This window comes from Amycolatopsis sp. NPDC000009 (genome assembly GCF_055563465.1).
Genome location: NZ_JBVHDI010000019.1, coordinates 128,187 through 178,730, shown reverse-complemented (window position 1 = coordinate 178,730; position 50,544 = coordinate 128,187). Strand labels below are relative to the sequence as shown.

52 protein-coding genes and 1 riboswitch (1 of these 53 cut by a window edge) are annotated in these 50,544 nt (G+C 69.1%); of the genes, 31 read left to right on the top strand and 21 right to left on the bottom strand.

Translation table 11 applies throughout. The features are described from left to right. Positions 1 to 234 precede the first annotated feature (234 nt). Positions 235 to 993: a D-Ala-D-Ala carboxypeptidase family metallohydrolase gene (locus ACZ3HL_RS35545; RefSeq protein WP_465422169.1), complete on the top strand. Its 759-nt coding sequence runs from the start codon at positions 235 to 237 to the stop codon at positions 991 to 993. Position 994: 1 nt separating this feature from the next. Here the strand turns inward: ACZ3HL_RS35545 and ACZ3HL_RS35540 are convergent, their stop codons facing one another. Genes ACZ3HL_RS35540 through ACZ3HL_RS35525 form a run of 4 tightly spaced genes read right to left on the bottom strand, consistent with a single transcriptional unit; the run spans position 995 to position 4,759 of the window. Continuing rightward, on the bottom strand, positions 995 to 1,627 hold the full coding sequence (locus tag ACZ3HL_RS35540; RefSeq protein WP_465535684.1) for an NUDIX domain-containing protein: 633 nt from the start codon (positions 1,625 to 1,627) through the stop codon (positions 995 to 997). Beyond that, positions 1,624 to 2,817: an adenylosuccinate synthetase gene (locus ACZ3HL_RS35535; protein ID WP_465422167.1), complete on the bottom strand. Its 1,194-nt coding sequence runs from the start codon at positions 2,815 to 2,817 to the stop codon at positions 1,624 to 1,626. Before ACZ3HL_RS35535 ends, ACZ3HL_RS35540 begins: the two co-directional genes overlap by 4 nt. Next, positions 2,814 to 3,788: a hypothetical protein gene (locus ACZ3HL_RS35530; RefSeq protein WP_465535682.1), complete on the bottom strand. Its 975-nt coding sequence runs from the start codon at positions 3,786 to 3,788 to the stop codon at positions 2,814 to 2,816. Before ACZ3HL_RS35530 ends, ACZ3HL_RS35535 begins: the two co-directional genes overlap by 4 nt. Positions 3,789 to 3,790: 2 nt before the next feature. After that, the gene (locus ACZ3HL_RS35525; RefSeq protein ID WP_465535680.1) at positions 3,791 to 4,759 is read right to left on the bottom strand and encodes an adenylate cyclase; all 969 of its coding nucleotides are present in this window, start codon (positions 4,757 to 4,759) and stop codon (positions 3,791 to 3,793) included. Positions 4,760 to 4,870: 111 nt separating this feature from the next. Between ACZ3HL_RS35525 and ACZ3HL_RS35520 the strand changes: the two genes are divergently transcribed. Next, the gene (locus ACZ3HL_RS35520; RefSeq protein WP_465535678.1) at positions 4,871 to 5,305 is read left to right on the top strand and encodes a hypothetical protein; all 435 of its coding nucleotides are present in this window, start codon (positions 4,871 to 4,873) and stop codon (positions 5,303 to 5,305) included. 95 nt (positions 5,306 to 5,400) lie between these two features. Here the strand turns inward: ACZ3HL_RS35520 and ACZ3HL_RS35515 are convergent, their stop codons facing one another. After that, entirely contained in the window at positions 5,401 to 5,700 is a 300-nt protein-coding gene (locus ACZ3HL_RS35515) for a hypothetical protein (protein ID WP_465535676.1), read from the bottom strand. A gap of 23 nt (positions 5,701 to 5,723) precedes the next feature. Then, positions 5,724 to 6,242, bottom strand: a complete 519-nt coding sequence (locus ACZ3HL_RS35510) for a hypothetical protein (RefSeq protein WP_465422162.1) — start codon at positions 6,240 to 6,242, stop codon at positions 5,724 to 5,726. Between the two features lie 307 nt (positions 6,243 to 6,549). On the opposite strand from ACZ3HL_RS35510, the gene ACZ3HL_RS35505 reads away from it, so the two are divergent. From ACZ3HL_RS35505 to ACZ3HL_RS35480, 6 genes are all read left to right on the top strand, one after another. After that, positions 6,550 to 6,783, top strand: coding sequence for a hypothetical protein (locus tag ACZ3HL_RS35505; protein WP_465422161.1), 234 nt, complete (start codon positions 6,550 to 6,552; stop codon positions 6,781 to 6,783). A 37-nt stretch (positions 6,784 to 6,820) separates the two neighbouring features. After that, the gene (locus ACZ3HL_RS35500; protein ID WP_465422160.1) at positions 6,821 to 7,432 is read left to right on the top strand and encodes a CDP-alcohol phosphatidyltransferase family protein; all 612 of its coding nucleotides are present in this window, start codon (positions 6,821 to 6,823) and stop codon (positions 7,430 to 7,432) included. A gap of 63 nt (positions 7,433 to 7,495) precedes the next feature. Further along, the gene (gene gcvH / locus ACZ3HL_RS35495; RefSeq protein ID WP_465422159.1) at positions 7,496 to 7,879 is read left to right on the top strand and encodes a glycine cleavage system protein GcvH; all 384 of its coding nucleotides are present in this window, start codon (positions 7,496 to 7,498) and stop codon (positions 7,877 to 7,879) included. Positions 7,880 to 8,004: 125 nt separating this feature from the next. Beyond that, on the top strand, positions 8,005 to 8,472 hold the full coding sequence (gene garA, locus ACZ3HL_RS35490) for a glycogen accumulation regulator GarA (RefSeq protein WP_016334077.1): 468 nt from the start codon (positions 8,005 to 8,007) through the stop codon (positions 8,470 to 8,472). Continuing rightward, the gene (ftsR, locus tag ACZ3HL_RS35485; RefSeq protein WP_465422158.1) at positions 8,469 to 9,230 is read left to right on the top strand and encodes a transcriptional regulator FtsR; all 762 of its coding nucleotides are present in this window, start codon (positions 8,469 to 8,471) and stop codon (positions 9,228 to 9,230) included. The genes garA and ftsR overlap by 4 nt, the downstream gene beginning before the upstream one ends. A 220-nt stretch (positions 9,231 to 9,450) precedes the next feature. Then, positions 9,451 to 9,924, top strand: a complete 474-nt coding sequence (locus tag ACZ3HL_RS35480) for a bifunctional nuclease family protein (RefSeq protein ID WP_005150031.1) — start codon at positions 9,451 to 9,453, stop codon at positions 9,922 to 9,924. Between the two features lie 195 nt (positions 9,925 to 10,119). Here the strand turns inward: ACZ3HL_RS35480 and ACZ3HL_RS35475 are convergent, their stop codons facing one another. Then, a complete protein-coding gene (locus ACZ3HL_RS35475; RefSeq protein ID WP_465535693.1) occupies positions 10,120 to 10,734 on the bottom strand; it encodes a TetR/AcrR family transcriptional regulator in 615 nt (204 codons plus the stop codon). A gap of 297 nt (positions 10,735 to 11,031) precedes the next feature. On the opposite strand from ACZ3HL_RS35475, the gene ACZ3HL_RS35470 reads away from it, so the two are divergent. Beyond that, positions 11,032 to 11,613 (top strand): MerR family transcriptional regulator, encoded by a 582-nt coding sequence (locus ACZ3HL_RS35470; RefSeq protein ID WP_005150040.1) that lies wholly within the window; start codon positions 11,032 to 11,034, stop codon positions 11,611 to 11,613. Between the two features lie 46 nt (positions 11,614 to 11,659). Further along, positions 11,660 to 11,761, top strand: a riboswitch (glycine riboswitch). 170 nt (positions 11,762 to 11,931) lie between these two features. Then, positions 11,932 to 14,811, top strand: a complete 2,880-nt coding sequence (gene gcvP / locus ACZ3HL_RS35465) for an aminomethyl-transferring glycine dehydrogenase (RefSeq protein WP_465535674.1) — start codon at positions 11,932 to 11,934, stop codon at positions 14,809 to 14,811. Positions 14,812 to 14,814: 3 nt separating this feature from the next. On the opposite strand, the gene ACZ3HL_RS35460 is transcribed toward gcvP, so the two are convergent. Further along, on the bottom strand, positions 14,815 to 15,177 hold the full coding sequence (locus ACZ3HL_RS35460) for a nuclear transport factor 2 family protein (protein ID WP_465535673.1): 363 nt from the start codon (positions 15,175 to 15,177) through the stop codon (positions 14,815 to 14,817). Between the two features lie 114 nt (positions 15,178 to 15,291). On the opposite strand from ACZ3HL_RS35460, the gene ACZ3HL_RS35455 reads away from it, so the two are divergent. Then, entirely contained in the window at positions 15,292 to 16,110 is an 819-nt protein-coding gene (locus tag ACZ3HL_RS35455; RefSeq protein WP_465535672.1) for a helix-turn-helix domain-containing protein, read from the top strand. 48 nt (positions 16,111 to 16,158) lie between these two features. After that, positions 16,159 to 16,983: an aldo/keto reductase gene (locus tag ACZ3HL_RS35450; RefSeq protein WP_465535671.1), complete on the top strand. Its 825-nt coding sequence runs from the start codon at positions 16,159 to 16,161 to the stop codon at positions 16,981 to 16,983. A 282-nt stretch (positions 16,984 to 17,265) separates the two neighbouring features. On the opposite strand, the gene ACZ3HL_RS35445 is transcribed toward ACZ3HL_RS35450, so the two are convergent. The 5 genes from ACZ3HL_RS35445 to ACZ3HL_RS35425 all read right to left on the bottom strand — a co-directional run bounded on the left by ACZ3HL_RS35445 (position 17,266) and on the right by ACZ3HL_RS35425 (position 22,095). Continuing rightward, positions 17,266 to 17,952: a hypothetical protein gene (locus ACZ3HL_RS35445; protein ID WP_465422153.1), complete on the bottom strand. Its 687-nt coding sequence runs from the start codon at positions 17,950 to 17,952 to the stop codon at positions 17,266 to 17,268. 93 nt (positions 17,953 to 18,045) lie between these two features. Continuing rightward, a complete protein-coding gene (locus tag ACZ3HL_RS35440; protein WP_465535670.1) occupies positions 18,046 to 18,957 on the bottom strand; it encodes a 3-methyladenine DNA glycosylase in 912 nt (303 codons plus the stop codon). Then, positions 18,954 to 19,997 (bottom strand): hemolysin family protein, encoded by a 1,044-nt coding sequence (locus ACZ3HL_RS35435; RefSeq protein WP_465422151.1) that lies wholly within the window; start codon positions 19,995 to 19,997, stop codon positions 18,954 to 18,956. Before ACZ3HL_RS35435 ends, ACZ3HL_RS35440 begins: the two co-directional genes overlap by 4 nt. Further along, entirely contained in the window at positions 19,994 to 21,340 is a 1,347-nt protein-coding gene (locus ACZ3HL_RS35430; protein ID WP_465535669.1) for a hemolysin family protein, read from the bottom strand. Before ACZ3HL_RS35430 ends, ACZ3HL_RS35435 begins: the two co-directional genes overlap by 4 nt. 158 nt (positions 21,341 to 21,498) lie before the next feature. Beyond that, positions 21,499 to 22,095 (bottom strand): TetR/AcrR family transcriptional regulator, encoded by a 597-nt coding sequence (locus tag ACZ3HL_RS35425; protein WP_125678272.1) that lies wholly within the window; start codon positions 22,093 to 22,095, stop codon positions 21,499 to 21,501. 202 nt (positions 22,096 to 22,297) lie between these two features. Here ACZ3HL_RS35425 and ACZ3HL_RS35420 point away from each other — a divergent pair, with 202 nt between their 5' ends. The 5 genes from ACZ3HL_RS35420 to pip all read left to right on the top strand — a co-directional run bounded on the left by ACZ3HL_RS35420 (position 22,298) and on the right by pip (position 26,521). Beyond that, positions 22,298 to 22,696 (top strand): hypothetical protein, encoded by a 399-nt coding sequence (locus ACZ3HL_RS35420; RefSeq protein WP_465535668.1) that lies wholly within the window; start codon positions 22,298 to 22,300, stop codon positions 22,694 to 22,696. Between the two features lie 2 nt (positions 22,697 to 22,698). Further along, positions 22,699 to 23,325, top strand: coding sequence for a DUF3558 domain-containing protein (locus tag ACZ3HL_RS35415; protein WP_465535667.1), 627 nt, complete (start codon positions 22,699 to 22,701; stop codon positions 23,323 to 23,325). After that, on the top strand, positions 23,322 to 24,665 hold the full coding sequence (locus tag ACZ3HL_RS35410; protein ID WP_465535666.1) for a hypothetical protein: 1,344 nt from the start codon (positions 23,322 to 23,324) through the stop codon (positions 24,663 to 24,665). The genes ACZ3HL_RS35415 and ACZ3HL_RS35410 overlap by 4 nt, the downstream gene beginning before the upstream one ends. A 26-nt stretch (positions 24,666 to 24,691) precedes the next feature. Continuing rightward, the gene (locus ACZ3HL_RS35405) at positions 24,692 to 25,423 is read left to right on the top strand and encodes an ESX secretion-associated protein EspG (protein WP_465535691.1); all 732 of its coding nucleotides are present in this window, start codon (positions 24,692 to 24,694) and stop codon (positions 25,421 to 25,423) included. 150 nt (positions 25,424 to 25,573) lie between these two features. After that, a complete protein-coding gene (gene pip, locus ACZ3HL_RS35400) occupies positions 25,574 to 26,521 on the top strand; it encodes a prolyl aminopeptidase (protein WP_465535665.1) in 948 nt (315 codons plus the stop codon). A 69-nt stretch (positions 26,522 to 26,590) separates the two neighbouring features. Here pip and ACZ3HL_RS35395 read toward each other — a convergent pair whose 3' ends face one another. Continuing rightward, positions 26,591 to 27,778, bottom strand: coding sequence for a Glu/Leu/Phe/Val dehydrogenase dimerization domain-containing protein (locus tag ACZ3HL_RS35395; RefSeq protein ID WP_465535664.1), 1,188 nt, complete (start codon positions 27,776 to 27,778; stop codon positions 26,591 to 26,593). Between the two features lie 162 nt (positions 27,779 to 27,940). Between ACZ3HL_RS35395 and ACZ3HL_RS35390 the strand changes: the two genes are divergently transcribed. The 8 genes from ACZ3HL_RS35390 to ACZ3HL_RS35355 all read left to right on the top strand — a co-directional run bounded on the left by ACZ3HL_RS35390 (position 27,941) and on the right by ACZ3HL_RS35355 (position 36,515). After that, entirely contained in the window at positions 27,941 to 28,864 is a 924-nt protein-coding gene (locus tag ACZ3HL_RS35390) for a LysR family transcriptional regulator (RefSeq protein ID WP_465422144.1), read from the top strand. 130 nt (positions 28,865 to 28,994) lie between these two features. After that, a complete protein-coding gene (locus ACZ3HL_RS35385; protein ID WP_465535663.1) occupies positions 28,995 to 30,257 on the top strand; it encodes a glutamate-cysteine ligase family protein in 1,263 nt (420 codons plus the stop codon). Next, the gene (egtB, locus tag ACZ3HL_RS35380) at positions 30,254 to 31,603 is read left to right on the top strand and encodes an ergothioneine biosynthesis protein EgtB (protein ID WP_465535662.1); all 1,350 of its coding nucleotides are present in this window, start codon (positions 30,254 to 30,256) and stop codon (positions 31,601 to 31,603) included. The genes ACZ3HL_RS35385 and egtB overlap by 4 nt, the downstream gene beginning before the upstream one ends. Positions 31,604 to 31,608: 5 nt before the next feature. Next, on the top strand, positions 31,609 to 32,373 hold the full coding sequence (egtC, locus tag ACZ3HL_RS35375; protein WP_465535661.1) for an ergothioneine biosynthesis protein EgtC: 765 nt from the start codon (positions 31,609 to 31,611) through the stop codon (positions 32,371 to 32,373). Beyond that, positions 32,370 to 33,347: an L-histidine N(alpha)-methyltransferase gene (egtD, locus tag ACZ3HL_RS35370; RefSeq protein WP_465535659.1), complete on the top strand. Its 978-nt coding sequence runs from the start codon at positions 32,370 to 32,372 to the stop codon at positions 33,345 to 33,347. The genes egtC and egtD overlap by 4 nt, the downstream gene beginning before the upstream one ends. A 46-nt stretch (positions 33,348 to 33,393) precedes the next feature. Further along, a complete protein-coding gene (locus ACZ3HL_RS35365) occupies positions 33,394 to 33,816 on the top strand; it encodes a nitroreductase family deazaflavin-dependent oxidoreductase (protein WP_465422180.1) in 423 nt (140 codons plus the stop codon). A gap of 156 nt (positions 33,817 to 33,972) precedes the next feature. Continuing rightward, positions 33,973 to 35,577 (top strand): alpha/beta hydrolase, encoded by a 1,605-nt coding sequence (locus ACZ3HL_RS35360; protein ID WP_465535658.1) that lies wholly within the window; start codon positions 33,973 to 33,975, stop codon positions 35,575 to 35,577. A 218-nt stretch (positions 35,578 to 35,795) separates the two neighbouring features. After that, positions 35,796 to 36,515, top strand: coding sequence for a nucleotidyltransferase domain-containing protein (locus ACZ3HL_RS35355; protein ID WP_465535657.1), 720 nt, complete (start codon positions 35,796 to 35,798; stop codon positions 36,513 to 36,515). Here the strand turns inward: ACZ3HL_RS35355 and ACZ3HL_RS35350 are convergent. Genes ACZ3HL_RS35350 through ACZ3HL_RS35340 form a run of 3 tightly spaced genes read right to left on the bottom strand, consistent with a single transcriptional unit; the run spans position 36,505 to position 39,189 of the window. After that, the gene (locus tag ACZ3HL_RS35350; RefSeq protein ID WP_465535655.1) at positions 36,505 to 36,852 is read right to left on the bottom strand and encodes a darcynin family protein; all 348 of its coding nucleotides are present in this window, start codon (positions 36,850 to 36,852) and stop codon (positions 36,505 to 36,507) included. The two genes, ACZ3HL_RS35355 and ACZ3HL_RS35350, sit on opposite strands and share 11 nt — an antisense overlap. A gap of 15 nt (positions 36,853 to 36,867) precedes the next feature. Continuing rightward, complete coding sequence (locus tag ACZ3HL_RS35345; RefSeq protein ID WP_465535653.1) at positions 36,868 to 37,758, bottom strand: SDR family oxidoreductase; 891 nt, start codon at positions 37,756 to 37,758, stop codon at positions 36,868 to 36,870. A 12-nt stretch (positions 37,759 to 37,770) separates the two neighbouring features. Then, entirely contained in the window at positions 37,771 to 39,189 is a 1,419-nt protein-coding gene (locus tag ACZ3HL_RS35340) for an MFS transporter (RefSeq protein ID WP_465535689.1), read from the bottom strand. Between the two features lie 144 nt (positions 39,190 to 39,333). On the opposite strand from ACZ3HL_RS35340, the gene ACZ3HL_RS35335 reads away from it, so the two are divergent. Next, a complete protein-coding gene (locus ACZ3HL_RS35335) occupies positions 39,334 to 40,287 on the top strand; it encodes a LysR family transcriptional regulator (RefSeq protein ID WP_465535652.1) in 954 nt (317 codons plus the stop codon). Positions 40,288 to 40,422: 135 nt separating this feature from the next. Beyond that, positions 40,423 to 40,893, top strand: coding sequence for an MgtC/SapB family protein (locus tag ACZ3HL_RS35330; protein ID WP_465422134.1), 471 nt, complete (start codon positions 40,423 to 40,425; stop codon positions 40,891 to 40,893). A 15-nt stretch (positions 40,894 to 40,908) separates the two neighbouring features. On the opposite strand, the gene ACZ3HL_RS35325 is transcribed toward ACZ3HL_RS35330, so the two are convergent. Together ACZ3HL_RS35325 and acnA are read right to left on the bottom strand one after the other, a co-directional pair. Continuing rightward, positions 40,909 to 41,712, bottom strand: a complete 804-nt coding sequence (locus tag ACZ3HL_RS35325) for an alpha/beta fold hydrolase (RefSeq protein ID WP_465535650.1) — start codon at positions 41,710 to 41,712, stop codon at positions 40,909 to 40,911. Positions 41,713 to 41,788: 76 nt separating this feature from the next. Continuing rightward, complete coding sequence (gene acnA / locus ACZ3HL_RS35320) at positions 41,789 to 44,596, bottom strand: aconitate hydratase AcnA (RefSeq protein ID WP_465535648.1); 2,808 nt, start codon at positions 44,594 to 44,596, stop codon at positions 41,789 to 41,791. Between the two features lie 341 nt (positions 44,597 to 44,937). Between acnA and ACZ3HL_RS35315 the strand changes: the two genes are divergently transcribed. After that, a complete protein-coding gene (locus tag ACZ3HL_RS35315; RefSeq protein WP_465535647.1) occupies positions 44,938 to 46,293 on the top strand; it encodes an NlpC/P60 family protein in 1,356 nt (451 codons plus the stop codon). A 3-nt stretch (positions 46,294 to 46,296) separates the two neighbouring features. Continuing rightward, positions 46,297 to 46,839: a molybdenum cofactor guanylyltransferase gene (mobA, locus tag ACZ3HL_RS35310; RefSeq protein ID WP_465535645.1), complete on the top strand. Its 543-nt coding sequence runs from the start codon at positions 46,297 to 46,299 to the stop codon at positions 46,837 to 46,839. Positions 46,840 to 46,977: 138 nt separating this feature from the next. Here the strand turns inward: mobA and ACZ3HL_RS35305 are convergent, their stop codons facing one another. Both ACZ3HL_RS35305 and ACZ3HL_RS35300 read right to left on the bottom strand, forming a co-directional pair. Further along, complete coding sequence (locus ACZ3HL_RS35305) at positions 46,978 to 47,886, bottom strand: hypothetical protein (protein ID WP_465535643.1); 909 nt, start codon at positions 47,884 to 47,886, stop codon at positions 46,978 to 46,980. After that, positions 47,867 to 48,124 carry a hypothetical protein gene (locus tag ACZ3HL_RS35300; protein WP_465535642.1) on the bottom strand — a complete coding sequence of 86 codons (258 nt, stop codon included), beginning with the start codon at positions 48,122 to 48,124 and terminating at the stop codon, positions 47,867 to 47,869. The genes ACZ3HL_RS35305 and ACZ3HL_RS35300 overlap by 20 nt, the downstream gene beginning before the upstream one ends. A gap of 506 nt (positions 48,125 to 48,630) precedes the next feature. On the opposite strand from ACZ3HL_RS35300, the gene ACZ3HL_RS35295 reads away from it, so the two are divergent. Both ACZ3HL_RS35295 and ACZ3HL_RS35290 read left to right on the top strand, forming a co-directional pair. Next, positions 48,631 to 49,701, top strand: coding sequence for an AAA family ATPase (locus ACZ3HL_RS35295; protein ID WP_465419500.1), 1,071 nt, complete (start codon positions 48,631 to 48,633; stop codon positions 49,699 to 49,701). A 66-nt stretch (positions 49,702 to 49,767) separates the two neighbouring features. Further along, positions 49,768 to 50,544, top strand: the 5' portion of a protein-coding gene (locus ACZ3HL_RS35290) for a DUF58 domain-containing protein (RefSeq protein ID WP_225950060.1). Its footprint extends 108 nt past the window's final position; the window shows 777 of its 885 coding nt (coding positions 1-777); it begins with the start codon at positions 49,768 to 49,770; its stop codon lies beyond the right edge, outside the window.

Here is a 50,544-nt window from a genome sequence, read left to right as displayed (position 1 = left end):
GCCTCAAAACCCACACCCACTACAACGAAAACACCGCCTGGGCCCACCACACCACCACCGCTTGACACACAAAACCCAGGGATGTCTTCACGGACTTCGGCAAGTGCGGGGCCGTGTGGGTCGAACGACCCACAGCGCGGTAACCGGAACCGCGTTAGCATCCCGTGCAGTGAATCGTTGACAACCCGTGGGGGTCACGGGTCTCACCTTCCCTGCTTGAAAGGTGTTCCTGTCATGCGCATTCGTTTCCTCCTGCCGATGCTCGCCCTGGTGGCCGGGCTCGGTACCGCGGTGGCCGCGCCGGCCGCCGCCGATCCTGGTCCGGTGACGGCGGGCGAGGTGTCCGTCGCCGACGCCTGTTACTCCTGGGGACGCACGTTGTCCCAGGGCGCGTCCGGTGAGGACGTCCGGCAACTGCAGATCCGGGTCGCCGGTTACCCCGGTTACGGGGGCGTTCTCGCCATCGACGGCCAGTTCGGCGCGGGCACCAAGGCCGCGGTCACCCGCTTCCAGCAGGCGTACGGGCTGGCCGCGGACGGTATCGCCGGATCGGCCACGTTCAGCAAGCTCTACGCGTTGCAGGACGACGACTGCACGCCGGTCAACTTCACCTACGCGGAGCTGAACCGGTGCAACTCCGACTGGTCGGGCGGCAACGTCTCAGCCGCGACGGCCAAGGCCAACGCACTGGTCTCGATGTGGAAGCTGCAGGCGATGCGGCATGCCATGGGCGACCGGCCGATCGACGTCAACGGCGGTTTCCGCAGCGTCGCCTGCAACAACGCCGTCGGCGGGGCGACCAACAGCCGTCACCTCTACGGCGACGCGGTCGACCTCGGGGCGGGCTCGCAGGGCTTCTGCGGGCTGGCCAGGCAGGCCCGCAACCACGGGTTCAGTGAGATCCTCGGCCCGGGCTACCCCGGGCACAACGATCACACCCACGTGGCACACCGGTCGACGCGGTTCTGGTCGGCCTCGTCCTGCGGGATCTGAGTCACTCCCAGCGCCACAGCGACGGCGGCCGTCCTCCCTTGGGGAGGGCGGCCGCGTGTTCGGTGGTGCGCCGTAAACCGGGGACCCGCTCCATGGTCCGGCCGAGGTTGGCCGGATAGGGGCGGTCCCCGGTCAGCGCTTCGGTGACGTCCAGCGCCTGCGCCGTCGTGAAGATCCGCCCCAGCAGCCCGGCGGTGAAGGCGACGTCCCGCCACAGCCGTTCGGCCAGCATCGGGCGGCAGTCCGCCACGATCCGGTCGTGGTCGAACGCCAGCGGCGGGACCTCGTCCAGCGGAGCCCACACCACGTTCCCCGGCTCGTCGAGCGCGGGATCCACCGTGGCCCACAAGGCGATCGAGAGCGTGGGACCGCGGGGATCACGGTTCGGCTCGTCGAAGGTGGCGAGCTGCCCCGTGGCCGACACGGCGTCCGGCGGGAGGCCGAGTTTCCCGGCCACCGCCCGGCTCGCCGCCTCCCTCAGCCGTTCCCCGAGCCCGAGCAGCACGCCGGGCAGCGCGAGTTCCCCCTCGAAGGGCTCGGCGGCTCGCGGCGCGATTCCCAGCAGCACTTTCCTGGTGCCGGGGGCGAACCGCACCACGAGCACGTCAACGGACACCGGCGTCGACTCGATCACGCGTTGATTGTCGACCTTGCCTCCGCGACGCGGTAACCGGCCCTGTCCGGCCCGTACCCGGCGACGGCCACCGGCAGCCGCTCGCCGAACCACTCCAGCGGATCCGGCAGGTCGACGGCGGGGGAGCCGTCCCCGGGTACGACCTTCAGCCCGGTCGCGTCGAGATGCGTCACCGCGAGCGCGTCCACGCCGTCGCAGGCCGCGATCGCGTAGTCGAGCAGGGCCGCGTCGAGATGACCTGCCCGCCACGCGCCCTGGAATTCCCCGGTTTCGTTGTGTGCCTCCGGAAAACGCGCGAGCACGGCGGCGGACTCGGTCGGCAGCGGACCCGCGCCGTGCCGGGTGAGGTAGGTCCGCGTGACGCCCAAGACGGTGTGCGGGCGCCCACCCAGGAGGGCGCGGGCGTTGTGCGGCGTGGTGGTGGACCAGGTCGTATGCGGATGGAATCCGTGGTGCTGGTCGAGGAGAGCCCCCTGCGCTCCCTCGAAGACAAGCCGCCCGGAATCCGCCAGCCGTCCCGTTTCGTCCCCGCCGGTGATCCGCACCGCGTCCGCGAAATCGCGGTACAACGCCACCAGTTCGTCCACGCCGTGCGGCGGCGTGGCGAGCGGCGCGTAGAACCGCGCGAGCGCGTCCAGCTTGCGCCGCAACACCGACGGGGTGGCGCAGTCGGCGACCGTGGGCGCTTCCCCCGGCGTCCCGATCACTTCCTGGTTTTCCACCACCTCGCCCGGCGCCGCCCCCGGCAGCAGCGAGTACCAGACGGTCTCGCCGATGCCCTTGCCGCACGAGCCGTGCCGGTTCGCGCCCCGGGCCTCCTCCCTGGCCCGGTTGGCGTGGATGTGGAACGGCGTCGTGAGCAGGGCCCGGCCGTCCACGCTCAGCAGCGAGAGCGGATTCCGGACGCCTGCCGCTTCGAGCCGCCGCGCTTCCGCCGCCAGCGCGAACGGCTCGACCAGCACGAACCGCGAGAGATGGGTGGGCACGCCGGCGAACGTGCCCGCCCCGAACTGGCTGAACGTGTGATGCCGCCCGTCCACGACGACGTTGTGCGCGGCCTGCGCGCCCCCGTTGAAGCGGACCACGGCGGTGGTGGGCCGGGCGGCGCAGAGCGCGTCGACCACCGCGCCCTTGCCTTCGTCGCCGAAGCCGAGCCCGACCACCACCACGTGACCGTCCAGGAGACTCATCGCAGCACCACGTCGCTCGGCCCGTCCGGCTCCGGCACCGCCGAGGTGACGACCGACTTGGTGCCCAGCTTCGCCAGCGCTTTGCCGACCGCCTTGCTTTCGGCGACCGAGCCGACGTCCGCGAGATCGGCGAGCGCCCGGTCGACGTCGACGACCCGTTCCTCCAGCCCGATGGTGGCCGCGATCAGTTCGCACACCGCGCCGGGATCGTCGAGCTTCAGGAAGTTCTGGCCGAGCAGACCGCTCCAGTGTTCGCCGATCTCCGGGTCGTTGTAGTACGACGACTGGTTCGGCAGCACGAAGTAGACGTGCCACTTGCGGGCCAGCTCCCGGTACACCGACGCCGGGTCGATGTCCTCCCGCACGTCGTCCCCGATCACGCGGCGGATGTGGCGCGCCTCCAGCGCGGGCTTGTTCAGCTCGTCGCCGATGACGAACAGATAGCCCTTGCGGCCGCGGTTCTGCCACGCGTCGGTCACGACGTGCCGCGCCATGAAGTACGCGGCCAGTTCGTAGGACTCGCTCTTCTGCCCGCCGCCACCGCCTTCGAGGAAGATCGTGCGCAGCTGCTCGTCCATCCGGTTGTCCGATTCGAACTGCCCGACCTGCAAGGGAACCCGGTCGCTGTCGGCGTCGCCGATCGCGCCGAACATCACCTGCGGGTCGGCCAGGTACCCCCGGCGCTTCAGCAGGCCGTGCAGTTTGCCGAGCTTGCCCTGCATGACCCGCGGCACCCGGCGCATCGAGCCGGTGACGTCGAACAGCACCGCGATCGGCGTCGAATCGGTGTGGTCGGCCGAATCCCGGCATTCCCGGACCGCGTTCAGCGGGTCGAGCGCGGGCGCGACCTTCCAGTCTTTCGCGGGCTTGGAGCGGAGATCGGCGGTGTAGCCGAAGTCGTCCTCGCCCTTGGCCTTCCGGAAGGTCTTCGCGGCGGCGTAGGCGTTGTCGTCCCAGTGTCCGTGTCCCATGGTCAGGCTCCTGTCTCGGGGATGGTGAAGGGTCGGAAGGTGCGGGGGCCGTAGAGGTCGTCGAGCAGCGCGTCGTATTCGTCGAGCAGATCGGCGGCGTCGGGCCGTTGTGCGGGGTTGTCCTGTGTGCACCACGTCGCGAACTCGCGCTGCCGGGTTTCGTCCGGTGCCAGGAGTTCCAGCATCATGCGGTGGAGCATGCGGACGTCGGTGGCGGCGGTCATCGGCAGTCCTTTGTGGACTTCCGGTGGGTAGTCGATGGAGTTGTCCGCCGCGAGCGGGAGGACGCCGTCCTCGACGGCGAAGGACCAGCCGACGACGACGATGCCGTGCCGCTCCGGATGGACGAGCACGTTGTCCGCGGTGAGGTGGCCGTGGACGACACCCGCGCGATGCGCGCCGGCCACCGCGCGCAGGAGACGACGGTGCATCCACGCGTAGTCGCGGCCGTCGAGCCCGCCGGGGAAGGCCTTCCCGGCATCGGCGAGGGTGACGAAACCGTCGACGAGCGGGTCGAGGACGCTGAACGCGCGGTCACCCCTGGCCACCGGACCCGAGGTGTCCAGCAGCCGTGGGTAGTAGGGGCGCAGCCAGCGGTGCCGTTCGGTGAAGCCGTCGAGCGTGCGCAATGCCGCCCACTCGGCGTGGATCAGCGGGTTGAGCGCCGGGTCGCGGACGAGTTTCACCAGATGCGGCCCGGTGGTCCGGTAGGTCGTCGCGACACTGCCCACCGCGTGCGGCGTGGTGAGGGTGTACGCCGACGTCGCCGTGGTGACCGTCTGGCGCCGGGCACGTTTCCACTCGTCGTGGAGCCGGTTGAGCGTGGCGGCGGCGCGATGGGCGCGCTCGTCGCCGGGGTTGCGGTCGGGGTGGAGTACGGCCGCCAGTTCGCGGTAGCGATGGCGCGCGAACAGAGCGGCCGCGTCGACCGTGTTCTCGACCATCGTCACGGCGTCTTCCCTGGTGAGCATAGTTTGAGTCTAGACGACTCTTACCTGGTGTGGCAAGAGGGTGGGTACAAATCCCGTGCCGCTCCGCCGCTCCGGCGAATAGCGTGAAAGGGCCGAACCGAAAGGATTTTCTTGTCAGGTGAACCGCGGAAACCCAGTGTTCCGTCCCGGCTGCTGCTGGCCGGGATCCCGTTCGTCTTCCTGTTGTGGGTCGCCGGGGGAGCGATCGGTGACCGCGTGCGTGAACTGGACACCGGCGAGGACGTCACGGTCGTCGCTGTCTCGGGATGCGTCGAGGAAGGGCCGCCGATGAGCGGCCGGTTTCCCTACTGCGAGGCCGGGTGGCGGTTCGACGACGGGCGCACCGGGCGCGGGAGGATCGACGGCGAAAGGGTCGCGGAGGGCGACAGGATCTTCGCCGGTGACGGATTCGCTTACCCGTCGAGGTCCAACCGGGTCCTGAGCCTGGCGATGGTCGCGCTGTGCGGCCTGGTCCTGCTGGGAATGCTGATCGGGCTCGGCGTCCTGTACCGGAAGGGCCGGACCGGGCGGCGTCGCGAGCGGTGACGCCGCCGGGTGGCTCAGCTCCGGGTGGCTTCGATCTGGCGCTCGTCCTCGGTCGAGCAGCTCGTCACCGGATCGTTCGGCCCGCTACCGCAGGTTCAGGGCCCGACCACCACGGGGCCGGGCCCCTGCGGTGACGCCGCCTCGGCGGGCGTCAGCTTGGCGAAATAGTCCGTGAGCACTCGAGTCGCTTCGGCGCAGTCGGCCTTCCCGCGGACGACGACCTTGTTCTTCGCGCCCTGGAACCCGGTGACCTCACCGCACGGCGTGCCGGCCAGAACCTGATCGGCCGCGGGGACGGGAGACGACGACGGCGCGGCGGCGGGAGCGGGATCCGCGCCGCAACCGCTCAGCAGGACGACGGCGAACGCGGCGGGGAGCACGGCGAGGCTCTTCATGGGCCCTTCTTCTCGAGGATGGTTCATTCGACGGGGACGACAGCGGCGAACACGTTCTGTTCGCCCTTGCTGCAACTGGTGCCGCCCTGTGCGGCGGGAGCACCGGAGACGCACAGCCAGCCGTCCACGGTCTCACTGACCGGTTCGTCCGAGCTCGCGGACTGACGTCCGGCGATCCTCTTGTGGAACGAACCGACGATCCCGGTCGCGTCCGCGCACGAGACCCCGGGGCCGTTGAGCACCTGCAGGGTCAGGCCGCTGGCCGCGGTGACCGTGCCGCACGAACCCTGAACCGGTTCAGCGGGTTTCGGCTGGGAAGTGGGAGGCGGGCCGGCGGAGCGGCTCGGCGCGGTCTGCGACGGGATGGGCGGCACCGACACACTGGACGCCGCGGTGGGAAGCGAGGGCGGCGAGGCCGACATCAAGGTGACAGGCGGTGGCGGATCTTCGCCCGAACAGGCGGCGAGCGTTCCGACGGCGGCACAGACGGCGCAGGCCGCGAACAGGCGCCGCCACGTTCCCGTGGTGGTCGAGGCGGGCAAGGCGATCCCTTCGTCGGCCGGTCGTGGCCGGCCCATTCTGACCCGGCCGGGCCCGATGTCGTGGCATTGAGCCACATTCGATTCGCGGGAGGTTATCGCGCCCGCGACGCCGCGCTACGCGAGGACCGCGCAAGCACTGTCCATTGTGGACGATTAACATGCCGTTCACAGCGTGACGACACCCTGTTGTCGTCGCGAACCGATCGGACGAATCCACGCCGGATCCGTTAACGCGCGGACCCGTTCTGCCGAAAACAAAGGTAGCGCTCCGGCGTGTCCCAGTCCCCGTCACGAAACCGTGAGAGTGATGAAGACCGACGAACAGACCGACCCCGCGTCACCCCAGGCCACCGCACCGGCGAGCGCGGAGCTGCCACCGACGGCACCGTGCACCGTCGTCTGGTGTGGTGGCCGCCCGTACGTCCTCGAAACCTCCGCCGGTCACAACCGCTGGATGGGCACCGACCACCGGGGCAGGCCCGTGGCGCTGACCAGCGCGGACCTGCAGCGTCGCGGCTGGACCCACACCCGGGCCAGCTGACGGGGGAGGATCTGCCGCCGCTGGCTAGGCTGAGCGGGTGAGTACGCCCCCCGAACCGAGCGTGACCAGCGAAGAGCCTTCCCTGCTGCGGCAGGCCCTGAACGTCCCCAACATGCTTTCGATCCTCCGGCTCGCCGGGGTGCCGGTCTTCCTGTGGCTGCTCCTCGGCCCGAAGGAGGACGGCTGGGCGCTCGCGCTGCTCGTGTTCAGCGCGCTCACCGACTGGCTCGACGGCAAACTCGCCCGCTGGCTCAACCAGATGTCGCGGCTCGGCCAGCTGCTCGACCCCGCCGCCGACCGGCTCTACATCCTCGCGACCCTCATCGCGTTCCTGATCCGCGACATCATCCCGTGGTGGCTGGTGGTCCCGCTGGTCGCCCGCGAGGCCGTCCTCGGCGTCTGCGTGCTGCTGCTGCGGCACCGCGGGTTCGCCCCTCCGGAGGTCACCTACATCGGCAAGGGTGCCACCTTCGTGCTGATGTACGCCTTCCCGTTCCTGCTGCTCACCCAGGGCGGTTCCGACATCGCCGCGATCGCCCGGCCGATCGGATACGCCTTCACGGCGTGGGGTGCGGTCCTGTACGTCTATTCGGGCGTGCTGTACATCGTCCAGACCGTGCGCGCCTTGCGGGAGGCGCCGGGCGCGTGACCCGGCGGGATGCGAAACTGCGCGCGTCGGTTTCGAGCGAGGGCACCAGAAAGGGGAGCGGCGTTGTCCACTCCAGAAGAACTGCGGTACACCGAGGAACACGAGTGGGTCTCCGTGCGCGACGGAGGGCTCGTGCGGGTGGGCATCACGGAGTACGCCCAGGACCAGCTCGGTGACGTGGTGTTCGTCGAACTGCCGGAGGTCGGCAAGCAGGTCGGTTCGGGCGACGCGTTCGGCGAGGTCGAGTCGACCAAGAGTGTTTCGGAGCTGTTCGCCCCGCTCGACGGCGAGGTGGTCGCGGTCAACGACGCGGTGACCGAGTCGCCCGAGCTGATCAACAGCGACCCCTACGGTGAAGGCTGGCTGATCGAGCTCCGTCTCGACGACGCCGGCTCGGTGGAATCCCTGCTGGAGGCCGAGGCCTACCAGGCGCTGATCAAGGAATAGCCGCAGGCCGCGGCCCTTCGGGAAGAGTAGGGGGAGCCGCGGGCCGGAGATTCGATCAGGCACGGTACGTTTGACCTCCACACGTTCTTGAGTAGTGGCAACACACATGCGTTAGGAGAGCTCAGGTGAGCACGAACGACGGGCCCGGCGTTCCCCCGGAGCAGTCTCCGGAGCGGACTTCTGTCTTCCGGGCCGACTTCCTGGCCGACGTCGAAGGCACCGAGGCTCCTCCGGCTGCCGAGGCCCCCGTCCAGGGTGTGGACGCGCTGCCCGCGGGTTCCGCGCTGCTGGTCGTCAAGCGGGGTCCGAACGCCGGTTCGCGCTTCCTGCTGGACCGCGACACCACCAGCGCGGGGCGGCACCCGGACAGCGACATCTTCCTCGACGACGTCACGGTCTCCCGGCGGCACGCCGAGTTCCGCCGTGAGGGCGGCGAGTTCGTCGTCATCGACGTCGGCAGCCTCAACGGCACCTACGTCAACCGCGAGCCGGTCGACCAGGCCGTCCTCGCCGGTGGCGACGAGGTGCAGATCGGCAAGTTCCGCCTGGTCTTCCTGACCGGCCCGGGTTCCGGGGGCCAGGGGGCGCGGTGACGGCGGCCGGGCGGCCTGATCGGGATGCGTCGCAGCGCGATGGGTTGAGCATCGGGGCCGTGCTGGCACAGCTGCGCGGCGACTTTCCCGATGTCACCATCTCCAAGATCCGGTTCCTCGAGGCGGAGGGTCTGGTCCAGCCGGGCCGGACCCCGTCGGGGTACCGGCAGTTCGCTCCGGCGGACGTGGAGCGGTTGCGGTTCGTCCTGTCCGCCCAGCGGGATCACTACCTCCCGCTGAAGGTCATCAAGGAACAGCTGGACGCGGCGGATCAGGGCGCCGCGCCCTCAGCGGAGATGCCGCGGCTGCCGCGGAAACTCGTGTCGCTCGACGCCCCCGGTGAGAACGGCGGACTGCCGTCCCCGGGGGACTTCGAGACCGATCGCGAGATCAGGCTGACCGAGGAAGATCTGCTCCGCCAGGCCGGCATCGACGCCGCCACCCTGGCTGAGCTGCGGCAATACGGTCTCGTCCGCCCGGGGGCGGCGGGGTTCTTCGACCCGGACGCGGTCCTCGTGGCGAAAACCGTGAAGGCGATGACCGAATTCGGTATAGAGCCGAGACATCTGCGTGCCTTCCGGGCCGCGGCCGACCGCGAGGTGGGCCTGCTGGAGCAGATCGTGACCCCGGTGTATCGGCATCGTGACGAGGACGCCCAGGCGAGGGGCGACGAAGTCGTCCGCGAGCTGGCCGCCTTGACCGTGGCGTTGCACACGCTCTTGGTGAAGGCCGGAATACGGGCCGTCACGGGCGGTTGAACGGCTTCGGGGGACCGGGAGCCGTTGTGCGGCCACTTGTCAATGCCTGAATGTTCGGCATCCTATGCCGTACCGTGAGAGTCGGGTTTGCCACGGGCGAACCGAGAATGTCGGAGACAGCGAGCACAGCGCTCGGAAGACGGGTAGCGTCGGGACTGCCGTCGCTTGGTCGTCGAGACAAGCGTTGCAGCCCGTGCGCACGAGAGGGAGGCGAAGCCCGATGAGCGAGATGCGCGTCGTCGGCGTGCGGGTGGAGCTACCCGCGAATCAGCCGATCTTGTTGCTGCGGGAAACCGAAGGCGAGCGTTACCTGCCGATCTGGATCGGCTCGGTCGAGGCCACCGCCATCGCCTTGGAGCAGCAGGGAGTCCGCCCGGCCCGTCCGCTCACCCATGACCTGCTCAAGGAGGTCATCGGAGCGTTGGGCCGTGAGCTGGAGCAGGTCGTGATCACCGATCTGAAGGAAGGCACGTTCTTCGCGGAGCTGGTCTTCGACGGGGACATCCGGGTTTCGGCGCGACCGAGCGATTCGGTGGCGCTGGCGCTGCGGGTGGGCGTGCCCATCCACGCCGTGGACGCGGTGCTCGAGGAAGCGGGCCTCATCATCCCCGACGAGCAGGAGGACGAGGTCGAGAAGTTCCGCGAGTTCCTCGACTCGGTCTCGCCGGAGGACTTCCGCGGCGCGGACACCTGATCCCGCCCCTTCTTTCATGCGCGTTCAGTCCTCTGAATGCGGTTCGCGACGCCCTCGGACTGGACGACACGCGTGTGACAGCGTTCCGCCGCGAGTCGTCCGCCCGAACACGCGTGTCGTCCATCTGATCACGTGTGTCGTCCGTCCAGACACGCCGAACCGTCGCCCGGGCACCGCCAAGGCACGATCGGCGAGTCAGGCCGCGGTCGCCTTGACGAACAGGTCCGCCAGCTCCCGCCCGTACCGCTCCAGATCCAGCTCCGGATCCGCCGCGAACTTCGCCGCGACGCCGTCGATGGCCTGTGCGATCGACAACGCCATCACGTCCGCCGCGAAGCCGCCGAAAGCGCCTTCCTGCTGCCCCTGGCGTAGCTGACGTTCGAGCCGGCCGGTCCGGAATTCCTCGACCAGCGGCGCCGACATGAACCAGCCCTCCGCGTCCGAGCCGCTCGAACCCATCTCGACCATGACCCGCACCAGTTCCGGGTACGAGCCGAGGAACGCGATCTCCGACTCGATGTAACCGCGCAGCAGCCCGGCCCGGTCGGTCGTGCCCTGGATCCGCTCCTGGAGGAACTTGTCCTTCATCCCGGTCGCGGTGGTGACCACGGCCTGCATCAGGCCGGCCTTGTTGGTGAAGTGGTACGAGATGATCCGGGTGCTGGACAGCCCGGCCCGTTCCTTGATCTTCGCGAACGACGTCTTGTGGTAGCCGAGGTCGGAGATCGTCGCGATCGTGGCCCCGATGATCTGGGCCCGCCGGGCGGCCTCGGTGACCGACAGCCCCAGCTCCGCCTGGACCTCTTGCATGGCGCTCTGCGTGGAGGGAGTTACTTGCATGAGTAAAAAATAACACGCCTGAGTAAAACGCGCCACCGTGCCGCCGAATGGGGGACTGTGCTCGACAAGCCTCAAGAAGAGCTTGAGGCCGACCGCGCGTCGCGTTGACCGGTTTGCCGGACGCGCTTACCGTCAATGGAGGTGAATCGCCAAGGTGTGATTCGGATGTCTGGGGCATTCGTCTTGACGAGGAACTCCGGTGCGGGCTCACGTGGGTCCGCGCGGCTTTGTTCGCCGGCCGCCAGGTCGGGCGAGGGGAGGCATGGCGTGGTCGAGGCTGGTAGCCCTCAAGAGCCGCTCGTTCCGGTCGCTGACGGCGAGCAGGGCGAGCTGTTCCCCGACTCTTCCCTCCCGGACGAACTCGTCGGTTACCGTGGTCCCGCCGCCTGTCAGATCGCCGGGATCACCTACCGGCAGCTCGACTACTGGGCCCGCACGAAGCTGGTCGCGCCGAGCATCCGCACGGCGCACGGCTCCGGGTCGCAGCGGCTCTACTCGTTCAAGGACATCCTCGTCCTGAAGGTCGTCAAGCGGCTGCTGGACACCGGTGTCTCCCTGCAGAACATCCGCGTCGCCGTCGACCACCTGCGCCTGCGCGGCGTCCGCGACCTCGCCAAGGTCACCCTGTTCTCCGACGGCACCACCGTCTACGAGTGCACCTCGCCCGAAGAGATCGTCGATTTACTCCAGGGCGGGCAGGGCGTGTTCGGGATCGCGGTCAGCGGAGCGATGCAGGAGATCAGCGGCACCATCCACGAGTTCCCGGCCGAACGGGCGGACGGCGGCGTGATCGAAACGGTCACGCCGGACGAGCTCACGCAGCGCCGCAACGCGCGTCGCACAGGCTGATCATGAAGCCGCGTGGGCGGCAGGGTAGGCTCACTTCCGCGGTCGACGAATCCGCGCGGGAGAGACCGAGTCGATAACCGTTGAGCTCGGCGCCGAAGGAGCAAGTCCTCCCCGGAACCTCTCAGGCACCCTGGACCGCGCGGAAGAGACGCCTCTGGAAAGTGGTTCGCCAGGTCACAGCCTGGCGGCCCCGCCGACGGTGCAAGCCCGGCTCAACACTCGGGCGAAACTCTCAGGCGCCCCCACGGGGGTACGGACAGAGTGGGGAGGGCCAGGACAATCGTCCCGGCCCCACCCCCGCGTCTTGGGAGGTCCCCGATGGAGCCCGTTTCACTGGCCGCTCTCGAATCCGGAACCCCCTTCGCGGACCGGCACATCGGTCCCGGCACCGAAGAGCTCGCGCGCATCCTCGACGTCGTCGGCGTCGCCTCCCTGGACGAACTCGCCGAGCGGGCGGTCCCCACGTCGCTGCGCGAGTCCGCGGCACCGCCGGATCTGCCGCCGCCCGCCACCGAGACCGGCGCGCTCGCGGAACTCCGCGCGCTGGCCGCGCGCAACCGGCCGATGGTCCAGATGATCGGCCTCGGCTACCACGACACCGTGACCCCGCCGGTGATCCGGCGGAACGTGCTGGAGAGCCCGGCCTGGTACACCGCGTACACGCCGTACCAGCCGGAGATCTCGCAAGGCCGCCTCGAAGCGCTGCTGAACTTCCAGACCATGGTGTCCGACCTGACCGGTCTGCCGATCACAGGAGCCTCCATGCTGGACGAGGCGACCGCCGCGGCGGAGGCGATGACGCTGGTCCGCCGGGCGGGCAAGGCGAAGTCGAACCGGTTCGTGGTCGACGAGGACACCCTTCCGCAGACGATCGAGGTCCTGCGCACCCGCGCCGAGCCGCTCGGCATCGAGCTGGTGACCGCGGATCTGTCCCAGGGCATCACCGGCCTCGGGCTCGGCGGCGACTTCTTCGGGGTGCTGCTCTCGTATCCGGGCGCGTCGGGCGTCGTCCGCGAATGGGACCACACCATCGCTGAGGCCAAGGCGCTGGGCGCGGCGGTGGTGATGGCCGCCGATCCGCTGGCGCTGACCCTGCTGCGGTCGCCCGGTGAGCTCGGTGCCGACGTCGCGATCGGATCCACGCAGCGCTTCGGTGTCCCGATGGGCTTCGGCGGGCCGCACGCGGCGTACCTCGCCGTCCGGCAGGGGCTCGAACGGCAGTTGCCCGGACGGCTGGTCGGGGTGTCGAAGGACGCCGACGGCGCCCCCGCGTACCGGCTCGCGTTGCAGACCCGCGAGCAGCACATCCGCCGTGAGAAGGCGACGAGCAACATCTGCACCGCCCAGGTGCTGCTGGCGGTGATCGCGTCGATGTACGCGGTGTACCACGGTCCCGAAGGCCTGCGCGCCATCGCGAACCGCGCGCACCGGATGGCCACGGTGCTCGCGGCGGGGCTCGCCGAGAACGGTGTGGACGTCGTGCACTGCGAGTTCTTCGACACCGTGCTGGTCGGCGTCCCCGGTCGTGCGACCGGCATCGTCGCCACCGCCCGGGAACTCGGGGTCAACCTGCGGCTCGTGGACTCCGACCACGTCGCCGTCGCCTGTGACGAGACGACCACCCGTGAGCACCTTTCCCTGGTGTGGAAGGCGTTCGGGGTCGCGGTGTCCGATGTGGACTCGCTCGACGCGGACACCGCGGACGGCTTCCCGCCGGATCTGCGCCGCACCAGCGACTACCTGACACATCCGGTCTTCCACGCGCATCGCTCGGAGACCGCGTTGCTCCGGTACCTGAGGTCGTTGTCCGACAAGGACGTCGCGCTCGACCGGAGCATGATCCCACTCGGTTCCTGCACGATGAAACTCAACGCCACGGCCGAGATGGAGCCGATCACCTGGCCCGAGTTCGCGGGGCTGCACCCGTTCGCACCCGCCGAGGACGCGGCCGGTCTGCTCACCGTCGTGAAGGACCTGGAGCGGTGGCTCGCCGGCATCACCGGCTACGACGCGGTCTCCCTGCAGCCGAACGCCGGAAGCCAGGGCGAGTTCGCCGGGCTGCTGGCGATCCGCGCCTATCACCGCGAACGCGGGAACGCCGCGCGTGACGTCTGCCTGATCCCGTCCAGCGCGCACGGGACGAACGCGGCCAGCGCCGTCATGGCGGGGATGCGCGTGGTCGTGGTGAAATGCGACGACGAGGGCAATATCGACCTCGGCCACCTCAGGTCCACTGTGGACGAGCACGCCGACGACCTCGCCGCGATCATGATCACCTATCCCTCGACGCACGGCGTGTACGAGGACACCGTCCGCGAGGTCTGCGCGCTGGTGCACGACGCGGGTGGCCAGGTGTACGTCGACGGCGCGAACCTGAACGCCCTGATCGGGGTGGCGCAGTACGGGAAGTTCGGCGCCGACGTCTCCCATCTCAACCTGCACAAGACCTTCTGCATCCCGCACGGTGGCGGCGGGCCGGGTGTCGGACCGATCGGCGTCCGCGCGCATCTGGCGCCGTACCTGCCGAACCACCCGCTGCAACCGGACGCCGGCCCGGCCACCGGCGTCGGCCCGATCAGCGCCGCGCCGTGGGGGAGCGCGTCGATCCTACCGATCTCCTGGGCCTACGTCCGGATGATGGGCGCCGACGGCCTGCGGCGTGCGACCCTGACCGCGGTCGCGAACGCCAACTACGTCGCGAAACGTCTCGCCGCGCATTACCCGGTGCTGTACTCGGGGCGCGAGGGACTCGTGGCGCACGAATGCATCCTCGACCTCCGCGCGCTCACCAAACGGACCGGCGTCACCGTCGACGACGTGGCCAAGCGGCTGGCCGACTACGGCCTCCACGCGCCGACGATGTCCTTCCCGGTCGCGGGAACGCTCATGGTCGAGCCCACCGAGAGCGAGGATCTCGGCGAACTCGACCGGTTCTGCGACGCGATGATCGCGATCCGCGGCGAGATCGAGAAGGTCGCCGCGGGGGAGTGGCCGGTGGACGCGAGCCCGCTGCGCAACGCCCCGCACACCGCGCGCTGTCTCGCGGGTGAGTGGGATCGCCCGTACAGCAGGGAGACCGCGGTCTTCCCCGCCGGGTTCACCGCGGCGAAGATCTGGCCTCCGGTGCGGCGGATCGACGGGGCCGCGGGGGACCGCAACCTCGTCTGCTCCTGCCCGCCGCCGGAGGCCTTTGCCTGAGTGTCAGCCGGGCATCTTGTCGAGAAAGCCCAGCACCTGCTTGATCCGCCCGTCCTCGACGGTGATGACGTCGAAGCCGATCGCCAGCGGCTCTTCCGCACCCTCCGGGCCGAGGTACCACTGGAACCTCGCGATGTCGTGGTGCGCGTCCGGCGCCGCCGGCAGGCTGAACCGCAGGCCCGCGAACTGGGCCTGGGCGCCGGCGATGAAGCCGTCGACGCCGTCGTGGCCGGTGACCGCGCCGAGCGGGTCGGTGTAAGCGGCGTCCTCGGTGAACACTTCGGCGATGAGCGCGCGGCGCTTGGCCGCGTCGGTCTCGTTCCACACGGCGATGTACTGCTCGGCGACGCGCTGGATGTCCGACATGGTGTCTCCTCGTTCTGTTGCGGGGTAACCGATGCCGCAACTCTGTCGGCCCAGGGTGGGTCCCGTCGATTACGCGGGAGGTAATGGCGGCTCCGCGCGCGGGGCCGTAGGTTCGTGATCGTGACGACCACAGTGACCGCGGGCCGCCCCGTCGGCGAACTCCTCCGTGAATGGCGTGACCGCCGACGGATCAGCCAGCTGGATCTCGCCATCTCGGCGGACATCTCCACCCGGCATCTGAGCTTCGTGGAGACCGGCCGGTCCAAGCCCAGCCGCGACATGGTGCTGCGGCTCGGCGAGCATCTGGAGGTGCCCTTGCGGGAACGCAATCAGCTGTTGCTGGCGGCGGGCTACGCGCCCGCGTACGCCGAAAGCGGCCTCGGCGCCCCGGAAATGGCGGCGGTCCGCAAGGCGGTCCGTCAGTTGATGACCAGCCACGAGCCGTACCCGGCCGCCGTCGCGGACCGCTGGTGGAACCTGGTCGACGCCAACGCGAGCATCTCGATCATGACCGGCCTGGTCTCGCCCGCCTTGATGACGCCGCCGGTCAACGTCCTGCGGGTGACGCTGCATCCGGAGGGGATGGCGCCGCACGTGCTGAACCTGGGGGAGTGGCGCGCACATCTGCTCGGCAGGCTGCGGCGGCAGGTGACCCAGACGGCCGACCCGGCGCTGACCGAACTCCTGGAGGAACTGCTCTCGTACCCGTGCGCGGATCCCGTCCCCGAGGTGGAGGTCCCTGGACCGGGCGACATCTTCGTCCCGTTGAAGCTGCGACACGAGGGCGCCGAACTCACGTTCTTCAGCACCGTGTCCACGTTCGGGACGCCGTTGGACGTCACGGTCGCCGAGCTGGTGATCGAGTCCTTCTTCCCGGCCGACGCGGACACGGCGGAATATCTGCGCGCGTATGCGGCGCGTGGGGTGGAATGATGCTGGCCAAGAAGTCCCGCCACAGACTCCAGTGAGGATTCCGCTTCCATGGCCGTGCCTTCCGTCGTCCTGAACAACGAGGTAACCATCCCCCAACTCGGTTTCGGCGTCTGGCAGGTCCCCTCGGGCGATACGGCCAAGGTCGTCCGGACCGCCATCGAGGCCGGGTACCGCAGCATCGACACCGCGGCGTCGTACGGGAACGAAGCCGGCGTCGGCGAGGCGATCCGCTCGGCGGGCGTGCCCCGCGAAGAACTGTTCATCACCACCAAGCTGCCGAATCCGGGCCACGGCTACGACGAAGCGCTCCGCGCGTTCGACGCGAGCCTCGCGGAACTCGGCCTGGACCGCGTGGACCTCTATCTGATCCACTGGCCGATGCCTGCCCGCGGGAAGTACGTCGAAACGTGGCGGGCGCTGGAAAAGCTCTACGCGGACGGCCGGGCACGCGCCATCGGGGTGTCGAACTTCCACGTCCCGCATCTGCGGCGGCTGTTCGACGAGACCGGGATCGTGCCCGCGGTCAACCAGGTCGAGCTGCACCCGCGACTCCAGCAGAAGGCGCTGCGGGAGTTCCACGCCGAGCACGGCGTCGTCACCGAGGCGTGGAGCCCGCTCGCGCAGGGATCGCTGCTCTCGGACCCGACACTGACGGCCCTCGCCGCCAAGTACGGCAAGAGCCCGGCGCAGCTCGTGCTGCGCTGGCATCTGCAGCTCGGCACGGTCGCGATCCCGAAGTCCGTGACGCCGTCCCGGATCCGGGAGAACTTCGACGTCTTCGACTTCGAACTCGCTGAGGACGACCTCGCGGCGCTCGCCGAATTCGACGACGGGACGCGCACCGGCCCGGATCCGGACACCTTCGGCTCGTGAGTGGTAAGGACGGTTCTAACCCAAGTTATGAAGGTCGAGTTTCCTCGGCTCAGCCGAGGGAAGGGGGCCTTCACGCACGACCCCTGTGACTACTGGTGCACGTGGGGCGAATGTGGCCACTACCCAAGTCCGTGAAGGCCTCCTTGAAGGACCCAGAGTCCCTCAAGGAGGCCTTCACGGACCGCAGCCGGAATCCACGTAGGTGCCCACTCACGAGAGTCGAGGTACGGGAAAGGCCCCTTCCCGAGCGGCGAAGGGGCCTTTCCCGTGGTTCGGGGCCTGTCAGGTGGCCTTGATACCCGCGGCGGCGAAGTCGGCCTGCTGGGCAGGCTGCTGCAGGTACTGACGGAAGGTCTGAGCGGCGCGCATCTGGACCTCGTCGATGCTCTTGCCGGCGAGCCCGACGAGCGGGTAGTCGGCCGAACGCGCCGTCGCGACCGACTGGGCGGGCGATCCGACCAGTTCGGGTTTGGCGGTGTTCAGCTCGGTCACCCAGTAGGAGGACTCGGGGATCCAGGCGGCGGGAAGGCCGCCGATGGAGTCGAGATTGGTTCGCCCGACGAGGCCGTCGAGCACCGACGCGGAGGACAGCGCGTCGACCTGGATGACCACGCAGTGGTCGCGGACCACGGTCGCGGCGTTGTTCCACCGCTCGGCCGCCGCGCGCACGGGCTTTTCGATGCTGGGGGTGACGACGACCCGCATCGGGGTGTCGCCGGCGCTGCACGCCTTGGCCTGGGCTTCGGCGCGGGTGTTGAGCTCGCCGTCGGCCCAGTTCCAGCCGAACACGCCGATCGCGACCAGGACCACGAGGACCAGACAGGCGATCGGCCACTTGGCGATCCGGCGCCGCGGGGCCTTCTTCCCGACGATCCGGTGTGAACCGGTCGCCTCACCGCGGCCCTGAGGCCGCTTCGGCGGGTCGAGGGGATGCGGCACCGGCTCCTCGGCCACGCTGTGTCGCCCCATCGTTGTCCTTTCGAAACGTGCGCGCTCGCGCTGCGTATGCAATCAAACCGTTATCACTCTAACAGGGGAGGATGTTACGGGGAATGTGACGACTCACAGTTGTTTTCCGCGTGTCGCGGGCACCTTCTTTAACTCGGCGAGGAGCCGTTGGCAATGCGCTATCAGGTGCTCACGCAGCGGCGCCGCCCGGCGGGCGAACGCGGCCTGCGCGCGTGCGTACTCGGCGCGGCCTTCCGGGCTCTCGATCCGCACGGGCGAGTACCCGAACTCCGCCAGATCGTACGGGCTGGCCCGCATGTCCAGTTCCCGGATGTCCGCCGCCAGCTCGAAACAGTCCCCGACCAGCTCGGCGGGCACGAACGGATCGAGTTTGTACGCCCACTTGAAGAGATCCATGTTGGCGTGCAGGCAGCCCGGCTGTTCGAACTCGGCCTGGTTCTCCCGCGCCGGCCGCAGCGTGTTGCGAGGCCGGGCGGGCTCGGTGAAGAACCGGAACGCGTCGTAATGCCCGCACCGGATCTCCAGCGACTCGACCACACCGTCGGTTCCGGCCGAACCGAGGCGGAGCGGGAGTTGTGAGTGACGCACCTCATCCGCCGATTCCCGGTAAACCATTGCCCATTCGTGCAGCCCGAAACAACTGAGTCTCGGAGAGCGGGACGCGGTCGCGGAAAGCAGTCCGAGGACGAATTCGGCGGTCTTGGCCCGGCCCTCGGTGAAGCCCGCTGGATCGAGCATGACGCCCTCGGGGGTCTCCAGGTAACCCTTCCGCTCCAGGAACCGCCGGGCGGACGCGCCTTCGAGCACGACTCCCGGACCCGGTTGCCAGCGTTCGAGATGCCCCGGACGGTGCGAGTAGTAGGTGAAGAGGAAGTCGAGCACCGGATGCTTTTCGTCCCGTGAGCGGCGGCGCTGGTGCGGTGTCGTCCAGCGCCGCATCCGCGTGACGTGCTCGTCCTCCCGGGCCCGCCAGACGGGCTCGGGAAGAACGATCGGGCCGGTCATGACATGACGTGGGTACCGTCGCGGACGGTTCCCACGTATTCCTCGACGAGGTCCTCCAGCGCGACGACGCCGACCGCCGCCCCCGCCGGGCTCAGCGCCCGCGCCAGGTGGCTGCCTTCCTTGCGCATCGCCGACAACGCCTCGTCGAGCCGGGCGTCGGCGTGCAGTTCGGTGAGCGCGCGAGTCTTGTCCGGCGGCACCACGGTGGTGGGATCCTCGCCCACGAGGTCGAGGATGTCCTTGACGTGGATGTAGCCGGTCAGCGTTCCGTCGTCGGTGCAGACCGGGAAGCGGGAGAACCCGGTCGAGGACACCGCGCGCTCGACGTCGCCAAGGGTGGGCGAGCAGGGCAGCGTGGTCAGCTGGGCCGTCGGGACCAGCACGTCGGCCACCGTCTTCTCCACCGAGGACAGCGTCTTGCTCAGCCGCTGATGCTCGGAATGCTCCAGCAGCCCCTCGCGCCGCGACTCACTGAGCAGTTCCGCGAGCTCGTCGGAGGTGTAGGCGGTTTCGAGTTCGTCCTTCGGCTCGACCTTGAACACCCGCAGCAGCGAGTTCGCGACGAAGTTCAGCAGCCAGATGAACGGGTTGGCGAGCTTCACCCAGGCCACGTGCACCGGGACCAGCCACAGCGCCAGCCGCTCCGGCTCGGCGATCGCGAGGTTCTTCGGCACCATCTCGCCGATGAGGACGTGCAGGATCGTGATGAACGCCAGCGCGATCGCGAACGAGATCGGGTGCAGCAGGACCTCGGGAATCCCGAACAGTTCGAAGAACCCGGCCAGCCGGTGCGCGACGGCGGGCTCGCCGAGCCGTCCGAGCAGCAGCGAGCAGATGGTGATGCCGAGCTGCGCGCCCGCCAGCATCAGCGAGACGTTCCTGCTCGCGTTGATGACGATCCGGGCCCGGGTCTTCCCCTGCTCCAGCAGGGCTTCCAGCCGGTCGCGCCGGGACGAGATGAGCGCGAACTCGGCGCCGACGAAGAACGCGTTGGCCAGCAGGAGGACCACGACGAGGAAGATGTTGAACCAGTCGCTCATCGGGCGGGCTCCTGCTCGGCGGACGTGGCGGTCTCGCTGATCCGCCGGACTTCGACCTCGGCGATGCGGAGACGGTCCATTCTGGTCACCGTGAGCCGCCAGGCGTCGAGATCGGTGGCGTCGCCGGGGGAGGGGATCCGGCCGAGCCGTTCGAGGATCAGGCCGGCGATGGTCTCGTAGTCGCCGTCGGGCATCCGGAACCCGGTCTCGTCGGTGACCTCGTCGGCGCGAAGCTGCCCGGACACGAGCCAGTTGTCGGCGCCGACCTGCTGGGAGGACGGTGCTTCCCGGTCGTCGTGCTCGTCGCGGACGTCGCCGATGATCTCTTCGACCACGTCCTCCAGCGTCACCAGGCCCGCGGTGCCGCCGTACTCGTCGACGACGATCGCGAGCTGGAACCGGGAATCACGCAGCCGGTTGAGCAGCGAGTCGCCCGGCAGCGATTCGGGCACCGTCGGGATCGGCCGCATGACCGAACCGATCCGTACCGTGGCGCGCTGCGCGGCCGGGACGGTGAACGCCTGCTTGATGTGCACCGCGCCCTGCACGTCGTCGAGATCCTCGGTGTAGACCGGGAAACGCGAAAAGCCGGTGCGGCGCGAAATCTCGATGAGGTCGGAGATGGTGTCGTCCACGGTCAGCGATTCGAGCTGGACGCGGGGTGTCATCAGCTCTTCGGCCGTCCGCTCGCCGAAACGCAGCGACTTGTCCAGCAGTTCGGCCGTCGACGTGTCGAGCGTGCCGCTCTCCGCGCTGGACCGCACGATCGAGCCGAGTTCCTGCGGCGACCGGGCCGACCGCAGTTCCTCCTGCGGCTCGACGCCGAATTTGCGGACGAGGAAGTTGGCGCTGTTGTTCATCAAGGTGATGAGCCAGCGGAACAGCGACGAGAACCGTGAGTGGTACCCCGCGACGGCGCGCGCGGTCTGCAGCGGCCGGGCGATCGCGAGGTTCTTCGGCATCATTTCGCCGAGGATCATCGACAGCGACGTGGCCAGGATCAGCGCTACCGCGAGCGACACCCCGTTCGCCACGCCTTCGGAGAACCCGACGGCGGTGAACAGCGGGTGGAGGAGGTCACCGATCACCGGTTCCGCGAGGTAACCGGTGATCAGGGTGGTGATGGTGATCGCCACCTGCGCACCGGAGAGCTGGAACGAGAGCGTGCGATGGGCCTTCTGCACGGTGTGCGCCCGCTTGTCACCGACCTGGCGGACGTTCGCGTCGACCGTGCTGCGCTCGAGCGCGGTGAGGGAGAACTCGGCGGCGACGGCGAGGCCGGTGCCGACGGTCAGCAGGAGGAACAGGAGAATGCCGAGAACGGCGAGCAGGACTTCCATCATTCCCTGCCGGCGGGGTCGGCGGGAAGAGCCACGGAACAGCCGGGTGTGCCACCCGGCTCGATACTGTCACCAGGTGACTGCGCGTCGCGCACGAAAAGAGTCACTCCTCGATCGGAAACCAACAGATACCGCCGCTGTCCTGCGGCGATAGGACAATCTTAACGCGTTCCCCCGGCCGCGTGGGCCCGGTGCCGCCGCACGCTCTCCTCGACGAGGTCGAGAACGGGGCCGAGATCGTCCCCCGGCTGGCCCATCGCGAGGTGCGAGACGAGACCTTCGAGAACGAGCTCGAGGTAGGCGGTCAGGACGTCGACGTCGACGTCGTCACGCAGGATCCCGGCGTCGCGCTGGCGCAGCAGACGGCGGCGGGTCGCGGCGGTCAGCTGGTGGGACCGCTCGGCCCAGCGGGCGCGGAACTCGGGGTCGGTGCGCAGCCGCCGGGAGACTTCCAGCCGCGTGCCGAGCCAGTCGGCGGGGTGCTCGCTGCGGTTCGTCAGCAGTTCGCGCATCACCTGGACGAGGCCCTGCTCGGCGACGATGTCGGCCATGCGCACCGCGTCGTCCTCGGCCAAGGCCAGGAAGAGGGACTCCTTGTCGCGGAAATGGTGGAAGATCGCACCACGGGAAAGGCCGGTGGCTTCCTCCAGCCGCCGGACGGTGGCACCCTCGTAGCCATAGCGTGCGAAGCACACGCGGGAGCCGTCGAGGATCTGGCGCCGGCGTGCGTCGAGGTGATCCTGGCTGACCCGTGGCATCCTGGAATCCTGTCACCGAGAACCCGGTCAATGCAATCCGTACGTACGTACTGTGACCGGTTCGCGGGATGATCGGCCGCCGCGGGAACCAGACGGCTTCGCGACACGTCGGACTACTCGGCCGGATCGGCTGACACGCCGTCCGCCGCTTGGCTACGCTTTGTCCGTCACGGTGCGTGAATGCTGAGGGGAAGGTGCGGGCGTGAACATCATCGGCGACGCCGCGAGCGCGATCAAGGCCGTCTGGGGTGACCTGACCACGCCGAAGGAACCGACCGTTTACGGCGGTGGCGGCGGTGGTGGCGGCGGGTTCGAGATGAGCCCCGAGGAGCTGAAGACCGTCATCGGGCTGTGGGAAGACGAGCTGGAGAAGGTCGTGAAGGACGGCGACGAGATCCGCCGGATCTCGGAGGACCTGATGCCGCCGGGAAAGGACGAAGCCAGCTCGAGTTACGTCGATTCCGGGATCACCTCCTTGATCTCCCTGCAGAACCAGAACGACTCGATGAAGGACTACATCGAGGGGTACATCAAGAAACTCGAGCTCGCTCGCACGAAGACGATGGCCACCGATCAGGCCAACACCCTGCGCACGACCTGAGGATGCCGAACGTGTTGAGAAATCGTGCCGCCGCGGTGGCGCTCTTGTTCGTTTCCGCCGTGGTCGCAGGGTGCACGGGGGAGACTCCAGGTACACCGAGCCCCACCCAGGGAACGGCACCGTCATCGGCTCCCTCGGCCGCGCCGGAAGACCCGAACGTCCCGAAGGTGACGAATCCCCTGGACGCTTCGGCGTTCGTCGGTGACGCGTGCAAGCTGCTCCCGGCAGCCGCGGCTGCGGAACTGGGGTTCACCGAGCCCGGAGAACCGAAGAACGACACCAGTAACCCCGCTTGCAGCTGGGGAATCCGGGGCAAGGCCGAAAGCCTGCAGATCATCCTCGGCAGTGGCAACCGCGAAAAGGGCATGGGTGGCCTGACAGGCCTGCACAAGGCCAAGGAAGCCGGGCAATTGAAGTTCCTGGAGCCCGGCCCCGACGTCGACGGCTATCCGACCGTCTATTACGGACTGCAGGACCGGCGAGCGCGTGGCAACTGCGACCTTTCGGTCGGCGTCGCCGATGACCTGGCGATCAGCGCCCAAGCCGAGGGCTACGAGAACGAACAGGATTCCTGTGGGACCGCGCAGAAGGTCGCGTCGGCCCTGCTCAAGACACTCAAGGGGGCATGAGGGTGGACGGCAAACAGATCTTCGAGAACTTCACCCAGGGCGATACCCGCAACCTGCGTTCGGCGGCCGATCGCATCGCGAAACTCTCAGAGGCCTATGTCGAGCGTGGGATGGCCATCAAGTCCCTGCAGTCACGGATGGCGTCCTCCTGGACCGGGTCCGCCGCGGACGCGGCGAACGCCGGTGCGGGCCCGCTCGAACAGGCCTTCAAGGAGACCGCGGACCCGCTGTTCACCACGAAGGCCTCGGTCACCATGCAGGCCGACAGCTTCGACGACTCCGGGCAGACAGTCGTCCCCGTGCCGCCGAAGCCGGACAAGCCCAACCCCTGGACCACCGGCCTGAAGGGCGCGATCCCGATCGCCGGGCCGTTCATGGTCAACAACGACATCAAGAACTACCAAGAGGGCGTCGCGAAGCACGAGGCGGCGAACCAGAACAACGTCCGCGTGATGGACCAGTACGACTCGGTCACCAGCAGCACGAGCTCCAGCCTGCCGACCGATTACGGCGTGCTGAAGAACGACGGTGCGAACGTCAGCGTCAAGACCCCCGGCGTCACGCCCCCGGTCGTGATCCCGCCGTACATCCCGGTGAAGCCCGGCAGGAACGGCGGCGGTGACGACAACGACGGCACCGACACCAGCGGCACGAACGACAACGGCACCAACCAGAACCAGAACAAGCCGGGCGGCGACCAGAACCAGAACAGGCCGGGCACCAACGAGGACCGCCCGGTGCCTCCGAGGGACAGGCCCGACGGCAACATCACCACGCCGACGCGGAAGCCGCCGGGTACCGGCGACGACGACACCACGCGCCCGACCGGCGGCGGCAAGGGCAAGCCGGGACCGACGACCGACATCCCGGGCAGGAACCCAGGACGCGTACCCGGTGACTCGGACAACGTCATCGGTCTCCCGAACGGGCCGGGCCAGAACTACAACTCCGGTGGTGGCACCGGGCCGAACCCGCCTGGCGGCACCAGCGGACGCAACGTTCCCGGGCCCAACAGCGCGGCCGGGAGGCTTCTCGGCGGCGAGGGCGGCGCCGGCGGCCGCGCGGGCGGTCCGGGTGGGTCCGGTTCCGGCGGTCTTGGCGCGGGCAGGGGTTCCGGCATGGGCGGGCTCGGCGGCCTGGGTGGCGGAGACCTGGCCGGTGGCCGTGGTGGTGCCGGCCGTGGTGGCACCGGCGCGATGGGCCCGATGGGCGCGGGCGGCAGGCGTGCCGACGGTGACGACGACGACGAGCACCAGCGTCCCGACTACCTGATCGAGGCCGACCCCGACGCGATCTTCGGCACCGACCAGCGGACCAGTCCGCCGGTCATCGGCGAGTAGCGCGGATGACCGTCAGAACGGGCCGGGTGGACGTCCCGGTCGAAGCCTTGGCGGCGCTCGCCGAACGCGAACGCGTCGGCGACCTGCACATCACGCTGCGTCCCGAACCGCGCTGGCTGTCCAGGACGGCTCGTGCGGAGGCGGACAAACGAGTGGAAGCGGCGTTGGCACAAGCGGGGCTGCTGGACTCCAGCGGCCGCGCGTCGGTCGACTTCCTGGACTGGCTTCCAGTGCTCACGAAACCGTCCATCGAGTACTACGGCTGGGTGAACGCCGGGGGCCAGACCTACGGCGTCCTCGCCGCCTCGCTGGGCTTGCAGGCGGTGCTGGCCGTGGCGTCCGGTGACTGGGTCGGGCTGCAGGAGATCGATCGGCGGCGGCTGCCGGAAACGCTGATCGAACAGCTGCCGCCCGTTCCGGCGGGCGGCGGCAGGCTTCGCACGGTCCGGGCGTACGAGCTCGAAGAGGCGGCCCGGCGCGGCCCGGACACGCATTCGCTGCCGCCGGTGATCGCGGACATCGTCAGCCTCGTGCAGCGGCCGGTCGAGGGGAGCGGTGAGCTCTACGTCGGCAAGCGGGACGAAATCGGCAGGCACGTGGCCGTCGAGGATCCGCTCCACTTCGCCGACACGGATTGGGGCCGGTACCTCAGCTACACCACCGGGCACGGCAACGACGCGGTGGTCCACATCGGACCCGCGGCCCCGGCGGAGCTGGCCGACGCGCTCCGGCACGTCTCCGGGACCCTCGCAGGCTGACCACAGGCCGAGTCCGTGGAGGCCTCCTTGAGGGACCCAGGGTCCCTCAAGGAGGCCTTCACGGACACTTAAAGCACGCGCGCCGAGGCACCCGTCCCGGTTATTGTGACAGCGCTGTTGTATTTCAGGCGGGGTCTGGAGGACGAGAACGTGACACGGCTGTATCCGGAAATCGAACCGTACGACCACGGGATGCTCGACGTCGGCGATGGGCACCTCGTGTACTGGGAGGTCTGCGGGAACCCTGACGGCAAACCCGCCGTCACGCTGCACGGCGGCCCGGGAACCGGGTGCAGCACCGGCATGCGCCGGTACTTCGACCCGGCCAAGTACCGGGTCGTGCTCTTCGACCAGCGCGGCTGCGGCCGGAGCACGCCGCACGCCGGTGAGCCCGAGGCCGACCTCTCCGCCAACACCACCGGCCACCTGCTCGCCGACATGGAGCGGCTTCGCGAGCATCTGGGCATCGAGAAATGGCTGCTCTTCGGCGGATCCTGGGGTTCGGTGCTCGCGCTGGTCTACGCCCTGCGGTATCCGGACCGGGTCTCGGAGATGGTCCTGATGGGCTTGGCCACCGGACGCCGGAGCGAGACAGATCTGCTCACCCGCGGTCTGGGCGGTGTCTTCCCCGAGGCGTGGGCGAAGTTCCGTGACGGCGTCCCCGAAGAAGATCGCGATGGCGACCTTGCGGCGGCCTACCTGAAACTGCTGATGGACCCGGATCCGGCGGTGCACGAGAAGGCCGCGGCGGATTGGTGTGCCTGGGAGGACGCGGTCGTCCCGACGTCCCCGCCGTACAAGAGCTTCGAGACGCCGGAGTTCCGGCTCGCCTTCGCCAGGCTGGTGACGCACTACTGGAGCCACGGATCCTTTTTGGACGACGGCGTGGTCCTGCGGGAGGCCGGGAAGCTGGCCCACATCCCGGCCGTGCTCGCCGAAGGAAGTCTCGACCTGGGCAATCTCATCGGCACCCCGTGGGAACTGGCGCACGCGTGGCCCGGCAGCGAGCTGGTGCTCATCGACGAGGTCGGCCACAGCACCCAGGACGAGCCGATGCGCGAAGTCCTCATCGGTGCGACGGACCGCTTCGCCTCCTGAGCGACGGACCGCGCGTGAAGGCCCCCTTCCCTCGGCTCAGCCGAGGGAAGGGGGCCTTCACGCGCACTCTCAGGGGATGACCAGGGCGGGCGCGGTTTCGTGAGTGGTGGCGTCCGAACGGGTGGTTTCGGCGAGCCGCAGGCCGGTGGTGCGCGGGGAGATCCGGTCGAGGTTCCACGAACTCAGCAGCAGCGCCACCTTCGCCCGCATCTCGGTCCGCAGGCGCAGGAACGAGTCGGCCGGATCGGCGCCGACCTCGCCGAGCAGGAGCCACCAGGCCCAGGCGGCCGCCCCCGCGTTCGCGACGAAGTCCGGGATCACCGGGATGCCGCGAGCAGCCAGTCCCGCTTCGGCGTCGGGAGTGGTCGCCGCGTTGGCGGCTTCGATGACGACCTTCGCCTTGACCAAGCCCTGGTTCCCGGCGCGCAGCGCGTAGGAGATCGCGGCCGGGACGAGGATGTCGGCGTCCGTCGCCACGATCTCGTCGCGCGGAAGCAGCCGGACGTCGGCGGGAAGCCGGCCGCGGTCGATCTCGCCATAAGCGTCCCGCAGCTCCAGCAGCGCCGGGATGTCGAGGCCTTCGGGCCGGTACAGCGTCCCGGCCGCGTCGGCGACCGCGACCACCTTCATGCCGGCTTCGTGCAGGTACCAGGCCGCGCCCCCGCCCATGGTGCCAATGCCCTGGACGGCGACCGTGGTGTTCTCGGCGGCCCATTCCCACGCGTCCGCGACACCGAGGCAGGCCTGCGCGACGCCGTAACCGCCGATCACGTCGCCGAGCAGGAGCCCGCCGGGTACCGGTGTGCTCAACCCGGCCTGCACGCGGCGAAGGGTGTGCGCCGGGTCGGCCGAACGGCGGATCGCCGCGTGATACGACTGCTCGAGCCCGAGCTTCGCGAACACCTCGTCGATCAGATGCTGGGGCACACCGAGGTCCTCGGCGGTCACCCAGTGGTTGTCGATCCACGGTCGCAGGAACGCGCAGAACCGTTCCAGCACACCGAAGGCGCGCTCGTCCTTCGGATCGAAGTCGATACCGCCCTTGGCGCCGCCGACCGGCAGGCCGAAGGTCGCGGTCTTGTTCGCCATCCCCCTCGCCAGGTCCTCGACCTCCGACATCGTGCAGCCCGCGCGCATCCTGGTCCCGCCGGTCGCGATACCGGAGACCAGGCTGTGCACTACGAGGTAGCCGGTGGCACCGGTGACGGGGTCGGTCCAGATGAGCCTCATCAGCGGTTCGGCGTTCCTCGCGGCCATGCGGCCACCTCCTTCGGGATTCGGGGTCGTCCTGCGCCACTTCCGAGGGTGCGCCCTGCCGGGCACGGGCGTCCATTTACCGAATCTGAACGATGTCGTGCAGAGAAACTGGTGTAACGCGCCATCCGGCGTCCGTGACCGCGCCCGATTACGTTTGGGGTCATGGAGCTTTCGTTGCACCGCCTGAGGATGCTCCGCGAGCTGAGCCGTCGTGGCACCGTCACGGCGGCCGCCGCTTCGCTGCATTACACCGCTTCGGCGGTGTCGCAACAGCTGGCGCAGCTGGAGCGGGACGTGGGCGCGAAGCTGTTCGAACGCTTCGGCAGGCGGGTGCAGCTGACCGAACTGGGGCTGTTGCTCACCGAGCACGCCGAGGAGATCCTGGGGTCCGTCGAGCGGGCGACACTGGCCTTGGAGGAGGCGCAGGAGACCGTCTCGGTACGGCTCATGGCGGGAGTGTGGGCGTCGGTCGCCTCGGGACTGCTTCCGCACGCGCTGACCGCGCTGGCGGGCGCGCATCCGGGGATCCAGGTCCGGACCCGTGAGCTCGCCCCCGAGGACACGGCCGACGCCGTCCGGGACGGCGAACTGGATCTGTCGTTCGTGATCGACTACTCCGACGCGCCGATGCCGTGGGACGCCGGGCTGGAACGCGCGGTGATCGCGGTCGAACGGCTGCACGCCGCGGTGCCCGCCGGCGCCGTCCCCGCGGGGAGCGCGTCGCTGCTCGAACTGGCCGAGCATCCGTGGATCCTCGCCAGCCCGAAGAGCCATTTCGGCCGCGCGGTGCGCACGGCGTGTCACCGCCACGGGTTCGAGCCGAAGATCAACCACGAGGTCGAGGAGCAGTCGACGGCGATGGCGATGGTCCGGGCGGGGCTCGGGGTGACCCTCGTGTCGGATCTCGGGCTCGGCCTCCGGCCGCCGGGGATCGACGTCGTCGCGTTGACCACACCGTTGCTCCGGACGGTTTCGATCGCCTACCGGACGACCTCGTCGCGGCGACCGGCGCTGCAGCTGGTGATCGAGGCGGTCCGCGACGCGGCCGCCGCGCTGGGGCTGGGCACGGAGCCCGCTTTGCCCTGAATCGCCCGGTCCTGAGAGGTGGTCGGGCGATCCTGCCCGGCGAGAACCGGCCTGAATTTGTCGGACCCCGCGTGTAGCGTCCGAAGTCAAGGTATCTCAGTTATCGGACAACCGACTGGACGGCGGAAAGATGACTACTGTTCATGATTTCCCCGAGAAGTCCGGGAGCGCGTCGAACGCGACGGCGAAGGTCCTTTCGGACCGCGCCGAGGGCGAGGCGTATGTGGCTTCCGTGTGCTTCAAGCACGGGCCACCGAGACTTCTCGGCGTAGAGCTGGAATTCACCGTGCACTACGCCGACGAGCCCGCCCGGCCTCTCGATCCCGACGATCTCGCCACCGCGCTCGGCCCGCATACGCCGCGGACCCTGCGCCCCGACAGCCCCGCCCTCCCGCTTCCGGCAGGTTCACCACTGAGCCTCGAGCCCGGATGCCAGGTGGAGATCTCCGCCCGGCCACAGACCACGCTGCGTCACTTGGACGCCGTCGTCTCGGCCGATCTGGCCCACCTCGAAAATCTTCTCGCCGCACGAGGCCTGTACCTGGGGGACTCCGGGATAGACCGGCATCGCGCCCCCGCCCGCAAATTGGGCACGCCGCGCTACGCGGCGATGGAACGCCGTTTCGCCCCCATGGGCGCCGGGGGCGCGACCATGATGTGCAGCACCGCCGGCCTGCAGGTCTGTGTGGACACCGGGGAGGCGGGCGACCTGGCCGACCGCTGGGCTGCGGTCCACGCGCTGGGTCCGCCTCTGCTGGCCACCTTCGCCAACTCCCGGGTCCACGCCGGACGCGACACCGGCCACGCGTCCGCGCGCTGGCTCGCCGTGATGGAAACGGAACGGGTCCGCACCCGGTCGGCGGAACCGACCCGGGATCCGGCGGGGGAGTGGGCACGCAGGATCCTGGACACCCCGTTGATGGTGCTCCCCGGTGACGACGGCCGCTGGGACGCTCCGGATTCCCTGACCTTCGCCGACTGGATCGACGGACGGGGCGAGGGCGCCGGGCTCGACAGGCCGACCGAGGACGACCTGGCCTATCACCTGACGACCTTCTTCACCCCGGTCCGTCCACAGGGGTATCTGGAGATCCGGTACCTGGACGCCCAGCCCGCCGCCAACTGGCTGCACCCGGTGGCCCTGCTGGCCGCACTGCTCGCCCGGCCGTCCACAGTGGACAAGGTGCTCGAACTGTGCGAACCGGTCACGGGCGGCTGGGAGCGGGCGGCCCGGTACGGCCTGGCCGACCCGGCGATCGCCACCGTCGCGAGCAAGGTGGTGGACCTCGCCTGTGCCGAACTCGGCACCACCGGTCTGCCGCCGGAGACCATCACGGAGATCAGCGAGGGCGTGCAGTCCCTCTTGCGCGGTTCGAGGAGCCACCAGTCATGAGCGTGGAAAGCACCGAGACCAACCCGCTTCGCGCGCTGAGCCCGCAAGACCTGCGGGCGCACGCGGCCGAGGCGCTCACCAGGGCCCGCGAGCGCAGCGTCGCGCTGACGGACGTGGACGACGAAGACCTGGTCCGCCAGCATTCGAAACTGATGTCGCCGCTGGTCTGGGACCTCGCGCACATCGGCAGCCAGGAAGAGCTCTGGCTGGTGCGCGACGTGGGCGGCCGTGAGGCGCTCCGGCCCGACATCGACGACATCTACGACGCGTTCCAGCACGCCCGCGCGGATCGTCCGGCACTGCCGCTGCTGGGCCCGGAGGAGGCGCGCAGGTACGTCCGCGAGGTCAGGGAGAAATCCTTCGACATCCTGGAAACCGTTCCACTGCAAGGCAGGCGGCTCACCGAGGACGCCTTCGCCTTCGGCATGATCACCCAGCACGAGCAGCAGCACGACGAGACGATGCTGGCCACCCATCAGCTCCGCAAGGGCGATCCGGTGCTGCACGCGCCCGAGCCTCCGCCGTCGCGGTCCGGGCCACTGCCCACGGAGGTGTTCGTACCCGCCGGCGTCTTCACCATGGGCACCTCCGCCGAGCCGTGGGCGCTGGACAACGAGCGCCCGGCGCACGAGGTCGCGGTGGAAGCGTTCTTCATCGACGCCACACCGGTCACCTGTGGGGCGTACGCCGAGTTCCTCGATTCCGGGGGCTACGAAGACCCGAAGTGGTGGAGCGAGCGTGGCTGGGCGTACCGGAGCGAGCACGGCATCCAGGCGCCGCGCTTCTGGAAACGCGAGCAGGACGGCTGGTGGCGGACGCGGTTCGGCGTCTACGAGAAGGTGCCCGCCGCGGAACCCGTCGTCCACGTTTCCTTCCACGAGGCCGAGGCGTACGCCGCCTGGGCCGGCCGTCGTCTGCCGACCGAACCGGAATGGGAGAAGGCCGCCCGGTTCGACCCGGCGACCGGCCGGTCGCGCCGGTTCCCGTGGGGCGACGAGGAACCCACTCCCGATCACGCGAACCTCGGGCAGCGGCATCTGCGGCCCGCGGAGGTCGGCGCGTACCCGGCGGGTGCCTCGCCGCTGGGCGTGCACCAGCTGATCGGTGACGTGTGGGAGTGGACCAGCAGCGGCTTCGAAGCGTATCCGGGATTCGCCGCGTTCCCCTACAAGGAGTACTCGGAGGTGTTCTTCGGCGGGGACTACCGGATCCTGCGGGGTGGCTCCTTCGGCACGGACGCGGCGGCCATCCGCGGCACGTTCCGCAACTGGGATCACCCGATCCGGCGGCAGATCTTCTCCGGGTTCCGCTGCGCCCGGGACGCCCGTCCGAGCGAGGTGGCCTGAGGGCGATGTGCCGTCACCTCGCGTATCTCGGCGAGCCGCGTTCGCCGGCCGAGATGCTCTTTCACGCCCCTCATTCGCTGCTCGTGCAGTCCTACGCCCCTCGTGACATGCGGGGCGGTGGTTCGGTCAACGCCGACGGATACGGCCTCGGCTGGTACGCCGAAGGCGCCGAACCGCTGCGGCTGCGCAGGTCCGCTCCCTTGTGGACGGACGGGGACCTCCCGGCGCTGGCCGGATCGATCCGGTCCCACGCCTTCCTGGCGGCGGTCCGGAACGGTACGACGGGGATGCCCGTGGTCGAGGCGGCGAACGCGCCGTTCACCGGCGGTGGTCACCTCTTCAGCCACAACGGGCTGGTGCGGGGCTGGCCGGACTCGATGTCCGAGCTCGCCGCGAAACTGCCGATCACCCGGCTGCTGACGTTGGAGGCGACCACGGATTCGGTACTGCTGTGGGCGTTGCTGAGTGAGCGGCTGGAGTCGGGTGAAGACCCGCTCGCGTCCGTCACGTGGCTGACCGGAGTGGTCGAGGAGGCGGGGCCGGGTTCGCGGCTCAATCTCCTGCTGACCGACGGCCGGACGCTCGTCGGTACCGCGTGGACGCATTCCCTGTCCTATCGGGACACCGGAGGCGGTGTGCTCGTCGCGTCGGAACCGTGCGACGACGATCCCGGCTGGACTCCCGTTCCCGACCGACACGCCGTCCGGGTCACCGGCGCGGGCGTGGAAATCCTTCCCCTCGAAGCCGATCGGAGCCCTGAGGCACGATGACCGAAGTCGACCTCGACGTACACCACAGCGAATCGGATATCACCGAACAGCTGCGCGCGGACGTCCGCGCCGGCCTGGAGGCGGACCAGAAGTGGTTGTCGCCCAAATGGTTCTACGACGCCCGCGGCAGCGAACTGTTCGAGAAGATCACCGCCCTTCCCGAGTACTACCCGACCCGGAGCGAACGAGAGGTGCTCGCGGCACGCGGTGGTGAGATCGCCGAAAGCTCGGGCGCGCACACCCTCGTCGAGCTGGGTTCAGGATCGAGCGAGAAGACAAGGCTCCTGCTCGACGCGCTCACGAGCCACGGCACGTTGAAGGAGTTCGTCCCGCTCGACGTCTCCGAAACCGCGCTCGCGGACGCCGCGGAAGCCATCACGGCCGACTACCCGAGCCTCGAAGTCCGGGGCGTGGTCGGTGACTTCACCCGGCATCTCGATCTGCTGCCGGGCGATCGCCCGCGGCTGGTGGTCTTCCTCGGCGGCACGATCGGCAATTTCCTCCCCGCCGACCGTGTCACCTTCCTGCGCTCGGTCCGCGACGTGCTCGACGAAGGGGAGTGGTTCCTCCTCGGGACGGATCTGGTGAAGGACCGGGAAACCCTGGAGCGCGCCTATGACGACGCGGCCGGGGTCACCGCCGAGTTCAACCGCAACATGCTCCACGTGATCAACAACGGTCTCGGCGCGAACTTCGACCCGGCCGCCTTCGACCACGTCTCGTATTGGGACGAGGAGAACGAATGGATCGAAATGCGCCTGCGCGCCCGCGAAGCGCTGACCGTCGACATCCCGGGTGCCGGTCTGCAGGTGAAGTTCGACGAGGGCGAATACGTGCGCACCGAGATCTCCGCGAAGTTCCGGCGGGAGGGGATCGCCGCGGAACTGGCCGCCGCCGGTTTCTCGGTGGAGAAATGGTGGACGGACTCGGAATCGCGGTTCGGGGTGAGCCTGGCAAGATCTGTCCGTGACTAACCCTCTCACGTCGCTCGCCCGCGCGCTCGGCACGAAACCGTGGCTGATGGGGCTCGCGGGCGGGATCATCTGGGTGGACAAGAGACTCCACCGGCTGTTCAAGGGGAAGGTGAGCCTGGTCGCGCTGGCCGGGCTCCCTTCCCTGCGCCTGACCACGACCGGCCGCAAGAGCGGGCTGCCGCGCGCTACCAATCTCCTGTACTTCCCGCACGGTGAGGACTTCGTGCTCGTCGGCTCCAATTGGGGGAGGCCGAAAGATCCGGCGTGGACCCACAATCTGCGGTCGAATCCCGACGCGGTCGTCGCGCTGGCGGGTAAGGAGATCCCGGTCAGGGCCAGGGAACTGCGCGGAGACGAGTACGAAGCGATGTGGAAACTGCTGCTGGAGTTCTGGCCCGGTTACTCCATGGAAGAGCAAACCGCTCGCCGTGTGTTACCGATTTTCGAGTTGAAGACAACCACTCGATAGGTTCGTACCATCCTTTCGGCCGGTGACTGGGTTACCGGCTTGTGCGAGGCTCGCTTGGTGTTACGCGCCGTGACGTCGACGGCGCGCCGAGCGACGTGGTCCGTCACGTCGCCAGCCGAGGGAGGAGTCGTTTTGCCGAGATCCACAAGGAGGCCGGTGCGCGGTTTCGCACTGGTAGGGGCACTCGTGGCCGGCGCCGCGTTGACCGGGGGGTCCGGGACGGCGGTCGCCGCCCAGGAGGCCGGGACGCCCGCCGCCCAGGTCGGCGTGACGGCGCCGGTGAACTGGGGTGCCTGCACGGCGGACCAGATCCGCGGTGTTCCCGCCGACCAGGTCAAGTTCTACAGCTGCGCGCGGTATCGCGTGCCGATCGACCACGACAACGCGGCGCTCGGCACCATCGACATCGCGATGCTGAAGCGGGCGGCGAAGACGCCTGACAAGAAGGTCGGTTCGCTGTTCCTCAACCCGGGCGGTCCCGGCGGTTCCGGGTTCCGGATGCCGATCGGCGCGGCGAACTTCTTCCAGCCGCAGGTGCTGGACCGGTTCGACCTGATCGGGTTCGACCCGCGCGGGGTCGGGGCGAGCAACCCGCTCAAATGCTTCACCACGCAGGAAGACGCGAACGACGTCTTCTCCGCGCAGATCCCCGTGCCGCTGACCCGGCAGGAGATCTCCGGGACGCTGGCCTCGTACCGCGACTACGGCCAGTTCTGCAAGAACAACGCGGGCGCGCTGCTGAACCACATGTCCACCAAGGACGTCGTGCGTGACCTCGACAAGATGCGGGCGGCCGTCGGCGACCAGAAGCTGACCTTCGTCGGCTTCTCGTACGGGACTCTGATCGGGTCGACGTACACGTCGATGTTCCCGAAGCAGAGCCGGGCGATCGTCATCGACGGCAACGTCGACCCGGCACTGCGCACCAGCGATGGCGTGCAGTACGACCGCGAGCGCGCTCGCGGGTTCGAGATCGCGCTGGACGCCTTCCTGCGCAAGTGCGCGCAGGTCGGGCCGAAGTGCTCCTTCAGCGCCGGTACGCCGCGGGAGAAGTTCGACGAGATCCGCGGCTATCTGCGCCAGCAGCCGATCAAGCTGCCGGACGGGAGCAGCTACGACATCAACGCGTTCACCAGCACGGTGGCCGGGGTGCTGTACTCGCCGACGTCGTTCCCGCCGCTGGCCGACGACCTGCAGGCGCTGTACAACATCGTCCACCCGCCCGCCGCGCAGGCGCAGACGGCGCAGGCCGTCGAGCTGAAGGTGCTTCGGTCGGGGGCGAACGGGCGCGCGGACGCGAACCCGGACAGCCCCTACACCGGCGACGACTCCTACTTCGCGGTGAACTGCTCGGACAAGAAGATCACGATCAAGCAGGAGAAGGTTCCGGAGATCGCCGCGAAGTGGGAGAAGGAATCGCCCACTTTCGGTCGCTACCAGGCGTTCGCGGACGTGGCGGGCTGCCCGGTGTGGCCGGCGAAGAAGCCGGACGTCTACCGCGGCCCGTGGCAGGCCAAGACCGACACCCCGGTGCTGGTCGTCGGCAACTACTACGACCCGGCGACCCAGTACCTGTTCTCGAAGCGGATGGCCGACCAGCTGGGCAACGCCCGCCTTCTCTCGGTCGACGCCTTCGGGCACTGCATCCTTGGCGACTCGCTCGGGGTGGACAAGGTGACGGCCGACTACCTGATCGACCTGAAGGTGCCGGCCAACGGCCAGGTCTTCCAGCCGAACGTCCAGCCGTTCGAAACCGCCTGATCCAGGGCTGATGAACACGAAGGCCATCGCCACGGCGGTGGCCTTCGTGGTGTTCGGGACCGGTCCCGAACACCCGGCCCTAGGGTTCCGGACGGGGAGGGCCGGATCGGCCGGACGAACTGCTCGTCCAGGAGATCCGGGTGGGTAACCAGGGCACCGGCTTCGGCTTGGTCGCGGCCGCCGGTGCGCCTGGCTCACCCCACCGGCATGCTGGACGGATGGATCCCGTCCGTATCGCTCGCGAAGTGGTCGAGGCTCGTTTCCCCGCCGCGAGGGCCGCGATCCTGGGAGGAAGCGCGAACACCGCAAGGCGCACCGCGAGTTCGGATCTCGACGTCGTCGTGTTCCTCGACGGACCGCCCGCGCCGTTCCGCGAAACGACCGAACTGGACGGCGTGCCGGTCGAACTGTTCTGCCATACCGCCGAGTCGTACGAGAGCTTCGCCGATCGGGAGACAGCGGACCGCCGCTCGCCTCTGCTGCACATGTGCGGGGAAGGGGTCGTTCTTCTCGACCGCGACGGCTTCGGCCGTCGGACGCGGGCGGACGCCCGGGCGCGCCTGCGCGCCGGGCCTCCGCCGTTGTCCGCGACCGATCTGGAGGACCATCGATACCTGCTCACCGACCTCTTGGACGATCTCGACGGGGCCGACGATCCCGATGAGCTGGTCTTCATCGCCGATCGGCTGTTGATCGCGGTCGCCGAGCTGGTACTCCTGGCAGGTGGCCGGTGGCGATCCCACGGCAAGTGGCTCCTGCGACGGCTCAGAGAGGCCGATCCGGAGCTCTGCCGGGAACTCCTGCTCGGCTACCGGCAGGTCGTCTGCGCGGGTGATCCGGCTCCGATGCGGCGGGTCGCCGCAGCTGTCCTCGAAGGTGTGGGAGGCCGCCTTCTGGTGGGCTACCGGCGAGGCGCTCCCGCCGCCTTCAGACGTTGACGCTCGCGTAGGCGTCGAGACCGTAATTCGTCGCGTACGCGTTCTCGACCCCGACCAGAAGGTCGACCACCTCGAAATACCGGTCCCAGAAGGGCGTCTCGCGCAGCGCCTCGATGAGCAACTGGTACGACTGATGGTCGTCCGCCTCCCACACCCACACGTCGGTCACTCGCGCGGAGTAGAACTCGGTGTCGAAGAACCGGGACCGGACACCCTTCACCCTGCTCTCGATCACCGGGAGGACCTCGGTCTTGAAGGCCTTCACCCGCTGCTCGACGGTGAGGCCGAGCCAGTCCGGTGTGGTCTTCACCAGCATGAAAGCAGTCACTTCGGACATGATGATTCCTCTCGGTCAGGCGTAGGAGCCGGCTTCGATGTCCTCGGCCAGGCTCGGTCCGTGCGGGGTCCACTTGAGGAGTTCGCGGGTTCGCGCGCTGGACGCCGACATGTCCAGCGCGAAGAACCGGCCGACGAAGCCGAAGTGCCCGGCGGCGTTCTCCGGCGCCACGGACACCACTGGAAGGCCCAGCGTTCGCCCGATGGCTTCGGCGATCTCCCGAGTCGTGACCGCTTCTTCGGCGACCGCGTGGAGCAGCGTGCCGGTGGGCGCGCCGTCCAGCGCAAGCCGGACGAGCCGGGCGGCGTCGGTGCGGTGCACGGCGGCCCAGGCGGCGGTGCCGTCGCCGACGTAACCGGACACGCCGTGCTTGCGGGCGGCCGCGACGAGCGCGGCGACGAACCCATGGTCGCCCACGCCGTGCACCGACGGCGCGAAGCGGGCACTGATCACACGCATGCCCTTTTCGGCGTACTCGAGCGCGAGGTTCTCGGCTCCGCCGCGATGGGAATCGGGGCCGAAGGCGGGGGAGAGGTCGCTTTCGGTGGCGGGGCGTCCCTTGACCAGGGTCGAGAGGCCCGCGGCGAGAACGAAGGCCCGGCCCGTCCCGGTCAAGGCGTCGGCGAAGGTCTGGACGGCGGCCCGTTCGGCCCGGTTGGACTCGGCGGGGTTGCCCCAGTCGTGTTTGTTCGCCAGGTGGATGACGGCGTCGGCCTCTTCGGCGCCCGCGCGGAGGCCGTCGAGGTCGTCCAGGTCGCCGCGGCGGACGCCGGCGCCCTTCCGTTCCAGGGCGGCGGCGGAGGCGTCCGAGCGGGCGAGGCCGGTGACCTCGTGACCGGCGTCGAGCAACTCGTCGACGACGGCCGACCCGATCCAGCCGGTCGCCCCGGTGACGAATACGTGCATGGAATGCTCCTTCTACTGGGTTTCGCGGGAGAGCCGTGATTGGAGGACGACGAGCGCCCCGAGGACGAGCACGCTCACGCCGATCACCCGCAGCGCCGTGCTCGCGCCGGTGACGAACGCGGAGATCACTTCGGGAGAGCGGCCGGGTACGGCCGCCAGCGCCTGCGCCACGGTGTGCGGATCGTGGTCCGCGCGGATGCCGGACGGCAGCGCGGCGACGAACCGTCCGGTGAGGACGGTGCCGATGACCGCGACCCCGAGCGCGCTGCCGAATTCGCGTGTGGTGGCCTGTAGCCCGGCGCCGACACCGGCCTGCGCCGGAGGCAGCGAACCGGAGATCGCGGCGGACAGCGTCGGAAGGGCCAGCGTGACACCGATCCCGGTCATCACGAGCCAGGCCGCGTAGACCGCGTACGGCGTCGCGGTGTCGCTTGTGGACAGTCCGATGAGGCCGCCGCCACAGAAGACGAACGCGAGGGTGATGACGGCGTCGACTCCGAGGCGCTGGACGAGTTTGCCGACGCTCCGCGCGCCGAGGATCACCGGGACGGTCAGCGGGATGATCCCGAGCCCGGTCAGCAGCACACTGAAACCCTTGCCGTATTGGAGAAAAGACGCGTTGACGTAGAACAGCGCGAACATTCCGAAGAAGATCGTGGTCATGCCGAGACAGGCGCTGCGCAGCGCCGGCACGCGGAACAACCGGGGGTCGAGCAGCGGGTGCCCGGCCTTCAGCTCCACGTACGTCCACAGGGCGAAAAGCACGATCGCACCGGTGAATCCGGTCAGGACGATCGGGCTGCCCCAACCCGCTTCGGGGCCTTCGACGATGCCTAGCAGCAACGCCACCGACGCGCCGACGAGCAGGACGGCACCGAGCGGACTGAGCGGCCGCTCGTGCCTCGGTGACACCGGCGCGATCCGGGCGACGAGTACGACGAGCGTCAGTGAGACCGGGACGGCGGCCGCGAACAGCCAGCGCCACGACCCGCCCGAGAGGACCGCGCCGCCGCCGACGTTCCCCACGACACCACCGATCCCGGTCATCGACGCCCAGGTCGCGATGGTGACGCCCTTGCGTTCGGCTGGGACGGCGTGCAGCAGGACGGCGAGCGTGTTGGGCAGCACCGCGGCGGCCCCGATCCCCGTGATCGCCCGGCCGGTCAGCAGGAAAGGTACGTCCGGCGCGAGTGCCGACAGCAACGCGCCGAGCGCGAACAGTGCCAGACCGGCGAGCAGGACGCCTTTGCGGCCGAAGCGGTCGCCCGCCGCTCCGCCGGGGATCACGAGACAGGCGAAGAAAACGACGTAGGTGTCGACGATCCAGATCAGTGCCGACGCGGACGGGTGGAGGTCGCTCGCGGCCAGCATCGGGACGGCGAGGTTGATCGCGGCGACCATCCCGACCATGAGCACGACACAGGCGCACATGACGGCCGGCAGGCCGTGCCGGTCCGTCGCGGCCTCGGGGGAGTCGCGGACTTGAAGTCGGAGTGGCATGTCCACGACGCTATGAGCCTGCCGGTTATTCGCGCCACGCAACTTTGGCAATCCAGAGTTGCGTACCATGCAACCATGGCCGACCAGCTGGACCTCAATCTTCTGCGAGTGTTCGACGCGTTGCTGCGGGAGGGCAGCGTGACGGCGGCGGCCGAACGGCTGCATCTGTCGATCCCCGCGGCCAGCCGGGCGCTGGGCCGGTTGCGGCGGGCGATGGGCGACCCGATCCTGGTGCGCGCCGGCCGTGGGATGGTGCCGACGCCGTTCGCGCTCCGGACGGCCCCGCGGGTGCGGTCCCTGCTCGACGAGGCGTCGGCCTTGATCAGCGCCGACCGCGAGCTGGCGATCGGGGACCTCGAACGCACCTTCACCATCCGCATCAACGACGGTGTCGCCGCGACCTTGGTGACGGCCGTCGCCGAGGCGACCGCCGCGGTCGCGCCGGGGGTGGTCCTGCGTTTCGTCGCCGAAGGCAGCGAAAGCACCGAGGCCTTGCGCGACGGTTCGGTGGATCTGGACATCGGCGCGGGCGACATCACCGCGCCCGATATCCGTTCGACGCTGCTGTACCGCGAACGAGTGGTCGCGATCGTCAGGGCGGACGGCCCGCTCGGCGGCGTGCGCCGCCCGACGCTGACGCAGCTTTGCCGGTATCCGCACGTGTCCGCATCTCGACGCGGACGGGGCAGAGGGCCACTCGACGACGTGCTCGAGGCCGCCGGTCTCCAGCGCCGGGTCGCGGCGGTCGTCCCCACCTCCGCCGTCGCCGCGTTCCTGGCCGCGTCGAGCGACTACGTCGGGCTCGCGCCTCAGCGGCTCGCCGAGCAGTACGGCCGGTCGCTCGGCATCCGCTGGTTCCCGATCCCCGCGGATCTCCCGCCGATCGAGGTCTGCCAGCTCTGGCACGCACGGCTCGACGCCGACCCGGCCCAGCGCTGGCTACGTGACACGATCCACGCCGCGCTCGGGCCGTCCGGTGGTAAAGTGCCGAAGGTTGATCAACACCGATCGAGTACGAAAGCGAGGTGAGCGGCACATGCCGGAAGACAGTTCTGGACCGACCGGACGTGGTCGCCGTTCACCCGGGTGCGCGGTGCGCTGACCTTCTCCGGTCTCCTTTCCCTGTCTGGCTTTGTGTACGCACGCCAGAAAAGAGCCGGAATCATGAACACCTTCGAAATGCTGCTCAGGGTCGGCACCGGCGTCGGCCTCGGCGCCGTCATCGGCATCGAGCGCCAGTACCGCGCCCGGATGGCCGGGCTCCGCACCAACGCCCTCGTCGCCGTCGGCGCGACCCTCTTCGTCCTGCTGTCCGCCCACGGTTTCGGCGGGCTGAACACCAGCGGTGACGCCGACCCGACCCGCGTCGCCGCCCAGATCGTCTCCGGTATCGGTTTCCTCGGCGCCGGGGTGATCCTCCGGGACGGGCTGAACGTGCGCGGGCTCAACACCGCGGCCACGCTGTGGTGCTCGGCGGCCGTCGGATCCCTTGCGGGAGCGGGGCTTTACGTCGTCGCGCTCGCCGGGACCGTGGTGATCGTCGGGGTCAACGTGCTGTTGCGCCCGCTCGGTCGCGTCGTCGACCGCCGCCCGGAGCACCGGGAAGAAGACCTCGTGAGTGGTAAGGACGGTTAGAACAGTCCTCACCACTCACGAGCCGGACAGGAAGTCCAGCAGTATCCGGGAGAACTCGGCGGGTTTCTCCAGATTGATCATGTGCGCGACCCCGGGGACGACCAGTTTCCGGGCGTCGCGGGCTTCGCTTTCGATCTGGTCGGCGATGGCGACGATATCCGTGGAATCCAGCTCTCCCACCAAGGTCAAGGTGCGCGGGGTCAGCTCGCCGATACGTTCGATGGCGCGTAGCTCGTCCATCCGCGTGAAGCCCGATAGTCCGTGCCGGACGATCGTCTGCGTGTACATCTCCTGACCCAGCCGCCGGACCCGTTGATCGACGTCCGCGGGCGCGCGCCGCGGCCCGTCCACCCACATGCGCAGGATGTACTCGATGGCGGCGGGAAGATCACCCCTGGCGCCCGCCTCCTCGAGTTTCTCGGTCTGTTCCAGGACGAAGGGGTCCTTCGTCGCCATCGCGCTGAGGCCGGTGGCGACGAGCACGAGATCCTGGACGAGATCCGGGTAGGTCAGCGCGAAATCGACCGCGATCCGCCCGCCGCCGGACAGCCCGACCAGCGAAGCGCGGTGGAGTCCCAACGCGGTCAACAGCTCGCGGAGATCCTCGTAGTGCTTGAACCGCGCCGCCGGGGTGGAAGAGTCGCCGTGTCCGCGCGCGTCGTACCGGATGGCGGTGTGGTGACGTGCGAGCGCCGACATCTCCGCGTCCCACATCCGGGAGTCGAGCATCCCGCCGTGGAGCAGGATCACCGGATCGCCTTCACCCCGGACCTCGTACGCCAGTTCGCCGTTCTGGACCTGAACTCTCCCCGTGGTCATAAGGCCACGCTACCGAAAAACGCGAAAGGTCCCTTTCCCCAAAAGTGCGGGGAAAGGGACCTTTCGCGTGCCGTGCTTACGCCTGGGTCATCTTCCGCAGGACGTACTGCAGGATGCCGCCGTTGCGGTAGTAGTCCGCCTCACCAGGGGTGTCGATGCGGACGTCCGCGTCGAACTCCACCTTGGTGCCATCGGTCTTCGTCGCGGTGACGTGGACCGTGCGCGGGGTTTCGCCGTCGTTCAGCTTCGTGATGCCCGAGATGTCGAACGTCTCGGTGCCGTCGAGGCCGAGCGACGAGGCCGACTCGCCCGCCGGGAACTGCAGCGGGATGACGCCCATGCCGATCAGGTTGGACCGGTGGATGCGCTCGAACGACTCGGTGATCACCGCACGCACACCCAGCAGGCTCGTGCCCTTGGCCGCCCAGTCACGGGACGAACCGGAGCCGTACTCCTTGCCGCCGAGGACGACCAGCGGGATGTCCTGCGCCGCGTAGTTCTGCGCCGCGTCGTAGATGAACGCCTGCGGGGCGTCGTCCTGGGTGAAGTCGCGGGTGTAGCCGCCCTGCACGTCGTCCAGCAGCTGGTTGCGCAGCCGGATGTTCGCGAAGGTGCCGCGGATCATGACCTCGTGGTTACCCCGACGCGAGCCGTAGGAGTTGAAGTCCTTCTTCTCCACGCCGTGCTCGGTCAGGTACTGCGCGGCCGGGGTGCCCGGCTTGATCGCGCCGGCGGGGGAGATGTGGTCGGTGGTGACCGAGTCGCCCAGCTTCGCCAGCACGCGCGCGCCGGAGATGTCGGTGACCGGGGACGGCTCCGCCTGCATGCCCTCGAAGTACGGGGGCTTCCGGACGTAGGTGGACTCCGCGTCCCAGTCGAAGGTCTTGCCCTCGGGGGTGGGCAGCGACTTCCACCGCTCGCCACCGTCGAAGACGTCGGCGTAGTCCTTGGTGAACATCTCCTGCGTGATCGCGTAGTCGATGGTCTCCTGGATCTCCTTGGCCGACGGCCAGATGTCCTTCAGGAAGACGTCGTTGCCGTCGGTGTCCTGGCCGAGCGGCTGGTTCTCGAAGTCGAAGTCCATCGTGCCGGCGAGCGCGTACGCGATGACCAGCGGCGGCGACGCGAGGTAGTTCATCTTCACGTCGGGGTTGATGCGGCCTTCGAAGTTCCGGTTGCCCGAGAGCACCGAAACCGCGGTGAGGTCGTTCTCCTGGATCGCGGCGGAGATCTCGTCCGAGAGCGGGCCGGAGTTGCCGATGCAGGTGGTGCAGCCGTAGCCGACCAGGTGGTAGCCCAGCTTCTCCAGGTACGGCCAGAGGCCGGCCTTGTCGTAGTAGTCGGTGACGACCTGCGAACCCGGCGCCATCGAGGTCTTGACCCACGGCTTGACCGCGAGGCCCTTGTCGACCGCGTTCCGGGCGAGCAGCGCCGCGCCGAGCATGACCGACGGGTTGGAGGTGTTGGTGCAGGAGGTGATCGAGGCGATCACCACGGCGCCGTGGTCGAGGATGAACTCGCCGCGGTCGGCGCTGCTGACCTTGACCGGGTTGGTCGGGCGGCCGCTGTGGCCGTTCGCCGCCGACTGGATGTCGACCGCGCCCTCGTCCTTGAACGAAAGGGCGGCCGGGTCGCTGGCCGGGAAGGACTCCTCGACGGCTTCGTCCACGTTGGTGTGCGGGACCTCTTCGCCGCCGACGTAGTCGTGGATCGACTTGCGGAACGAGTTCTTCGCGTCGGTGAGCTCGATGCGGTCCTGCGGGCGCTTCGGGCCGGCGATCGACGGGACGACCGTCGACAGGTCCAGCTCGATGTACTCGGAGTACTCCGGCTCGTGCGACGGGTCGTGCCAGAGGCCCTGCTCCTTGGCGTAGGCCTCGACGAGCGCGACCTGCTCCTCGGACCGGCCGGTGAGCTTGAGGTAGCGGACGGTCTCCTCGTCGATCGGGAAGATCGCCGCGGTGGAGCCGAACTCCGGGCTCATGTTGCCGATGGTGGCGCGGTTGGCCAGCGGCACCGCGCCGACGCTCTCGCCGTAGAACTCGACGAACTTGCTGACCACACCGTGCTTGCGCAGCATCTCGGTGATGGTGAGCACGACGTCGGTGGCGGTCACGCCGGTCGGGATCTCGCCGGTGAGCTTGAAGCCCACGACGCGCGGGATGAGCATGGAGACCGGCTGTCCCAGCATGGCGGCCTCGGCCTCGATGCCGCCGACGCCCCAGCCCAGCACGCCGAGGCCGTTGACCATGGTGGTGTGCGAGTCGGTGCCGACGCAGGAGTCGGGGTACGCCTGGCCGTTGCGGGCCATGACCGTGCGCGCGAGGTGCTCGATGTTCACCTGGTGCACGATGCCGGTGCCCGGCGGGACGACCTTGAACTCGTCGAAGGCGCCCTGGCCCCAGCGCAGGAACTGGTAACGCTCGCGGTTGCGCTCGTATTCGATCTCGACGTTGCGCTCGAAGGCGTCGGCGCGGCCGAAGACGTCGATGATGACGGAGTGGTCGATGACCAGCTCGGCGGGGGCGAGCGGGTTGACCTTGTCCGGGTCGCCGCCGAGGTCGGTGACGGCCTCGCGCATGGTGGCGAGGTCGACGACACAGGGCACGCCGGTGAAGTCCTGCATGATCACGCGGGCGGGCGTGAACTGGATCTCGATCGACGGGTCGGCCTTGGCGTCCCAGTTGCCGAGCGCGCGGATGTGGTCGGCGGTGATGTTCGCGCCGTCCTCGGTCCGCAGCAGGTTCTCGAGCAGGATCTTCAGGCTGTAGGGAAGGCGCTGGGAGCCCTCGACCTTGTTCAGGCGGAACACCTCGTAGGAGGCGTCGCCCACCTTCAGCGTGTCTTTGGCGCCGAAGCTGTCCTTGCTGGCGGGTGCGGTCACTTCTAACTCCAGTGGCGGGTCAGTTCGGTGAGTTCTCCAGGCCGTTCGGGTCGGCCGGGAGCGAGTCTTGCGCACCCCCACCGTAGGTCCGGACGCGGGATGGCACACCTCGTTCGTCTCTTCAAACAGTACGCCCGTCCTTTTTACCTGGCAAGCCGACACGCGGGTCACGAAGGTCTCATCCACCTGCGGCCGTTCGAGTGACGAAACGTTCGTCTGTTCGTCCCCCGTTGAGGGGAAATGGTGCCTACGGTGTGTAAGTTCCTGGTGGTGCTTCTGGTAATGCTGTGACGGCAGTGGCACAGTGAGGTCGTCGTTCAAGATCGGGAGGTGGGTGGATCGTGCGTGGTGAAACCGGGTCTGGGGCCGGTGCCCGCCGTGGCGCGACCATCGGCGCCCTGGGAATCGCCCTGTTGCTCGGGGTGACGGGTACCGCCATCGCGGTACCGCCGCCCCCGCCGAACCCCAGCGACTCCGAGATCAACTCCAGCAAGGCCGAGGCCAACGCCAAGGCGGGTGACGTCGGCAGGCTCACGAACCAGCTGGCCCAGGCCGAGTCGAAGCTCGCCCAGCTCAACGACGACGTCGAGCTGAAGATGGAAGAGGCCAACAAGGCGAGGGTCGACGCGGAGACCGCGCAGGACGAAGCCGCGCAGGCCGATCGCGACGCGAAGGCCGCGCGCACCGAATCCGACGCGGCGCAGGCCGCCATCGACAAGGCCCGCGCCGACCTCGACCGGTTCGCCGCCGCCAGCTTCCAGCAGGGCAGCAAGATCGGCTCGGTTTCGGCGTACCTGACGGCCAACAGCCCGAAGGAACTGCTCGGCCGCGCCCAGATGCTCGACGCGGTCGGCGGCAGCAGGCTCAACGCGCTCGACACGATGAAGCGCGCGCAGACGGACAAGTCCAACAAGGACGCGACCGCGCGCAAGAAGCTGGAGATCGCGCAGGAGCGCAAGCGCGCGGCCGACGCGGCGAAACACGAGGCCGACAACGCGCAGAGCGCCGCACAGCACGCGCAGGACACCCAGGCCGCGCAGAACCAGAAGCTCGAAGCCGACCGGGCGAGTGTCGAGAAGCAGCTCTTCGAAGCGCAGCAGAAGGTCAGCGGCCTGCAGGGGCAGCGGCAGCGTTACGAGGAGTGGAAGGCGCAGAAGGCCCGCGAGGACGAGGAGCGCGCCCGTCAGGCCGCTCTCGCCGCGTCGAGGCCCAGCCCCGGTCAGGGCGGCGGTGGCCGTCCGACCGCCAGGCCCGTCCAGTCGGCCCCCGCCGGGGCGAGTGTCGAAGCCGTCGTCCGGCGGGCTTTGTCGCAGCTCGGAGTGGTGTACGCGTGGGGCGGCGGCAATACGTCCGGCCCGACGCGCGGTATCCGCGACGGTGGCACGGCGGACCGTTACGGCGATTACAACAAGATCGGCTTCGACTGCTCGGGCCTGATGATCTACGCGTTCGCCGGGGTGAAGTCGCTCCCGCACTACAGCGGCTACCAGTACAACGCCGGGCGGAAGGTGCCACTGTCCCAGATGCGCCGCGGCGACATGCTCTTCTGGGGCGGCAGCGCACGGGGTATCCACCACGTCGCGATGTACCTCGGCAACGGGCAGATGGTCGAGGCGCCGCAGTCCGGTCTGCGGGTCCGCATCGCGCCGGTGCGCTACGGCGGCATCATGCCGTACGCGACCCGCTTGATCGGCTAGGTCGTGTCCTACGCGGGGATCGTACTGGCGGGCGGTGCCGCGCGCCGCCTGTCCGGTGTGGACAAACCCGCGCTTCCCGTCGGTGGGAAACCGTTGCTGGCCAGGGCTTTGGCCGCGCTCGCGGACGCGGATCCGGTGATCGTCGTCGGCCCGGAACGGCCGGGATTCGGCGACGTCGTCTGGACAAGGGAGTCCTCGCCCGGAGCGGGGCCGGTGGCCGCGCTGGCCGCCGGGCTCGCGCTGGTGCGTTCGGAGCTCGTCGTGGTGCTGGCCGGTGATCTCGCGGGGGTCCGGAAGTCCACTGTGGACAGGCTGCTGGCCGGGATCGGCCGGGCTTCGGGAGCGGTGCTGGTCGACGCCTCGGGGGAGCGGCAGTGGCTGCTCGGCGCCTGGCGTGCGGAGGCCTTGCGCGGCGCACTGCCGGAAACGGTGGAGAACGCGTCGTTGCGGCGGACGCTGGGCGGGCTGGAGATCGTCGACGTACCCGAAGAACCGGGGGAGAGCACCGACATCGACACGCCGGAGGACCTGGACCGGTGGAGGTGAGTCGTGAGCGGCGATCCGGGGCGAAGCGGACCGGGTCGTGAGTGTTTTGTGTTGTTCTAACGACACTTACCACTCACGAGACCTGCCCCACCACGCGACCGCCGCCCTTGCTGACCCCCGTCCCGATCTGGCCGCCCCTCACTCGCCAGGGTTCTTCCAGAGGATGTACTCGAACGTGAGCACGGTCTTTCCCGCCGCCGGCGTGCGGTGGATGAGGGCGCCGTAGTGCCCGGCGCTGGTCCGGACGCAGAAGACCGGTTCCAGATGCTTCCAGCGGTTGCCACTGAAGAGGCCTTCCAGTACCTCGGTACGGTTCCACGCGGCTTCCGGCAGGCCCGAGCAGCCTCGTCTGGTCGGCGGACCCTCGGTCCAGTCCGCGGCCAAGGCACCGTTGCGCAAAGCGGCACGGCCTCCCGACCAGGGGTCGAAGGTTCCCGCGAATCTCGGCTCGACCAGGTCGACCGTTCCGGCGAAGGCCGGTTCGGAGGGGTCGCCGAACCGGCCGGCGTCCAGATCGTAGTGCAGGTTTCGTGCGTCGAAGGCGAACCTGCCGCCCCGTAAGACCGGCTCGTTCGACCTGGCGTCGGTGATCACGATGGTGGAGTCGCCGGCCGGATCGGCCTCGATGGTGATCAGGTTCTGTTCGATCTCGGCGACGAATCTCCCGTCCATGTCGATGCGCAGCTTCCGGGTCGTGTCGATCCGGAACATGGAGACGCGGCGCTCGCCGTTGATCACCTGGCCGATGGACAGGTAGGTCGCGTCACGATTCTCGGACTGCAGCTTGGCCGCCTCCTCGGTGGCGTGGACACCGAGCTGGGCGACGAGTTTATAGGGCATCGGCAGGCGGACGGCGACATTCTTGGCGACCTGGAAGACGATCGGCATGATCTGCTCCTCGAAGGCCTGCTGCCGCTCGTCGGGGGCGCATGCGCCGATCCCGGCGAGCGCGGCGAGTCCCGCGACCGCGAGGCTCGCCGTCTTCCGGAAGGAGCCCCGGGCGACCCCGCTTCGGCGGGGGCGCTGGTCAGCGAATCCGTTCGGCATGAGCGGTCAAGATCCTGGCCTTGCGGCGCCGGTCTTCGGATTCGTCCTGCTCGAACTGGACGGCTCTGAGCGCCGCACAGAAAGCCGACCATTGCGCATCACTTTCGGCCGCGGACGCCAGACGCTCGAGGTATGCCACCCCGGTTCCTTCCTCCATCTCGAGCAGGTTCGCGATCTCGGCTTTGCGGGCTTCATGGTCCGCGCCGGCTTCGGCGAGGGCTTCGAGCCAGCTTCCCACCTTGCGTCGGAACTCCTTGTCTCGGACGGCCTTGACCACAGTGGCGGTAGCCGCGACCGCACCCGCGGCCAGAAAAAGAGGGAACGGCATTGACGGTTTCTCCTCACCGATGGGCGCTGTGTGAAATCGCGTCCCGGGCCTGTCGAGCGGACCCGCGAAGGTAGCTATCGGGGGTGACCGGAAGAATTGTTACCGTCGCCGCTTCGGTACTCGATACCGTTACCGAACCGTCATCGCGGTTCGGTTGCAGGCAGGGCGAAAAGCCGGCGGAAAGTGCGCGATCTGCCAATTCCGAATCGGGTCGAATTGTTTCCACACGGGAGGCGCGGAAGTGAATTTCCCGCCCTCCGTGGTCGCGGCCGGCGACACGTCCGGACAGGCGGCCGAAGCCCCTTCACAGCCGTCATACCGCTGATCGGGTTGGCTACCGTCACGAACGGCTGTGTCACCGACCACTACGGTCACATCCGGACGCATGTACGCAAGCGGGGAACACAGGAGGCACAGTGACCGAGCCCGGCTACGCCGACGGCGCGCAACAGCAGCCCGGAACGCCGGCGCGGGACGCCCAGTTGCTTGAGCGGACCGTGTTCGAGGTCAAGCGGATCATCGTCGGCCAGGACAGGCTGGTGGAGCGGATGCTGGTCGGCCTGCTGGCCAGGGGCCACCTCCTGCTCGAAGGCGTTCCCGGTGTCGCGAAGACGCTCGCCGTCGAGACCTTCGCCCGCGTGGTCGGCGGTTCGTTCTCGCGGGTGCAGTTCACCCCGGACCTCGTCCCCGCCGACATCCTCGGCACCCGGATCTACCGGCAGGGCGCCGAGCGGTTCGACGTCGAACTCGGCCCGGTGGTGGCGAACTTCGTGCTCGCCGACGAGATCAACCGCGCACCGGCGAAGGTCCAGTCGGCGATGCTCGAGGTGATGGCCGAGCGGCACGTGTCGATCGGCGGCCAGACCTTCCCGATGCCCGACCCGTTCCTCGTGCTCGCCACGCAGAACCCGATCGAGAACGAGGGTGTGTACCCGCTGCCCGAGGCGCAGCGTGACCGCTTCCTCTTCAAGATCGTCGTCGAGTACCCGACGGCCGAGGAAGAGCGGGAGATCATCTACCGGATGGGCGTCACCCCGCCCACCCCGCAAGAGGTGCTGACCCCGGCCGAACTGGTCCGGCTGCAGAACGTCGCTTCGCAGGTCTTCGTGCACCACGCGCTGGTCGATTACGTCGTCCGTCTCGTGCTCACCACCCGTACGCCGAACGACCACGGCCTCGCCGACGTCGCGGGCTGGGTGTCCTACGGTGCCTCGCCGCGTGCCAGCCTCGGCATCATCGCCGCGTCCCGTGCGCTGGCACTGGTCCGCGGCCGGGACTACGTGCTGCCGCAGGACGTCGTCGACGTCGTTCCGGACGTGCTGCGGCACCGGCTCGTGTTGTCCTACGACGCGCTGGCCGACGGCGTGCCCATCGACCACATCATCACGCGGGTGCTGCAGACCGTGCCGTTGCCGCAGGTCTCGGCGCGTCCGCAGGGCGGCGCCGGTCAGGGCGGCCCGGTCCCGGCCGGCGCGCCGGTCAGGTAGGGAAGCGTGAAGAACGAGAAGGGCGAACGTCCTTCCTGGGCTCCGCCGGTACTCCGCGGGGAGCGGATGGAGGCGGGCCTGCGCACGCTCGAACTCGACGTGCGCCGCCGTCTCGATGGTCTGCTGCAGGGAAACCATCTCGGCCTGGTGCCGGGGCCCGGTTCGGAACCGGGGGAGGCCAGGCCGTACCAGCCCGGTGACGACGTCCGCCGGATGGACTGGGCGGTCACCGCACGGACGACGAGCCCGCATATCCGGGAGACCGTCGCCGACCGTGAACTGGAGACGTGGCTGGTGGCGGACGTGTCCGCGAGCCTCGACTTCGGCACCGCGCTGTGTGAGAAGCGCGACCTGGTCGTCTGCGCGACGGCCGCGGTCGCCCATCTGACCGGGGGAGGCGGCAACCGGATCGGTGCCCTCGTCTCCAACGGGGCGGGCAGCATCACGCGGATCCCGGCGCGCGGCGGGCTCCCGCACGCGCGAGGGCTGGTCCGCAAGATCGCCGAGACCCCGCGTGCCGAGGAAGGTGTCCGCGGGGATCTCGCCGCGGCGCTGGAGAAGCTTCGGCGCCCGCCCCGCCGTCGCGGGCTGGCCGTCGTGATCTCCGACTTCCTCGGCGACACCGAATGGCAGCGGCCGCTGCGCGCGCTCGGCGGGCACCACGATCTCATCGCCATCGAAGTCCTCGACCCGCGCGACATCGACCTGCCCGACGTGGGCACCGTCGTGCTGGCCGACCCGGAGACAGGGAAACAGCGCGAAGTGCACGCTTCGGCCTTGCTGCGCAAGGAATTCGGCGCCGCGGCGCACGCTCACCGGCAGGAGGTCGCGGCCGCGCTGCGC

Bases quoted from the DNA above. Each gene is read 5' to 3' on its own strand.
- ACZ3HL_RS35545 (WP_465422169.1), top strand. From the start codon at position 235: ATGCGCATTCGTTTCCTCCTGCCGATGCTCGCCCTGGTGGCCGGGCTC.
- ACZ3HL_RS35535 (WP_465422167.1), bottom strand. From the start codon at position 2,817: ATGAGTCTCCTGGACGGTCACGTGGTGGTGGTCGGGCTCGGCTTCGGC.
- ACZ3HL_RS35530 (WP_465535682.1), bottom strand. From the start codon at position 3,788: ATGGGACACGGACACTGGGACGACAACGCCTACGCCGCCGCGAAGACC.
- ACZ3HL_RS35525 (WP_465535680.1), bottom strand. From the start codon at position 4,759: ATGCTCACCAGGGAAGACGCCGTGACGATGGTCGAGAACACGGTCGAC.
- ACZ3HL_RS35515 (WP_465535676.1), bottom strand. From the start codon at position 5,700: ATGAAGAGCCTCGCCGTGCTCCCCGCCGCGTTCGCCGTCGTCCTGCTG.
- ACZ3HL_RS35505 (WP_465422161.1), top strand. From the start codon at position 6,550: ATGAAGACCGACGAACAGACCGACCCCGCGTCACCCCAGGCCACCGCA.
- ACZ3HL_RS35480 (WP_005150031.1), top strand. From the start codon at position 9,451: ATGAGCGAGATGCGCGTCGTCGGCGTGCGGGTGGAGCTACCCGCGAAT.
- ACZ3HL_RS35475 (WP_465535693.1), bottom strand. From the start codon at position 10,734: ATGCAAGAGGTCCAGGCGGAGCTGGGGCTGTCGGTCACCGAGGCCGCC.
- gcvP (WP_465535674.1), top strand. From the start codon at position 11,932: ATGGAGCCCGTTTCACTGGCCGCTCTCGAATCCGGAACCCCCTTCGCG.
- ACZ3HL_RS35460 (WP_465535673.1), bottom strand. From the start codon at position 15,177: ATGTCGGACATCCAGCGCGTCGCCGAGCAGTACATCGCCGTGTGGAAC.
- ACZ3HL_RS35450 (WP_465535671.1), top strand. From the start codon at position 16,159: ATGGCCGTGCCTTCCGTCGTCCTGAACAACGAGGTAACCATCCCCCAA.
- ACZ3HL_RS35445 (WP_465422153.1), bottom strand. From the start codon at position 17,952: ATGGGGCGACACAGCGTGGCCGAGGAGCCGGTGCCGCATCCCCTCGAC.
- ACZ3HL_RS35440 (WP_465535670.1), bottom strand. From the start codon at position 18,957: ATGACCGGCCCGATCGTTCTTCCCGAGCCCGTCTGGCGGGCCCGGGAG.
- ACZ3HL_RS35435 (WP_465422151.1), bottom strand. From the start codon at position 19,997: ATGAGCGACTGGTTCAACATCTTCCTCGTCGTGGTCCTCCTGCTGGCC.
- ACZ3HL_RS35430 (WP_465535669.1), bottom strand. From the start codon at position 21,340: ATGATGGAAGTCCTGCTCGCCGTTCTCGGCATTCTCCTGTTCCTCCTG.
- ACZ3HL_RS35425 (WP_125678272.1), bottom strand. From the start codon at position 22,095: ATGCCACGGGTCAGCCAGGATCACCTCGACGCACGCCGGCGCCAGATC.
- ACZ3HL_RS35415 (WP_465535667.1), top strand. From the start codon at position 22,699: ATGCCGAACGTGTTGAGAAATCGTGCCGCCGCGGTGGCGCTCTTGTTC.
- ACZ3HL_RS35410 (WP_465535666.1), top strand. From the start codon at position 23,322: ATGAGGGTGGACGGCAAACAGATCTTCGAGAACTTCACCCAGGGCGAT.
- ACZ3HL_RS35395 (WP_465535664.1), bottom strand. From the start codon at position 27,778: ATGGCCGCGAGGAACGCCGAACCGCTGATGAGGCTCATCTGGACCGAC.
- ACZ3HL_RS35390 (WP_465422144.1), top strand. From the start codon at position 27,941: ATGGAGCTTTCGTTGCACCGCCTGAGGATGCTCCGCGAGCTGAGCCGT.
- ACZ3HL_RS35385 (WP_465535663.1), top strand. From the start codon at position 28,995: ATGACTACTGTTCATGATTTCCCCGAGAAGTCCGGGAGCGCGTCGAAC.
- egtB (WP_465535662.1), top strand. From the start codon at position 30,254: ATGAGCGTGGAAAGCACCGAGACCAACCCGCTTCGCGCGCTGAGCCCG.
- egtC (WP_465535661.1), top strand. From the start codon at position 31,609: ATGTGCCGTCACCTCGCGTATCTCGGCGAGCCGCGTTCGCCGGCCGAG.
- egtD (WP_465535659.1), top strand. From the start codon at position 32,370: ATGACCGAAGTCGACCTCGACGTACACCACAGCGAATCGGATATCACC.
- ACZ3HL_RS35365 (WP_465422180.1), top strand. From the start codon at position 33,394: ATGGGGCTCGCGGGCGGGATCATCTGGGTGGACAAGAGACTCCACCGG.
- ACZ3HL_RS35355 (WP_465535657.1), top strand. From the start codon at position 35,796: ATGGATCCCGTCCGTATCGCTCGCGAAGTGGTCGAGGCTCGTTTCCCC.
- ACZ3HL_RS35350 (WP_465535655.1), bottom strand. From the start codon at position 36,852: ATGTCCGAAGTGACTGCTTTCATGCTGGTGAAGACCACACCGGACTGG.
- ACZ3HL_RS35345 (WP_465535653.1), bottom strand. From the start codon at position 37,758: ATGCACGTATTCGTCACCGGGGCGACCGGCTGGATCGGGTCGGCCGTC.
- ACZ3HL_RS35340 (WP_465535689.1), bottom strand. From the start codon at position 39,189: ATGTGCGCCTGTGTCGTGCTCATGGTCGGGATGGTCGCCGCGATCAAC.
- ACZ3HL_RS35335 (WP_465535652.1), top strand. From the start codon at position 39,334: ATGGCCGACCAGCTGGACCTCAATCTTCTGCGAGTGTTCGACGCGTTG.
- ACZ3HL_RS35330 (WP_465422134.1), top strand. From the start codon at position 40,423: ATGAACACCTTCGAAATGCTGCTCAGGGTCGGCACCGGCGTCGGCCTC.
- ACZ3HL_RS35325 (WP_465535650.1), bottom strand. From the start codon at position 41,712: ATGACCACGGGGAGAGTTCAGGTCCAGAACGGCGAACTGGCGTACGAG.
- ACZ3HL_RS35305 (WP_465535643.1), bottom strand. From the start codon at position 47,886: ATGCCGAACGGATTCGCTGACCAGCGCCCCCGCCGAAGCGGGGTCGCC.